This window comes from Psychrobacter vallis, assembly GCF_904846715.1.
In the GTDB taxonomy this organism is placed as follows: Bacteria; Pseudomonadota; Gammaproteobacteria; order Pseudomonadales; family Moraxellaceae; genus Psychrobacter; species Psychrobacter vallis.
In genome coordinates this window covers 1-56,527 of record NZ_CAJHBU010000008.1, presented here as the reverse complement: position 1 = coordinate 56,527, position 56,527 = coordinate 1, and the positions used below count along the sequence as shown (strand labels likewise).

Here is a 56,527-nt window from a genome sequence, read left to right as displayed (position 1 = left end):
CACCTAAAGCCTTTGACGGACGTGGTAACTACTCTTTGGGTATCAAAGAACAAATCGTATTCCCAGAAGTAGATTTTGACAAGATTGATCGTATCCGCGGTATGGATGTGACAATCACCACGTCAGCTGGTACTGATGAAGAAGGTCGTGCGTTGCTTAAAGCATTCGGCTTCCCATTTAAATAAGGTAAAGACGTTATGGCAAAGAAGAGCATGATTAACCGCGAATTAAAGCGCGAAAAAATGGTTGCTAAATACGCTGATAAGCGTATCAAGCTAAAAGAAACTATCAATGATATGACTGCAAGTGACGAAGCTCGTATGGAAGCAATGTTAGAGCTACAAGCTCTTCCACGCAACTCATCACCAGTACGTCTACGCAATCGTTGTGCTATCACCGGTCGTCCTCACGGTTACTTCCGCAAGTTTGGCTTATCACGCAATATGCTGCGTGAGCGTGTCATGCAAGGCGATGTGCCTGGTGTTCGTAAAGCAAGCTGGTAAGGGGTAACTATTATGAGTATGCAAGATACCGTTGGGGATATGCTAACCCGTATTCGTAACGCACAAATGGCTAACAAAGTATCGGTAGCAATGCCGAGCTCTAAATTACGTAAATCAATTGCTGATTTGCTAGTTAGCGAAGGTTATGTGGCGAGTGCTGTTGTTAAAGCAGAAGACAACAACAAAGCAACCCTATCTATCGAATTGAAATACTTCGAAGGCAAAGCTGTCATCGAAACGATTCAACGTTTTAGCCGTCCTGGTTTACGCCAGCATCGTGGTAAAGACGCTATCCCTACTGTTAAGCAAGGTATGGGTGTTGCCATCGTATCAACTAGCCAAGGTATCATGAGTGATCGTGCTGCACGTGCTGCTGGTATCGGTGGTGAAATCGTCGCATTTGTAGCGTAAGCTACACGATGATAAAGTCTATTTGATAGCTGTTAGACGTCTATTGATTGAGTGATGATGAATTATTTCAAATTGATAGGTGTCTAACGACGTCAACTATGCTAAACTAACACGCTTTTTAGCCTGTTAGTTTTTTCGCTAATATAAAGAAGTTAATTTTTTAAGGAATATTCCTATGTCTCGTGTGGCTAAAGCCCCAGTGACACTGCCAAACGGCGTAAGTGTTACTTTGAACGATCGGCAGGTCGAAGTGAAAGGCAAGAACGGTAATTTGTCTTTACGCCTGCATGAATTGGTCGAGCTGAAACAGGAAGATGATGCGATCATTTTCTCACCTACAGTCGATTCAAAAGAAGCTATGATGCACACTGGCACCATGCGCGCCCTGTTAAACAACTATGTTACAGGCGTAAATGAAGGCTTCGAAAGACGTCTTCAGTTAATTGGTGTTGGTTATCGCGCACAAGTTGCTGGTAACAAGGTAACTTTGAACGTTGGTTACTCTCATCCAGTAGAATATACGTTGCCTGAAGGTGTGTCAGCTGAAACCCCAACGCAAACTGAAATTGTTTTGAAATCAAACAATAAACAGCAGCTTGGTCAAGCAGCGGCTAATATCCGCGGTTTCCGCCCACCTGAGCCTTATAAAGGTAAAGGTATTCGTTATAGTGACGAGCATGTGATTCGCAAAGAAGCCAAGAAAAAATAAGGTGAGTTGAAATGTTTGATAAAAAAGCAGCTCGTCTGCGTCGAGCTAAGAAAACCCGCGCGCATATCCGTTTCTTAGGCGTTCATCGCTTAACGGTTACTCGCACGCCAAAACATATCTATGCCCAGATTATCTCTCCTACTGGTGGTGAAGTGATTGCTCAGGCATCTACCTTAGACGGCAGCTTGCGCTCAGGCGCGACTGGCAATGCTGATGCAGCAACGTCTGTGGGCCAAATGATCGCAGAACGCGCAAAAGCAGCTGGTATCACTAAAGTTGCCTTTGACCGTAGTGGTTTTAAATATCATGGTCGAGTTAAAGCTTTAGCAGAAGCAGCTCGCGAAAACGGATTGGAGTTTTAATCATGGCTAGAAATGATAAAAATGATAAAAATGAACAGACTGACGGTCTAGTAGAACGCTTAGTTACCGTTGATCGCGTTGCAAAAGTTGTTAAAGGTGGTCGTATTTTCTCTTTCACTGCTTTAACCGTAGTGGGCGATGGCAATGGTCGTGTTGGTTTTGGTCGCGGTAAAGCACGTGAAGTGCCAGCAGCTATCCAAAAGGCACTAGAAGCTGCCAAACGTAATATGATTACTGTTGAACTAAATGATGCAACTTTGTATCATCCAATCAAAGCACGTCATGGTGCTAGTAAAGTTTATATGCAGCCTGCATCTGAAGGTACTGGCGTAATCGCTGGTGGCGCAATGCGTGCTGTATTAGAAGTTGCTGGTGTCAAAGATGTTTTGACTAAATGTTATGGTTCTACCAATACTGCTAACGTTGTTCGCGCAACGTTTAACGGTTTACGTGATATGTCAACTCCAGAAAAGATGGCAGCTAAACGTGGTAAATCTGTAGACGAAATCTTGGGTTAACTTAGACTAGGTGAGTTACGATGAAAAAAATGAAAGTCACTCAATTTAAATCGGGTGCCCATCGCCTAAAGAGCCACAAAGCGAGCTTGAAAGGATTGGGTTTACGCCGTATTAATCATACTGTTGAAGTAGAAGATACTCCTTCAACCCGTGGTATGGTCAATCGCGTTAACTACATGGTAAAAGTGGAGGAAGCGTAATGGGTCTTAGATTAAATGAATTATCACCAGGTGTTGGCGCAAAGAAAACTGCCCAACGTCGTGGTCGTGGTATCGGTTCAGGTCTTGGTAAGACTGGTGGTCGTGGTGTGAAAGGTCAGAAATCTCGTTCAGGTTCTAGCATTCGCTCAGGATTTGAAGGTGGTCAAATGCCTTTATATCGCCGTCTACCAAAATTCGGTTTTACCAGTAAAATGGCTATGAAGACTGCTGAAGTGCGTCTTTCTGAACTGAATCAAATTGAAGGTGATGTGGTTAGCCTTGAAACACTTAAAGCTGCCAATCTTATCCGTCATGATATGAAGCGTGCCCGTGTTATGTTGTCAGGCGAAGTCACTAAAGCTTATACCTTTAAAGGTATTAAAGTGACTAAAGGTGCCAAGCAAGCAATCGAAGCTGCTGGTGGTAGCATCGAGGAGTAGTAACGTGTCAAAACAATCAATGTCATCGGCTGGTATACCGCTTAATCCATTTGCATTCATACGCAAGTATGACGAATTATGGACGCGTTTATTATTCTTAATCGGCGCATTGATTGTTTATCGTTTAGGGTCACATATTCCAGTACCGGGTATCAACCCAGTTAATTTGGCTGATCTGTTTTCGCGCAACGAAAATACCATCTTGAGCATGTTTAATATGTTCTCAGGTGGTGCACTAGAGCGTATGTCCATTATGGCACTTGGCATTATGCCATATATCTCAGCATCGATTATTGTACAAATGATGTCTGCAGTATTGCCGTCGCTTGAAGCCCTCAAAAAAGAAGGTGAAGCGGGACGACGTAAGCTAAACAAGTATACCCGTCAGGGAACACTTGCTTTAGCTCTAGTACAGTCATTAGGAATGTGTGCTGGCTTAATCAGCCAAAATCTTACCTTGTCGTCTGGTCTTACTTTTTATATTCCAGCCGTTACGTCGTTAGTAGCGGGCGCAATGTTCTTGATGTGGCTTGGAGAGCAAATTACAGAACGTGGCGTTGGTAATGGTATCTCAATGCTCATTTTTGCGAGTATTGTGGCTGGTACGCCAGGTATGATTTCGCAGTCTATCGAACAAGTCAATCAAGGTCAGATGAACTTGATTGTGTTATTTATTTTTGTGCTACTAGGTATCGCGGTTACTGCTGGTATTGTTTATATTGAACGTGCTCAGCGCCGTGTTCCCGTAAATTATGCGCAAAAACAACAACAAGGTCGCAAAATTTATGCTCAACAGCAATCTCATTTGCCGTTGAAGCTTAATATGGCAGGAGTTATCCCCGCCATTTTTGCCAGTTCTTTATTGTTGTTTCCTGCAAGTTTAGGGCAGTGGGTTGGTCAATCAACTGATCCTACCTTTACACAAAAGATACTACAGAATATGGCATTGGTACTGTCTCCAGGACAACCGCTATATTTAGTAATGTTCGGTGCAATGATTATTTTCTTCTGTTACTTCTATACGGCATTGGTATTTAGTCCGCGAGAAGTAGCTGAAAACCTTAAGCGTAGTGGTGCGTATATTCCAGGTATTCGCCCCGGACAACAAACTCAGCGTTACCTCGATCATGTATTAAACCGACTGACCTTTATTGGCGCGATGTATATGACGGTTATTTGTTTAATGCCAATGGTCGTTCAGTCATCGTTTGGTGTGCCGTTTCAACTCGGTGGTACGTCTTTACTGATTATGGTGGTTGTGGTAATGGATTTCATTTCGCAAATTCAAGCGCATTTGATGACCCATCAATATCATGATCAGACGTTAATTCAATCGCCTACTCAACCTTAAATGAGTGGTGCGATATTTCAAGGAGCATGCTATGAAAGTTCAAGCATCAGTTAAGAAGATTTGTGGTAGCTGTAAAGTTGTGCGCCGTAAAGGCCGTGTACATATTATTTGTACTGCAGAACCTCGCCACAAGCAACGTCAAGGTTAATATTTAGTATCATAATTTTCAACTTTTGTTACTATTTAAATTAATACTTGAAAAATAAAGGCGGATGGGATATCATCCGCCACTTGCCGTGTTTATGCAGAATTATTTATGATGTTATCAATGTATAGGTTTGTAACCAAGTCAAAACAGCGATAATAAATATAAAAGCTCTAGTATTAACAGCAACAAATCTGAAAAATAATGCCTTATTGATAAATAACGCTTATTTTTCTTTAATGGAGAGAAATCAATGGCTCGTATTGCCGGCGTAAACATTCCGGATAATAAGCATGCTGTTATTTCACTAACTTACATCTTTGGTGTAGGCCGTACCACTGCTCAGAAAATCTTAGAAGCAGTTGGCATTGCCCCTACTACTAAAGTTAGTCAGTTAGATGATACACAGTTAGATGCTATCCGTGCACAAGTTGCAAATTACATGACTGAAGGTGACCTTCGTCGTGAAGTTTCAATGAATATTAAGCGTTTAGTTGATCTTGGTTGTTACCGTGGCATTCGCCATCGTCGTAACCTACCGGTTAGAGGTCAGAACACCAAGAACAACGCTCGTACTCGTAAGGGTCCGACACGTCCTCTCAAAAGATAATTAACTTAGGAAGCTAAAAGATGGCAAAAGACACTCGCAGTCGCAAAAAGGTGGCTCGTCGTTCAGTATCGGAGGGCATAGCCCATATCCATGCGTCTTTTAATAACACCATTGTTACGATTACCGATCGTCAAGGTAATGCATTGGCTTGGGCCACTTCAGGTGGACAAGGCTTCCGTGGTTCACGTAAATCTACACCATTTGCAGCTCAGGTTGCAGCTGAAGTCGCTGGTAAAGCGGCTCAAGAATACGGTGTTAAGAATATCGACGTTTTGGTCAAAGGACCAGGACCGGGTCGTGAGTCTGCGGTAAGAGCACTAGGTGCATTGGGTTATAAAGTTAACAGCATCTCTGATGTAACCCCAATCCCACACAATGGTTGCCGTGCGCCGAAAAAGCGCCGCGTCTAATATTAAAGACGAAGCTTTTTATCCCAAAAGCTTATAGGAGACATAACAATGGCCCGCTATATTGGACCAAAACTAAAATTATCACGTCGTGAAGGAACAGACTTAGGTCTTAAGTCTGGCGTTAAACCATACGACGTAAAAACGAAGAAAGCTGGTCGTCCACCAGGTCAACACGGTGTAAGCCGTAACAAGACCTCAGAATATGCTCTACAGCTGCGTGAAAAGCAGAAAGTTAAGCGTATCTACGGTGTACTAGAGCGTCAGTTCGCTAATTACTATAAAGAAGCTGCTCGCAAGCGCGGTGCTACTGGTGAAAACTTGCTAGCAATGCTTGAGAGTCGTCTAGACAACGTGGTATATCGCATGGGCTTTGGCTCAACTCGCGCTGAAGCACGTCAGCTAGTCAGTCATCGTACTGTTATGGTAAAAAAAGCTGGTCGTGATGAGTTTGTTCGTGTGAACATTCCATCAATTCAGCTTCAAGATGGTGATGTCATCGCTATCCAAGAGAAGTCTCGCGAACAGCTACGTATCAAAAACGCTATTGAACTAGCGACACAACGTGGTATTCCAGAATGGCTTGATGTTGATCACAGCAAACTACAAGGCACGTTTAAAAAAGCGCCTGATCGTATTGATCTACCTGCTGAAATCAACGAAAGCTTGATCGTTGAGCTATACTCTAAGTAAATGACGTAATGCTCGATGCTATGAAAATAGCATTGAGCAATTAACGTTAATTAAACCAGTTTAATAAATCGAGGTGACATCATGATGCTAAATGCAACTGAGTTTCTAACGCCGAATGCCATTAATGTGGATACGGTTAATGAAACGATTGCGAAAGTCACGCTCGAACCGTTAGAACGCGGCTTTGGGCATACCCTAGGTAATGCTCTGCGTCGCATCTTGTTATCTTCATTACCTGGTGCTGCAGTCATTGAAGCTGAGATTGATGGTGTTGACCATGAATACTCAACGCTTGAAGGGCTACAAGAAGATGTACTTGACTTGCTTTTGAATCTAAAAGGCTTGGCAATTACGCTTCACGACCAAAATGAAGTATTTTTGACCTTGGATAAACAAGGTCCAGGCACTATTACTGCTGCAGACATCGCGTTACCGCACAATGTTGACATCATCAATCCAGAATTGGTCTTGGGTACATTGAGCGATCGTGGTCATCTTAAGATGCGTTTGCGTGTAGTGATGGGTCGTGGATATGAGCCAGCAAACCAGCGCCGTGAAGATGGTGACACTAAGGCAATTGGACGTTTAAAGCTTGATGCAAGTTTTAGTCCTGTACTTCGTGTTGCTTATCAGGTTGAGAACGCTCGTGTAGAGCAGCGTACTGATCTTGATCGTCTTATCATTGAGCTTGAAACTAATGGCACTATAGATCCAGAAGAAGCAATTCGTAAAGCAGCCACTATTTTACAACAACAGATTTCTATCTTTGTTGACCTAGAAGCTGAAGAAGCGCCTGAGCCTGTGAAAGAAAAAGAAGAGGTTGATCCGGTGCTATTACGCCCTGTGGACGATCTTGAACTAACGGTTCGCTCAGCCAACTGCTTGAAAGCTGAAAACATTTACTATATCGGTGATTTGGTACAGCGTTCAGAGACTGAACTACTAAAAACCCCAAATCTTGGTAAGAAATCATTAACAGAAATCAAAGACGTGTTAGCGTCTAAAGATTTGGAGCTTGGTATGCGCCTAGATAACTGGCCACCAGCTGATTTACGTGTTGATGATCGCTTTTCTTATCGTAGCCGTTAAACTTTAAGGATTTTTGACTATGCGCCATCGTAAGAGTGGAGTCAAGCTGGGTCGTACCGGCAGTCATCGTAAGGCAATGTTTCAGAACATGACCAACTCATTATTTGAGCATGAACTGATTAAAACAACTTTACCAAAAGCTAAAGAATTACGTCGCGTTGCCGAGCCATTGATCACTATGGCTAAAGAAGACAGCGTTGCTAACCGTCGTTTAGCATTCAGTCGTATGCGTAGCAAAGCTATGGTAGGCAAATTATTTGGCACGTTAGGTCCTCGTTACCAGACGCGTCCAGGTGGTTATTTGCGTATCGTAAAATGTGGTTACCGTGATGGTGACAATGCGCCGATGGCTTATGTAGAATTGGTTGATCGTGACTAGTTTTATACTGAAAATATAAACTTATAAAAAAGCTCCAATTGAATTGGAGCTTTTTTTTGTCTTAAATTTGACTGCTTATAATATTAATTGGCTAAAGTAATAATGAATCGACATCAGCCGCACCTTGTCTGATAACTTCAGGAACGCTGCTAGTCATGTCTACGATAGTAGTAAGCTTGGTTGTCTTTATACCTGCGTTAATCAATCCGTCGATTTGGTTACCTAGCAAGTCTTCAATTTCGAATGGATCGTCGAGTATGTCATCTCTATTAGGTAAAATTAAAGAGCTGGTTAAGATTGGTTCATCCATCGCCTCCAAAAGTGCCTGAGCAATAGGATTACTAGGTACACGAATACCGATGGTTTTTTTCTTGGCATGGGCGAGTTTTTTCGGTACGTCCTTTGTGGCATTTAGGATGAAAGTAATGGGTGCTGGGGTATGTGCTTTAAGCTGTTTAAATTGTACATTGTCAACACTAGCGTAATTGGCAATTTCGCTTAAGTCACGACACAACAAGGTAAACTGGTGCTTGTCATCAAGCTCTCGAATTTGCTTGAGCTTTTCTAGTGCATCTTTTGCACCCAAACGGCAACCAAAAGCATAACTGGTATCAGTGGGATAGATGATTAATAGATCTTTACGCAATAGATCAGCTGCTTGTTCGATCAGGCGCGGTTGAGGGTTGTCTGGATGTATATAAAGTACTTGCATAATGGTTCCTTATTTTATAGTTATTGGTTTTTAGCGATTAAGATATATGTGCTTTCATGAGATGTATATATCATCATTTAGGTGACTATCAATTGCATTGAGGATACGTACTAGTATAGCGTAAAGCAAATATAAGTTTAGTGACGTGGCGTTACTGTCCGTTGGGAATCGTTAACGACACAACAGTAAAGTTAAACAGTTAGCTTTACACTGATTTAGATTAACCAGAAGCACAAACCGTTAGGAAAGTGTGCAACAAGATTTTGGCATCACGTGGTAGGGTATGTGGCTTTGTAATGTACTCTTTGGCCTGTAGATAAACGTCACTAGCAAACGTACTGCTGCTGGTGACGAATTCTGCAAACAAATTGTCCTGTGAAACTTGGAACGCTCGTCCGCAAGCTAGAGTGAACAGACACTCCAATGCTTGTGGTTTAATTTCTACACGCTCAAAAGCTTGTTGTTGGTCTGCTGAGCGTCCATCTGGTGCATACCAGTAGCCAAAATCACTAAGTGCTCTACGCGATTTACCTGCGATGCACCAATGGCTCATTTCATGCAGTGCACTGGCAAAAAAGCCATGAGCAAATTCAATTCTTGCCGGTTCATTGTGTTGATGAGGGAAATATTCTGGTTCTCCCGCACTTCGAGCTAATAAGACTTTTTGATCATCAAATAAGATATTGAACAGTTTTATAAGCCAGTCTGTTGCCGCTCGTTCATTTTGATCTAATTCTTGTTGAGCGCTATCATTAATTTTTATACTAGAGAGTCTTTGCCATTCTTTTTTCCATTCACTTAAGTGTTCCTCTCGTTTAAAAATTAATGAGGCTGGTGTGTTTTCTTGGATATGGTTTGTCAGTTCGGTTAGATGTTGCAGCAGATTGTTGGCTTCGATATAAGATAGCAAGTGAGAAAAATCAGTTTGATTGTTAAATGAGCTCATAGATAAAGCACTGACCAAATAGAGAATAAGGAATAGGGAATTAAAACAGCCTAGAGATAAAAAAATATTAACATACTAGCGCTGGCGCAGCTCGGCGCTTTCCATTAGTATGGCAGGCAATATTATACATCGTTTTTATGAATGAGGTCGCGCATGTCAAGCACTCCAGAAACTAAACCGTCAGCACTTCAAGTCGATAATAAAAAAGCGCCTGTATCTAGCAGCATGCCTGAACATATTTCTTTAGATAAGTGGGCGGATGCGGGTTTTGAATGGTCAGGAGAGGTGGATCCAAACTCTTTTGATCGTCTTGCTGCTACCCTAAATACTGAGCATGAGCAGTCAAAAACACAGCTAGATGCTCATTTGTATCGCCGTAATAACGTTTTACATTTAGCATTTACACTGACAGGTGAAGTTTGGTTAACTTGCCAACGTTGTCTACAACCAGTCGCCATAGACTTGTCGGATGATTATAATGTTGCGCTACTTGAGAATGACAGCCAAGTGCGCTCAGTTAATGACGAGCAAGATTATTTATTGCTCGATGAAGTCGTTATTGAACAATCACCAGAGCGCTTATTGCCATTCAAGAAACTGGTAGAAGATGAGATATTGCTCAAAACGCCAATGGCACCAAAACATGATGATTGTGAAATGTCGGTTGAGCAGTTTGGTGAAATACCAGAAGAAGAAGAAAGTGAGAATCCATTTGCTGCTTTGGCTTCACTAAAAGGCAAGCTATAAAAGTGATCTCTTTAAGGTATTTGAGTGTCTTTTAACAGCTTTGTACAGAAGAGTGAAAGGCAGGGCTTTATTAATTGAATAAACATGCGTATAATATCCGGTTTATTGCATTCGAGCAACCTGTTGCTTGCTGATAGAAGCTGACTGATTAAATTTTTTATAAATTCTAGATGAAGTCAGCGCTTTATGTGAGCGACAATCTATTTAACTAATGATGCTTAAGACTTAGGTTGTTGTGATTATATAGCCTCTGTCAGTATCGACTAAAGCTGAATTTCAAGCTTATCCCTTTTAAGTATAGGAGCTATATCATGGCTGTTCAAAAAAGTCGTAAAAGCCGTTCTCGTCGTGACATGCGCCGTTCACACCATCGTATGGAAATTGCTGAGCTAAGCGTAGATGCAACGACTGGTGAAAAACATCGCCGTCACCACATGACTAAAGATGGTTTCTACCGTGGTCGTCAGTTATTCAAAGTCAGTCAAGACGCCTAAGACATTGGCTGCATGATAGCTTGGGCGAAGTAATGATAGTACTGGTGACTGTTGTTATCTTTGTCTGGCTGTTGTTAGGCAATCAGTTTTGAGCTAAAAAAAGCCAAGTTATTTCGCTATCATATATTATGTAGCTGGATAACTTGGCTTTTTGTTATTTGAGATTTAACTCGTTGTCTCACTAAGTTTTATGGTTAGTACTTGAAAAGTACGCTGATATAATGAATATTTTTAACTTGAATGGCGCTTTGCTACTGTTGTTCGGTTTGCATCCGCTATGATAATAGAGTGGGTCAGTGTATAGTTGACTGACAATTTGTACTTCGCAAAAGAACGCTATTTTAAAAATGTCTATTCTTTGAAATGACTATCGTTGAAGTAGCCGTTTGTATGACATCTTATAATATAATACCCTCAGTATTTTTAGGGATATTTGTAATCAACTAAGGAATATTGGTTATGGCTTCTGTACCCGATATGGTAAAAAAGCAACCCGTTCGTATCGCAGTCATTTTTCCTGGACAAGGCTCTCAAGCAGTCGCGATGACGAGTGAGCTTGCTGAAATTTATCCAGAGATACGTGATACTTTTACCGAAGCGAGTGATGCGCTTGGTGAGGATTTATGGGCAATCTGTCAAGATGAAGAAAAGCTCAACCAAACCCAATACACTCAGCCGGCACTATTAACAGCTAGCATTGCAATTTGGCGTGTCTTACAACAAAAAATAAAAGAAAAGCCATGTTATTTAGCGGGCCACTCGCTAGGCGAGTACAGTGCTCTGTGTGCTGCCAATGTTATATCGCTTGGTGATGCAGTAAATCTAGTGCATAAGCGTGGCCAGTTGATGCAAGAGGCGGTCGTCGGCGTCGATACCGCGATGGCTGCAGTGCTGGGTCTTGAAGATAATAGAGTGGAAAATCTGTGCGAGCAAGCGACTGAACATGTTGATGGTGCTATTGTTGGTGCTGCCAACTTTAATAGCCCAGGCCAAGTGGTCATATCGGGTAATGCGGCCGGCGTTAATGCGGTGATCGATAAAGTAAAAAATACTGGCAAAAAATCTGTGCCTCTAAAAGTGAGTGTGCCCTCTCATTGTGCACTGATGCAACCTGCAAGTAATGCTTTGGCTGAGATATTAGCAGGCATCAAGTTTGATCAAGCAACCATTCCTGTTATTCAAAATCGTTATGCACGCGTCGAGACCAGCGCGGTAGGCATTAAGCAAGCATTAACTGAGCAACTAAGTGAGCCTGTATTGTGGTCAAAAACCATGCAGGAGCTGGCTGACAAGCAAATTAACCTATTAATCGAATGTGGCAGTGGCAACGTACTAAGTAATTTAGCGAAGCGTCAAGCACAGCCAATTACCAGCTATCCTACTGACAAACCTGCCCGTCTAGAGAAATTATTGGAGGTATTATTATGAGCCGTACGATTACATTAGTTACTGGCGCTAGCCGCGGTATTGGCAAAGCAGTCGCCAAACGCTTTGCTAAAGAAGGGCATTTCGTCATCGGCACAGCGACCACTGAAAAAGGCGCTGAGCTTATTAATGATTATCTTCATGATACTGGTGGTATTGGTCGTGTTTTAGATGTGCGTGATACTGCCCAAATTGATAAACTGTTTGAAGAGATTGAAAGCGTTTATGGTGCGGTACAAGTATTGGTCAATAATGCTGGTATTACCCAAGATGGACTGCTGATGCGTATGAAAGATGAAGATTGGGAAAATGTCATGGACACCAATTTGACCTCAGTTTATCGCATGAGTAAACGTGCTGTACGCGGTATGATGAAAGCACGCCGCGGTCGCATTATTAATATAACCTCTGTTGTCGCTCAAATGGGCAATGCTGGTCAGTCTAACTATGCTGCGACCAAAGCTGGTGTAGAAGGCTTTAGCCGTACGCTCGCGCGTGAAATTGGCTCACGACAAGTGACGATCAATTGCGTCGCTCCAGGTTTAATCGAGACAGATATGACTGATGAGCTTGATGAGCGTCTATTAAATTCTATGTTAGATGCCGTACCAATCAGTCGTCTTGGTCAACCAGAAGATATCGCGGCAGCAGTGCATTTCTTGGCCAGTGATGAGGCCAGCTATATCACAGGAGCCGTTATTCCTGTCAATGGTGGCATGTACATGTAGATAACAAACGAGCGTTACACAGTTATAATAAAAAACTGTGTGAACGAGTGTAAACTATAATAAAGGATGCTATAATGGCGGTTACTTTTATGCCAAAGCCCTGTATTATAGCGAGGCTCTACCAGATATTGGTCAAAACGTATAACTTGTTATAAAGCACTTAGACAGCCATGCTAGTCTGAAAATCCCATTTTATATACAATGCTATAGCGCCTACTTATAGGGCTATGGTAATCTGTCAAAATAATAGATCAAAAAGGAGAAATCTACATGAGTAATGATACCGAGCTAAGAGTTAAAGCTGCAGTAGCTGAGCAATTGGGTATGAACGTTGAAGATATCAGTAATGATGCTTCATTTATGGAAGACTTAGGCGCTGATTCGTTAGACCTAGTTGAATTGGTTATGTCGTTTGAAAGTGATTTTGGCATTACCATTCCTGATGAAGATTCAGCAGAATTAACGACAGTTCAAAAAGCAATTGACTATGTACAAGCGCAGCTATAATTAGCTACTGGCTCAACGAGTTTTGCACGACCGCTTATCTGAATAGATAGGCGGTTTTTTTATGACCATACATTAACATAAGCTACGCCAAATCAACATTACTCAACATACTCTTACTATTCATGTCATTTTCCTTTGTCTATACTGGAAACGGTAAAAGTAGCGAAGTGACAATAGATAATTATCTATATAGTTAAGTATCTATATCATCACAAAAAAGCGATGAACAATAAATAATAATATTTTAAGGAATAATTATATGGGTATGTTCAGTTTTGCAAAGGATATTGGTGATAAGATTTTCAATCGTGATGACGCCAAACATGATGCCAAAGTGGAAACGAAAGCAGACGCCAATACGCCAGTACAAAGCAGTGAGCCTTCGGCTCAATCAGTTGCTAATATATTACTGCGCCGCATTCAGCAGCAAAATCTTAATATCGGCGATCTAAAAATCAAATATAATGGTTCAACTGATACCGCGGAAATTAGTGGTAAAGCCAAAACCCAAGCAGACCGCGAAAAAGCGATCATTGCTATTGGTAATGTACAAAATGTAGCCAAAGTAATCGACAATATCGATATCGAAGAAGATGCACCTGAGTCTACTATGTATACCGTGAAGTCGGGCGACAGTTTGTCTAAAATTGCGCAAGATGTTTATGGTTCATCAAATGACTATATGAAAATTTTTGAAGCCAATAAGCCAATGCTATCTGAGCCTGATAAAATATACCCAGGTCAAGTGCTACGCATTCCTAAGCCTTAATATTGATTTTAGATTCTTAAAAATATATGAATCTTTAGCAATATAGGCCAATAAAAAATGCCTCTTAATAAGAGGCATTTTTTTGGTTTAGATTTTAGTTCAGATCGGTAGAAATCTACGGTTTAACCGTCTTTAATTTATCGCGCTGTTCAGCTATCGCCCAAGTGATATGTTCATCGAGCATCTCATTATGTACACCCATTTTTGATTGTAGTTGTGCTATCGTTTCTTGGCTGCCATTCGTATTGCCAAGTCCTATGGCAATATTGCGCAAAAAATTGACATAACCTGTGCGTCGAAGTGGACTGCCTTCGGTTTTTTTCATAAATTCTGCTTCTGGCCATTGCCATAACTCAAGCAAACTGCTGTTATCAAGATTGTGCCGTGGTGCAAAATCTTCTACCGGCGTGAGATTGGCGTAACGGTTCCATGGACAGATAAGCTGACAATCATCACAACCAAAGACTCGGTTGCCAATCGCATGTCGGTATTTAGGATCAATGATACCATCATGTTCAATAGTCAGGTACGAGATACAAGCAGAAGCATTTAGCTCATAAGGCGCTACAATGGCTTGGGTAGGACAAATATCGATACAAGCGCTGCAACTGCCACAGTGTTCTTTTACTGGTGTATCGTCAGGCAACTCAAGGCTTATAAATAGCTCACCAAGTACAAAGAATGAGCCAGCTTGCTTATTGATTAATAACGTGTGCTTTCCTGTCCAGCCAAGGCCAGCTGCCTCTGCAATGGGACGTTCAAAAATAGGCGCAGAATCACTGAAGGGTCTAAAAATAAAATCCTTTTCTGAGCCAATGTTGAGGTGTCGCCATTCAGGCAGCATGGTTTCGATGGTTAGTGCCAACTGCTTTAGACGACTACGCATGGTCTTATGGTAATCGCGCCCTCTGGCATAACGGGCAATGATGCCTTGATTGGGGTGGTCATTATCACTGACAGTGCGCGGTGTCGGGGATTGCGTGAGATAATCCATACGCACGCTAATGATGGTCTTTGCACCCTCTACCAACTGTTCAGGATGAGCGCGCAGATGATGGTTATTGTGCATAAACTGCAACTGACCTTCATAGCCTTTATCTAGCCATTGCTGCAAATGTACAATCTGCTGAGTAAATAGAGGGTGGTGAACGGATAAGAAACCGCAGTCAGCAAATCCTAGCGCCTGTGCCTGAGTTTTAATCCATTGATTGACATCTGCCGCAGTTGCAAAGGCCTGCGTATGAGTATGAGTGACGGCAATTTTTTTTGTCGACGCATCGTTAGGGGTAGACGATAGCTGCTTGGCTGATGTTTGCTTGGTTGATAAAATTGGCAAGTCTGGTTGAGAGTCATTATTCATGTTTGGCAGTAGGTATTGAGGTGAATACCGTTATGATAAGCCTGTGAGCGAAGAGCGCAAGCATAAAAGCAAATAAACTCGTATTCATATTGATACATAAGTCAAAGTAAGCTTTTGCTAAGCTAATATAAGTAAAAAATTAACGCAATATAAAATACTATATAGTCGATTCTAAATAAAAAAAATACATTATATTCCAACGCTGAACTGGCATAAATTTCTCTGGCTTGCTGTGCCTGCGCAGACAGAGGCGGCGAAAAATTTATGCCAGTCCCGCTGACTCGTTTTTATACTGAACTGATGATAGTAAAAATAGCTAAGGAACGATTATGCAAGCCCAATCCAATTTACTGTACACAAAAACTACAGCACCCATAGCGCTATATAGCAGCAAGCAAGTATACGCTATGGAACAGGCATGGTTTGCAGAAGGTCATGACAGTTTTGGATTGATGCAACAAGCCGCTTGGCAAATGTCGCAACATATCGAACAGCTTTACGAGCAAAAATATCTAAATACGCAATTATCAATGAGCACTAGCATGTATCGTTCTGACACACGCCAGCGCGAAGCCAGTATTTGGGTAGGAAAGGGCAATAATGGCGGTGATGGTTGGCTTATTGCTTATTATCTGCGTCAAGCTGGCTGGCAAGTAACCGTCATAACCGTTGGTTTTGAAAAGCAAGATTTTGATATAAATCATACAGCGGAAATTTCTAATACGGCATGTTCAATAACGGATGCGACTAAAGCTCTACAAGTAGCCTTGTCTGCTCACTGTGATTATCAGCGCTTTGAAGACAGCAACAGCCGCCCAAATGACTCATTAGGCATAGCTTTATCTGCTGATGTCTATATCGATGCCCTATTTGGCATTGGATTTGATCGTGCACCTGAAGGGGTGTATAAGCAGGCAATCCACAGGTTCAATGATGCAGTACGACAAAATAACGCCTTGGCAATTGCCGTCGATATTCCGAGTGGGTTGGTGGCTACTACTGGTGAGGTGTTTGACCGTGTAGCGATACAGGCGGATATCACGCTATGTTTGATTGCGCGAAAATTCGGTCTACATACCAAAGATGGTGTGGATTACAGCGGAGAAATAATTGATATACCCTTGATACCTTTTCAAAAGGTTCTTGACCAAGCAGCGTCTGATAAAAACGATGGTCAAGACGTCAATCAAGCAAACGTACCAGTTGCCATGTTACTAAAGGCGGCACATCGATTAACTGCACGTCGTCAAAACAGCTATAAAGGCAGCTATGGTCATGTATTGGTCATTGGTGGTAATCGTGTTGATCAGTCACAAGGTATGGGCGGCGCTGCAATACTGTCTGCGGCTAGTACAATGGCAACAGGAGCGGGGAAAATCACAGTCGCCTGTCATGAGAGATTTCACGGGGCTTTATTGACCTCATTGCCAGACGCAATGACTCTCAATCTGCATGACACAGATGGAGTAGAGGTTTTAATCAAAGAAGCCAGTGTCATTGCTATTGGTATGGGATTGGGCCGTGATGAAAAGGCGAAGGCGTTATTTATCAGCTACATTAATGCCGCTATTGCAGAAAAAAAGCCATTAGTGATTGACGCTGACGGTCTATACCATTTGGCTTCATTGAGTAAGGCCAATCATGAACTTATCACTCAACTGCGAGACTACAGCATTGACTATCCAGTTCGTTTGACACCGCACAGTGGAGAAGCTGCCACATTGCTTGATAAAAATATAAGCGAGGTAGAAAGCGATAGGTTGGCAACAATCAAACAGTGCGCTGCGACTTATGGCGGTGATTGGGTGCTAAAGGGGGCTGGTTCTTTGGTGTTAGAGCAGCAGTCAAAGGGCGCGCAAATTTATGTTTGCGGCGTGGGTAATGCTGGTATGGCAACGGCTGGCATGGGTGATGTACTGTCTGGGGTCATTGCGGGCTTGTTAGCGCAGCAAGATCTAACGTCAGATATACGCAGCTTACATCAAGCCGTCATGATACATGGTTTAGCAGGAGATACGCTTGTTAACCAAATGAGGCGTGCTGACAGTGACAATAACGCGCTATTGATTGGACAGCGAGGGCTACAGGCTCAGGATATGCCAGCAGCCATTCGTCATGTTATGCAGTTGGGCGTTGATGCCTATAATTAACACTAATATTAGGGCATGTCTTCAATTCAATCGATGGTCATCTAAATGGGCTAAAAATGTCTAAATTTTGCCAAACTGCGTCAAATAGCTGGTTAATATCTCGATATTATTTACGCTATTTTCCTTGTTTGACTACAATTTATCTTATTTTTATCACCATTTTTAAAATGAAGACATGCCCTAATACTAGGTAGTAGGATTGGCACAATACTGGTTGATTGCTTGCTGCACACGCTCACGCTTAAGCTCAATTTCACGGCCATCTAGATATTGACGTTTGCCACTCGCATCCATCTCATAGATACGCCCACCGACATTTAAGTTGGTCAAATTATTGCGTAATGACTGACAACGTTGAGCATTGGCTTGCGCTTCTTGTTCTTTAATACGCGCCTCTAACTGTGCAACTCGCTGTTCTTCTGCACTTTGGGCGTTGACATCTTGATTGGCATCCGTTTTACCGGCCAACTGTCCTGCATTGTTCTGTCTGCCATCACTACGAAATTCAATCACCTCAATGTTCTTACCGTTTTGCGGTGCATGTTGGCTGTATTTGACTTCGCCGTGCGCACCAATAGATTTATAAACTTGAATAGCCTGGCTGGCATTCATCGACAGCATTAGCATACACGCAGTGCTGATAAGCAGTTTGACGGCGGTATTGATTTTAGATGCATATGCCATGGTGGCAATCCTCTTAATAGGTAAAAACAAATGTGTATACACGCGTAAATATAACATTTAAACATTTTATTAGTATTAAAAATGTACGAGCGTTTTATTTTAACAAATAATTATTATGAATGCATATTATTTAATAACCAATAGTTAGGTATGGGTTTTAGAATTTTTTCTTGACAATAGCACTCAAACCATCGAATATAATAGGAGTTGATTGGTCAGTGAACGGCTTTTATAACATTGCCGTGGCACTCGAAAATAAGAATCATGCGTTACTTATCGGTAACTTATGTGGTTCTATTTTCTTTGTGACAATGATACAAAAAAGGTCGTAGTTCTATTCACTACTATTGATCACTTTGTATATTGTCTCCGGACTTATCTGTCTACAATGACTAAGATAAACTTATTATTTGAAAGCGCTAAATGCGATTCTAGCGATTGTATTAAATATGGCAATATGTTTAGGTATTAGATTTTCTTAATGAGTCTATGGTGATATCTCCTGATATCATGAGTAGTATCGGCTATGAAAGTCGTTTTATCTATATCAATGCATCTGTATAAATCAATCTATACAAGTGCTTGCTGATATTCATTATTAATAATAAGCTTCTTTTGTAGATGCGCCTGCATCTATCTTGTCACTGTATACCGATAACCTTCTGTCACAACGCTGACCCAAAATATATTGCTGTGTTTGAGTGGCATGCTGTTTTATAAAGCGGCATGAACCAAATGTAGCGGGCACACATTCTTGGTATGGACAAGGATTCGCATTTATTTTTACAAGAGAAATAACAATGTGCAAACGTGGTTATTTTCTTTTATAAAAAAATGCAATTTTTGCCACAAAAAAAGGTGACGACAGTGACGCAAACCACGCAAAGTCCAAATATGACTGGACATACCCAAACGGGTAATGCCGCCAAAAATTTTGAAGAAAAGCAACAACGCCTTGCCGAAAATAGTCAGCAGCCTGTAATGATGTCTGGCGCTGAGATGTTGGTGCAATCCCTGACCGATGAAGGTGTTAAATACATTTTTGGCTATCCAGGCGGTGCCGTTCTTCATATCTATGATGCCTTGTTTCAACAAGACAATATTGAGCACATCTTAGTACGCCATGAGCAAGCTGCTGGTCATATGGCAGATGCCTATTCGCGAGTGACTGGCAACACTGGTGTCGTATTGGCAACGTCAGGTCCTGGTGCTACCAACACGGTGACAGCCATTGCCACAGCCTATATGGACTCAGTGCCGATGGTTGTTATTGCAGGTCAGGTACCAAGCAGCCTAATTGGTGAAGATGCTTTCCAAGAAACAGACATGGTCGGTGTGTCGCGTCCTATCGTTAAGCATAGCTTTCAAGTACGCCATGCCAGCGAAATCCCAATGATTGTTAAAAAAGCTTTTTATATCGCCCAATCTGGACGCCCAGGTCCTGTCGTAATAGATGTTCCAAAAGACATGACGGCACCCAGCGAAAAATTTGCTTACGAGTATCCAGAAGAAGTATTTATACGCTCTTATCAGCCGTCGGTAAAAGGTCATACTGGTCAAATTAAGAAAGCAGTTGAGACCTTATTAGCAGCCCAGCGCCCTATTATTTATGCTGGTGGCGGGGTTATTTGGAGTAAGGCTCATGAAGAGCTGACTGGTCTTGCCCATCGCCTAAATTTACCTGTGACCAATACGCTAATGGGTTTGGGCACATTCCCAGGTTCCGATCGTCAGTTCTTAGGTATGCTCGGCATGCACGGCACTTATGAGGCCAATATGACCATGCATCATGCCGATGTTATTTTGGCAGTCGGTGCGCGTTTTGATGACCGTGTGACCAATAACGTCAAAAAATTCTGTCCGAATGCGACGATTATTCATATTGATATTGATCCTGCTTCGATTTCTAAAACGATTATGGCGCATATCCCAATCGTCGGCGATGTAAAATCTGTCTTGACCGATATGTTAGACATTATTGGTGACGATAAAGAACTTGAGCAACATGCTTTATTAGACTGGTGGTCGCAAATCAATGAGTGGCGTAAGCGTCATGGTTTGCGTTATGACACCAACACAGATAATGGTATTAAGCCGCAAAGTGTCGTACAAGCCTTATGTAAAGTGACGGATGGCCAAGCCATTATCACAAGCGATGTCGGTCAACATCAAATGTTTGCGGCTCTTTACTATACGTACAATGAGCCTCGTCAATGGTTGAACTCAGGTGGTCTTGGCACGATGGGTGTTGGCCTGCCATATGCCATGGCGGCGAAACTTGCATGCCCTGAGCGCGATGTGGTCTGTATTACTGGTGAAGGCTCTATTCAAATGAATATCCAAGAGCTATCAACCTGTCTACAGTACAACTTACCAGTCAAAATCCTAAACATTAATAATGCACAGTTGGGTATGGTAAAACAGTGGCAAGACATGTTGTATGAAGGTCGCCATGCCCAATCTTATATGAACTCACTGCCAGACTTTGTGAAATTGGCTGAGAGCTATGGTCACGTTGGTATCAAGATTACTGATCCTGCAACCATGGAAGCACAGTTGGCTGAAGCCATGGCTATAAAAGACAGACTGGTATTTATTGACGTTTGTGTCGATCGTAATGAGCATGTATATCCGATGCAAATCGCTGGGCAAACCATGCGTGATATGTGGCTAACAAAAGGGGAGCGTACCTAATGCAACAACAACATCTGATTTCGGTATTAATGGAAAACGAAGCGGGTTCGTTGTCGCGGTTGGTCGGCTTGTTCTCACAACGCGGCTATAATATCGAAACGCTAAACGTCGCGCCTACTGATGATCCAAGTATTTCACGTCTGACGGTAACAACCATTACCTCGCCTGAAAGAATTGAACAAATCACCAAACAATTGCATAAATTGATTGAAGTGGTTAAAGTGCTCAATTTATCAGACACCGTACACGTTGAACGCGAGCTGATGCTCATTAAAGTACGGGCAACGGGAAATGTGCGAGAAGAGATTAAACGTAGTGCCGATATTTTTCGTGCACAAATTGTTGACGTCAATGCCAGTTTATATACCATTCAAATCGTTGGTGACAAAGAAAAGCTTGACGGCTTTATTGATGTGATTGGCCGTGAACGCATTATGGAAGTGGTGCGCTCGGGCGTCATTGGTATTGCTCGCGGCGAAAAAACGCTCAGTATTTAGTACTCATTACGACCCATCTTGATCAAGAGTTATTTTAATTAAGAATTATTTATCTAAATCAACAAAGCGCTTATCTTAGTTATTATATTGGCTACAGCATAAGCGTTTATTATCCATGGCAAGCCATGATTGAAGACAAGGACTCTATTTATGAACGTTTTTTATGACAAAGATTGTGATCTATCAATTATCCAAGGTAAAAAAGTTGCCATTATCGGTTACGGCTCACAAGGCCATGCGCACGCGCTTAACCTACAAGACTCAGACGTCGATGTGACTGTTGGTTTACGTGCTAATTCAGGATCATGGAAAAAAGCTGAAAACGCTGGCTTAAAAGTTGCTGAAGTAGAAGAAGCGGTAAAAGCCGCCGACGTGATTATGATTTTGACGCCTGATGAGTTCCAAAAAGAGCTTTACAATGATGTGATCGAGCCAAACATCAAAGAAGGCGCTACATTGGCTTTCGCTCATGGTTTTGCTATTCATTACAACCAAGTAGTACCACGTAGTGACCTTGATGTCATCATGATTGCACCAAAAGCGCCAGGTCACACTGTTCGCTCTGAGTTTACAAAAGGCGGCGGTATCCCAGATTTGATCGCTATTTACCAAGACGCTTCAGGTCAAGCTAAACAGTTGGCACTATCATATGCTGCTGGTGTTGGTGGTGGTCGCTCAGGTATTATCGAAACCACGTTCAAAGATGAGACTGAAACCGACTTATTCGGTGAGCAGGCCGTTCTTTGTGGTGGTGCAGTTGAGCTTGTAAAAATGGGTTTTGAAACCCTAACCGAAGCAGGCTATGCTCCAGAGATGGCTTACTTTGAATGCTTACATGAGCTTAAGCTCATCGTTGACTTGATGTATGAAGGCGGTATCGCTGACATGAACTATTCAATCAGTAACAACGCTGAGTACGGTGAATATGTGACAGGCCCTGAAGTTATCAATGAGCAATCACGTGAAGCCATGCGTAATGCGCTAAAACGCATTCAGTCTGGTGAGTACGCAAAAATGTTCATCTCTGAAGGTGCAACCAACTATCCATCAATGACGGCTCGTCGTCGTAACAATGCTGAGCATTCAATTGAAGTTACTGGTGCTAAGCTACGCGGTATGATGCCATGGATCGGTGGTAATAAAATTATCGATAAAGACAAAAACTAAGCTTACTATTAAATTATAAAAACTTAGTTAATGAGTCATGCAAAACCCATGTTATTGAATAATAGCATGGGTTTTTTGATGCGCATTATTTGATAGATGTTTTTACAAGGATTGGTTTTATGGGTTGAAAACCAATCATAGCCACCCATATATACAGGCATTATCGTATTAGTTGACTGTTTACTTCTACCAAACCCAAAAAATACGATTGTCGTTATCATCATTTGTTTTTGGACTAAGAAAACAAATGGTTTATCCATTCTTATTTTTCTATAGATTACAGGTTGTGTGTTGTGCAAATATCTTATCCTGACTGGCTAACGCCGCAATTCGTATATATTACTCTTAGCGCTGTGGTAGCAGTTTTGATTTGGATAGAAGGAGAGATGCTCAAAAAGACCAATGGCAAATTGCCTAAGTCTAAATTTTTTCAAATCAGCTCGCTCCTAGACACATTATGGTTCTTTATTTCTGTTGTCATGCTGTACGTGATTGACCTAACACCACTGGCCATTGCTGTACCTGCTGCCTATGGTATTTATACCACTTTTGGCTGGGTTTATGGAACACGATTGTTGAAACGTAAAGGCATTCCTGATTCCCCCAAAGATTTGGTAATACCGGCTAAATATATTGCTTATAGCCAGTCATTTTCGCTGATATTTTTTGCTTTATGTTTATTGGTATTAAGTTCACCGTGGTTGCCCATATCTCAATAAAATATTTTTGAACTACAGCTGATACTAAACAAAATGACTATGCTGTCTTATAATGCAAGATAAGTATAAAGCCAAAATTTAAAAATATCTTTAATATCAGTGTATTATCTAAGTATTTGCTAAATGGCTTCGCTGTCTGAAGTTGATATAAACGGTTTACAAAAATCATCAATTTAGACTGTTGCGCTTATGAAAAACTGTTATAATCGACCTGTACTCAAAGAATCTTGGTAAAAAACCAAAGTTATCTCTAAGGTGATTTACGATTATGAACCGTGATTTTGATCAGAAAATGATCTGGGTATATAACAATTAATCGGTGATGACACACGTCTCGCCAACAGTTAAAGAGTTAGGAAAATTTATGTCAGATAAAGTTGAAGGCACTGTAAAGTGGTTTAATGAAGCTAAAGGTTTTGGTTTTATCGCTCAAGACAATGGCGGACAAGATGTATTCGCTCATTACAGCGCTATCCAAGGTGGCGGTTTCAAAACCCTAGCTGAAGGCCAAAAAGTGTCTTTCATCTTAGGTGATGGTAAAAAAGGCCCACAAGCTGAGCAAATCGAAGCTATCTAATCTAATTGATAATTGAACAGACTGTTTACCAGTTAGTCTAATTACAGTAAGATTAGCAATACGCTAATTTGCTAAAATAATAAAAATACTGTTTCGACTTTAAAAAAAAGCAACCTCTCATCAGGTTGCTTTTTTTATATCATTTTTATCTATAAAAATGATATGTGCTAATTGATGACACGTTCTAACGAAGAGATGATAAAAAAGGTTATTGTATGAAGTGGGAAACTTGGTTTTCAATCGATTGGCAGCAAGTGCTAGGTATTTCTTTATCAGCATTAGGCTTCTATTTAGGCCTCATGCTATTTACGCGGTTGATGGGATTACGGAGTTTCTCTAAGCTTTCAAGCCATGACTTTGCGATGACGGTTGGTATTGGTAGTATACTTGCTTCAACAGTGCTGTCTGATAGACCCTCTTTACTGCAAGGTTTATTTGCCGTCGCGGTGTTATTTTTGATTCAAGGAATGGTTTCGGTCATTAGGCGCAGAGTCAAGCCGCTGAAATCTCTGATAGACAATCAGGCCATTATATTAATGGCGCATGGTGAATATCTTTCGGATAATTTAAAAGAAGCCAATCTAACCACCAGTGATGTCCAAGAAGTGCTGCGTAAAAATGGAATTAAATCTAAAACGGAAATATTTGCCGTGATTATGGAGACGACAGGTGATATGAGTGTTATTAAAAACAATGACGTCACGCCTGATTGGACTTTATTTAATGATATACGGGATAGTGAATTGCTGGTTAAAGCTGACGATAGAACGTCGTAGTTTATTCTTATGCTTGAGTACGCTCAAAAAGACAGAGGATCACAAAACAGTAAGCGAGTCAGACGTTGATGATACTATAAAGATATAAAAGTAGAATTCCAACAAAACAGTGAGATTGACCGCTTATAAACTATTTATTATAGAATAGTGACAAATTTATGACGCATTATTCACGGCGTTGTCTTGACCTTAGGCCTGCGCTCGCGCAAGATACATAGGTCTGATAATAACGGTTGGCTTAGCTTCAGTAGGCTGGATCAATAGAACATAGGCGGTTAATACGATTTTTGATATTGGCTTATGTTACCTGATTCGCGATTTGCTACTGAGCAGTAATAACCTTGAGTAATATGTTGAACGACAGTTTGAATAACAATGAACCTTTGGTTCTTAACTGACAATTTTTAATTCATAACATTAATAAACGAGGAACGTATGAAAGCATTAGTAGCGGTCAAGCGTGTCATTGATTATAACGTAAAAGTTCGTGTAAAAGCCGACAACTCTGGCGTTGATCTGTCAAACACCAAAATGTCGATCAACCCTTTCGACGAAATCGCAGTAGAAGAAGCCGTTCGTCTAAAAGAAGCGGGCGTCATTGATGAGATCATCGTCGCTTCAATCGGTCCAAAAGAGTCACAAGAGCAAATTCGCGCAGCGCTCGCACTGGGTGCTGACCGTGGTATCTTGGTATTGACTGACGCCAAACCTTATCCACTGCAAGTCGCTAAGATACTTAAAAATATCGCCGAAAGCGAAAGCACTGATATTATCTTGTTGGGTAAGCAAGCCATTGATGATGACAACAACCAGACTGGTCAGATGCTTGCAGCATTGATGGGAATCGGCCAAGGTACGTTTGCCTCAGAAGTGAAGGTTGAGGGCGACAAAGTAAACGTAACGCGTGAAATCGATGGTGGCCTACAAACTGTGTCACTTGCTTTACCAGCGGTTATTACGACGGATCTACGTTTGAATGAGCCACGTTATGCTAAATTGCCTAACATCATGAAAGCAAAGAAAAAGCAGCTTGATGAAAAAACGCCAGCTGATTTTGGGGTTGACATGGCCTCTAAGCAAGAGATTATTAAAGTCGTGCCACCTGCTGAACGCAAAGCTGGTATTACAGTAGGGTCAGTTGATGAGTTGGTCGATAAGCTAAGAAACGAAGCAAAAGTCATTTAATGTTTCAATGATTGGATACTTCGCTACGGCATATCCTGTACAAGGCTGTAGATTTGGCTGGTCTCTTTGCTATTAAAAGCAAGCCACCCAAATAGCTTTGTACACAAACAACCGCATGAATAGATGATACGAACAAATAAAGGATTAAAACCATGGCAATTTTGGTATACGCAGAACATGACAATGCCAGTCTAAAAAAGGCAACTTTGAACACGATCGCTGCTGCTAAGCAAATTGGCGATGATATCCATGTGTTGGTGGCAGGTAGTGGTGCTCAAGCGGTCGCTGATGAAGCGGCAAAAGCGCAAGGCGTGACTAAAGTACTGTTAGCGGACAACGCCGCTTATGAGCATCAATTGGCAGGTAACGTGGCGTTATTGGTTGCTGATATTGCTAGTGACTATAGCCATGTTTTAGCTGCGGCCACAACCACTGGTAAAAACTTCATGCCACGTGTTGCCGCTTTGCTAGACGTCAGCATGTTGTCTGAAATCTCTGGTGTGGTAGATGCGCAGACTTTTGAGCGTCCTATCTATGCAGGTAACGCGACGGCAACCGTAAAAACGTCAGAAGACAAAGTGGTACTAACCGTACGTACAACGGCGTTTGATCCAGTTGCAAGCGAAGGCGGCTCAGCCACTGTTGAGACAATCGACAATGTACAAGAAACTGGCAAAGCAAGCTTCGTCAACGAAGAGATGGCGAAATCTGATCGTCCGGAATTGACCTCAGCAAGCATCGTGGTATCTGGTGGTCGTGCATTGGCAAACGGTGAAAACTTTACCAAATACATTGAGCCATTGGCTGATAAGCTAGGCGCTGCTGTTGGTGCATCACGTGCTGCAGTTGATGCTGGCTATGTACCGAACGATATGCAGGTTGGTCAAACAGGTAAAATCGTTGCACCAGACTTATACATCGCTGCTGGTATTTCAGGCGCAATTCAGCATCTAGCGGGTATGAAAGATTCTAAAGTCATCGTTGCTATCAATAATGACCCAGAGTCACCTATTGCTAGCGTTGCTGATTACTTCTTAGAAGCGGATTTGTTTGAAGCATTGCCTGAGCTTACTAGCAAGGTTTAATGTATCAATTGTGGTATGAATGTAATAAAAAACCCACTATCAATCGATAGTGGGTTTTTTTATGTCATAGATATTAACTAGGAAGCTAAGCGTATTGTCTTTGTCGTAAAGTCTCATACAAGCAAAGTGACCCTGCAATGGCGACATTGAGGCTTTCTTGTCCATTGGGTTGCGGCAAGGCAATAGGTGTGGCGCACTGCATCAGCTCATCACAAACGCCTTGACCTTCATGCCCCATAATCCAAGCGATGGGTTGCTTTAAATCATGTTGATAAATGACGGTATCGGTATGTGAGCTGGTCGCAAATAGGGGTGTTTGTACGTTGTTCAAAATATCTTGAACACTCAAGCCCTCAAAAATAGTTAGTGCAAATTGCGCGCCCATGCCTGCGCGTAGTGTTTTTGGAGACCATGCTTGAGCAGTTGCACTGGTGCATAAAATATTATGGATACCGACCGCCGCTGCTGTGCGTAGTAAAGTGCCAACATTACCGCTGTCCTGAACGTCATTAAGAATCAAGCAATCATCCACCATCATCGATAAACTAGGCGTTGGTATCTTAATGACTGCCATGATATCGATACCTGTGCCCAAGCTGCGTACGCTTTCATAAAGCGTGTCTGACAATGCCAAAATGGGTGTATAAGTTGGCAGGCGCGTTAAAATCTGCTGAACCTCAGGATGGCTACGCGCTGACTCAGACAGAAGTATTTGAACAAATGGATAATCACTACGCAGAGCAGCATCGATGAGGTGCACGCCTTCAATGACCGTTTGGCCATGTTTGTTACGCTGGCGAGCTTGCCCCAAGAGTGCTTTTACTAACTTGACCGTCGTATTTTTATCTGAGGTAATCAGCTCGGTGGGATTTAATACCATGATGGATCGCTTAGAAAGAAAAGTAGTATATGGATAATTTTGATAACTGGCACAAAGCCTAATTAGCATAAAACCAAATAAATCATAGGCTTTATGCTAATTATTATCAATGTGAGTTATCCTCGATAGGAGAGCGGATGTATAGTAAGTTCAGTATAAAAACGAGTCAGCGGCACTGGAATGAATTTTTTGCAGCATCGAGCTGCGAAGGCACAGCAAGCCAGAAAAATTTATACCAGTTCAGCGTCGAAATATAATGTATCTGTTTTATTTAGAATCGACTATATTATTTGTCAGTATAATTCACATGTAAGTCTTTAATATAATTGACTTCATTTTTACTACCAAGTACCACAGGCACGCGTTGATGGATATCGGTTGGTTCGATATCTAAAATGCGATGAACGGCGTCAGTTGCTTCGCCGCCAGCGCGTTCAATCAATAGACTCATCGGATTGGCTTCATACATCAAACGTAATTTACCTGCTTTATGAGCGTATTTAGTATCAAATGGATAGGTAAATAGACCACCACGACATAAAATGCGGTGAACATCACCAACCATGGCAGCCACCCAGCGCATGTTAAAATCACGACCACGAACGCCAGTTTCACCAGCGATAAGCTCGTCGATATATTGTTGCATTGGGGCGCGCCAATAGCGATAGTTTGAAGCATTGATAGCGTACTCACTGGTATCAGCATCGATTTGAACATTGTCTTCGATGAGCACATAATCATTAGTGTCTGGGTCTAAGCTGAACATAACGACATTATCTGCTACTGTTAGCGCTAGAACGGTAGACGTTCCATATAATAAATAACCTGCTGCCAGTTGTTGATTTCCTGCTTGCAAAAAATCACTATTCTCACTGACTTGACCTTGGCGCTTATACGGTAGAATGGAAAAAATAGTACCAACTGCCATATTGATGTCGATATTTGATGAACCATCCAGTGGATCAAACAATACCAATAGACTGCCATCAGCATTAGCGGGGGTGGCATCATCCAGCTCTTCTGAAGCAACGCCAGCACAATGTGCATTTTTTGCCAACGCATCTAACAATAAATCATTGGCCAGTACATCCAGCTTTTTCTGATCTTCCCCTTGGACGTTTTGATTGCCAGCTTCGCCTAAGATATCTGCTAAAGCCCCTTTTCTTAGCAATTGTGAGATGACTTTGCCAACGTCAGTAACCGTTGTAATCACGTCATTAAGGGCAGGATTGGTTGCGTGAGCGTTTAGATAGTTTGCTAGGGTCGTCATAAGGCTTCCTAATGAGTGGTATTGAGAATAAAAAATGGCTGAGCGTTAGATAAAAAATAGATAGTATGAGTAGCTATAAGCCTGCAACTTGCGCAGTCTGATGATTAGATAGCCTAGAAGGCATCTTTGTCCTGACCGTAAAATCAGCTACACTATAATCATTATTCATTTATAATTTTGATAGGCTTATTTGTATAATGTTCGATAAAGGCTTACTGATGGTCGATCCATTATAAAATAAATACAGTGCTGCTAAGCGCTTTTCATAAGTCTGCTTTTATTACGGTAAATTGTAGCAAATAAGCGTCAAAATGTCCCTGTGTCTGTAGGTATCAATTATAAATGCTCGAACAAAGATGAATAAACGATTAATATAGACCCATTCAAACTCATAATAAAGACTCATCATTATGTCAAATTCTATCGATAGCCATTCTACCCATACGGTTTCGCCGACCGATTATGCAAAATTCGATCCCGATACCATTCATCAAAGGCTCAACACCTCACTAAGTCGCCCACAGCTCAATACCGATGGTCGCATTCGCCACTTTTTGGGTGTAGAGGGTCTTAACAAAGCTCAGTTGCAAGCGATTATCGCTAAAGCCGAGACGTTCTTTGATGATAACGGACAACTGATTAATCGTCCTGAGTTGGAGGGCTATACGGTGATGAATTTATTTTTTGAGCCATCGACTCGTACGCGCACTACTTTTGAAGTGGCCGAAAAGCGCTTGGGTGCCAATGTGCTGAATATCGATATCGAACGTTCTAGCGCCAAAAAAGGCGAAAGCTTACGCGATACATTGTGGAACTTGCAAGCCATGACGGCGGATATCTTTGTGGTACGGCATTCAGCCTCGGGTGCCGCCCATTTTATGGCGACAGAAGTGACACCAGACATCGCTATTATTAATGGCGGTGATGGCTGGCATGCGCATCCAACGCAAGGCATGCTCGATATGTTAACCATTCACCGTGAGGCACCGCGCCCATTTGAAGAGCTATCAGTGGCTATCGTTGGTGATATTAAGCATTCACGGGTCGCCCGCTCTGATATCAGTGCGCTACAAACCTTAGGTGTTAAAGATATTCGCGTCTGTGCCCCACGTACTTTATTGCCTAAGGGGATAGAGCGTTATGGAGTGCAAGTTTATGAAAACATGAATGAGTGCGTCACGGACTGCGATGTCATTATGGGATTGAGAATTCAAAATGAGCGTATCGGTTCGCCACTCTTGGCGTCCTCAAGTGAGTATTACAAACACTATGGTATTACGCCAGAGCGAGTGGCACTTGCTAAGCCTGATGCGTTGGTGATGCATCCAGGGCCGATGAACCGCGGGGTTGAGATCGCGTCGAGCGTCGCTGATGGCGCACAATCGGTGATCTTAAAGCAGGTAAATAACGGTATTGCCATTCGTATGGCCGTATTGTCTCTGGCAATGGAAGGTCAACGAGCGCATCAAGCGGCTGGTAGCTAATACTCTAGTCGCCATTTCATTCTCATTTATTTCATTTTATTGATACGGTAATAACGCTTATGTCTACTACGCTCAATACGGAAGCACCGATACGTGACCATCTTCCTCAAACCATTAAAAATGCCTTGCCAAGTGCTGTAACCGATAAGCTGGCGTCACTTGAAGCAGGGCGTGAGATGTGGTTGTTGCCACCGTTGGTTGATTTGTGCGCGCGCTTACGTGAACCAGGACAACAACAACATGGTACGTTAGAATCTGAAGGTCGTGCTGCCCGTGGTAATGGTTTTTTGCATGTGGTGATTCCACCAGATACCAATCCTATTTTAGAAAACGGCTCGTTACTCAAGGGTTTGCGTGAGCGTGCGCTGGATGATGGCGGGATTCATTTACATATTTTGGGTGCATTGACCGCGGGCTTAGAAGGCGAGCGCCCCTCTAATATCGCAGGCTTAAAAAAAGGCGGTTGTATTGCTGTCTCTAACGCTCGTAGGCCTTTTCGTAATGACTTAGTACTGCTACGTACACTGGAGTACGCGGCAACGTTTGGAATGAAAGTATTCTTTTATCCTGATGAGGCAAGTCTGTCTGGAGATGGGGTGGCACATGAAGGGTATATTGCGTCTTATCATGGACTACAAGGTATTCCGTGGATTGCGGAAACAGTTGCTTTATCTACCCAGTTATTGATGGTCGAAGAGACAGGCATTGCCGCTCACTTTAGTCAATTGTCTTGCAAATCTTCAATAGAGCTGATGCGCTGGGCAAAAGATAAAGGTCTGCCAGTGACTTGTGACGTGGCGATGCATCAGCTGTATTTAACAGATGATAATTTAGAAGGCTTTAATGCTCAGGCTTATGTGTTGCCGCCACTACGTAGTAATACTGACCAGCAAGCCATTCGCCGTGGACTGAAAGACGGTACCATTGATGCGATTTGTAGCCATCATGAACCACTGAACAGTACTGCGAAAAAGGCACCGTTTGCTGAGAGTACACCAGGTATCTCAAATTTTGATACCTTCATGGCGCTGGCATGTCAGCTGGTGCATGATGGAGTATTAACGATAGAGCAGCTGGTGGACAAAATCTGTCTTAACCCTGCAAAAATCGCTGGCATTACTGAGCAATATGAAAGCATTGGCGGTGCGGTGTTGGTTGATCCCAATCTTGAGTGGCAAGTAACCGCGCAATCAATGCTATCAAATGGCAAAAACACACCGTTTTTTAATCAGCAATTACAAGGTCGTGTCGTGGAGACATTCTTTGGTTAATCTGCCCCGACAGGATGACGATCTGCTGCCATCCTCGGAGGGGAGTGACTCTAATTTCCGTAATCAGCAGGTAAGCTCTCGCAGCACTGCCAGTGAGTCCATCAAGGCCGTGGCAGTTTATGAAGTGGTCAAAGGTGTTGGTGCTCTATTAGGGGCAGGGGCGCTATGGTCGTGGCATACCGATCTTGAACATTGGCTGAGAACAGCGACTGCCTCTTGGCAGCAAAGCTTTGGTCAACTGCTGGCACCGCAAGTTGATAGCGCCGTCCAAATTGCCCAACAGGCCAGCAAAAACTGGCCAATGTTTCTATTATTGATCGTTGCTTATGCCAGTTTGCGCTTTCTGGAAGCTTATGGCCTATGGCAAGATAAAACATGGGCGTATTGGTTTGGCGTGCTCGGCTATGGTGTGTTTATTCCTATCGAGATTTACTATCTGATCGTCAGCCCATTTGATTGGTTTAAGCTTGGCATATTGATCTCAAACATTTTAATCGTCATTGTGGTTTATCGTAATATGAAGCGGAAGGGTTTGCTGTAGAAACTTATTAAAGCATTATGGCGGTTGAGGTTGTTTTTACGCTATCCCTCCGTTACTACTTTATCATCCGTACGAATACTTTTGGCGACTCTGCCAACGCTTAATCCTTGTACCAAAATAGAAAATATCACCACGGCATAAGTGAGCGCCAATAAGATATCACGTTCTGCACCAATAGGAAGCTGCAATACCAAGGCCACTGAAATCCCACCACGCAATCCGCCCCATGTCAGTACTTTCCAAGCGCCTTTCGGCAAGTCAAGCTGGCGATGAAAGGTTTTGGTGGTCATGCCTACGACAATAAAGCGAGCAAGCAGGGCAATAATAATCGTCAAACCAGCGGCGATAAATAAGTTACCTGAGTAAGCAATCATTACCACTTCTAGCCCGATCAGTACGAATAAAATGGCATTTAAAATCTCATCAATCAATTCCCAAAACAAATCAATATAATGACGTGTCTTGTCACTCATCGCCAGCGCTCGCCCGCGATTACCAACCATTAATCCCACTATTACCATGGCCAATGGCCCTGATAAATGCCAATGACTGGCAAGCGCATAGCCGCCAATGACACCTGCCAGCGTTAGGAGTACTTCCTCTTGATAACTGTCGATGCTTTTGATTAAGTAATATAAAATGGCGCCGAGTACCAAACCAAAGACGATGCCACCACCAGCTTCAACTGCTAACGTATGTGCCACATAGTTAGCCGTTGGGATATCGCCGCTTGATAAAATACCGAGCAGCAAAACAAAGATAACCACGCCGATACCATCATTAAATAATGACTCACCAGCGATCACGGTTTCGATACTTTTGGGCGCACCTGCCGAGGACAGAATACCCATCACCGCAATGGGATCAGTAGGAGATATGAGAGCCCCAAACAATAAGCACCACAGAAATGGTAAGCCAAAACCAAGTAGGGGTAGCATAAAATAAATTGCTGTAGCAATAAGCATTGCTGACACGATAGTGCCAAGACCAGCGAGGATACCAATGGGCAGTTTATAACGCTTTAAATCACTAATATTGACGTGTAAAGCGCCAGCAAATAAGAGCATAGAGAGCATGCCATCCAACAACACTTCGGTAAAATCAAGCCGCTTTAATAAGCTAACTTCATAATCAATGAGTTGATCAAACCCTAAAAACCCTAAAAATATTGCACCGATAGACAAGACAATAGAGATGACCATCACGCCAATCGTGGTTGGTAAACCAATAAAACGATGATTGACATAAGTCAATAAGGCCGTAATTGTTAAGAATATGGCGCTGACTTCGAGGATGGTTAAACTGGTTGCAGATGCCATAAAGCAAGATCTCTTATCAATATAAAAGTTACCTTATAAGCTCAAAGCTTATGAGAGTCACGTCGGTGTAATATTTCTTTGTTTTATGCATACGTATGGGACATTAGCAATGTTTCCAATGCTTAGCTTGATTGTGTTTCTAGTGCTTTACGGATGTGGGCGGCAAATTCACTTTCATAACTAAAATACTGATGTTGCGCATCATCATCAAGAATAAATCGCTCTGCTTGTTGGCACATAGCAATCAAATCATGTATCAGCTCTTGATAGCTTAAATTCTCTTCTCCAGCACGCTTGATCAAATTTAGCTCATGTAATAGCGTTTGCTGCTGTGCATGATTCACGCGTGCGTAACTCAGATCTATCATTGACTGACACAGCGCTTTGAGTACCATCAAGTCCGCTGCTGCATAACGACGTATCTCGCCAAGCGACCTATTAATAAAGTCTGATATTGTGGGAGTGTGAGTGACCAAAGCCAATATGGCCGATCGCTGCTCATGACCCACTGTATCAGACGCATCGTTATCGGGTGCTGGCGTATAAAAGTGATAAGGACTGGGCGGCTGACGACGCATCATGATACTCAAGCAGCTCGTCAATGATTGCACACAGTTGACGGCTGTTTTTGGGTCGTTGATACCCGGCGATAATGCCCGAACCGCAATCTCAGTCATTTGCCCCAAACTATAGGCAATGTCATTAGAATGCGCCAAGCGTTGTTCGAGGCGTATGCAATCGGCAAAACGCTGCCAAAACATACCATCAGGTGAGCGCGGCACAACTGCCAAGTGTGGTGTCGCTGTTTTTTGTTGATTAAGAGGATGGTTTTTTGGGCGTTGATAAAAATAACCAATCACGTTTTTGTCAGTGACATAGTCACCAAGGTTGACATGCATTTGTACCACACCACCATAGTCTTGAGTCAATGTTATCAATGACTCAAGATAAATTTGCTGGATATAACCTGAGCGTGGGGGATAGACAGGTGTTGCAGGCCACGTCTGAAATTGCTCGACATCATGATGTTCAACATTACGTTGATGCTCAATATCACAGCAATCACTGTACCAGTAGTGAATGTTATCGATAGCATCATTGCTGGCATTTTGAATGACATGTGAGGCTTGGATGGCGTGTACCATATGCTGTACAAAATACACCAGTAAAAGCGCGCAAATAATTGCCATGATAATAGCAAAAGTGACGGACAGCTGCGGTACGCCATATGACACATCATACTTATGAATAGACTTTAAGACCAACAAACTATAGCTAAACGTACCAATGAACGCACCCAATACAAACTGATTTGGCTTATCTGTCAAAAAGTTACGCAACAATCTTGGGCCAAACTGTGAAGATGCCATAGACAGCACGGCGATCGTAATCGAAAAGGTGGTTCCCGCCACGCCGAGCACAGCACCTGCAATCGCTGTCATGATAGCGCGAGCGGCATCATCGTCACCCGTAAAGGCAAAAGTAATCTCTCTGACGGTTTCACGGTCGAAATGCTGATCGACAGTCACCAATAACGGTGCAAGTAGAATACCCGCGATCACACACGCAGTGGGGATAAACCAGTAAGAGCCAATAAGCTGCTCCCACAGGTTTTTAAGTCGATCGGGCAGATCAGAAAGCGTCTGTAGCGACCATAGCTGAGTGAATTGCCTCAGTCTTTTCTGAGCTGCATCATAAGTACCCTGCCATAAGTTTTTTTGGTCGTTTTTATTTGTTGTCATAAGCTTTAAGGCATCCAAAAATAATGGCATCGTGGCTTTTTTATAACTTTATGGCTCTAAACATTGCCCTATAATTTTTACTTTATTTTGGGGTTATCCGCTTCTGTAATAATAGCGTTCTTTTGATCTCTTTTGTTGGTAGCCGTTTGCGCATTGCGTTCGCCACTGCCTATAGGGATAATGGCCTCGTTATTGTGATCGTCATATTCAATGTCACTTTCTCTATCATAGGCGATAGGCTCAAAGTGCCGTGACCCTTCGATATTTGAATCATTACCTGATAGCTGACTGGCTGTTTCAGGTTCGATTTTTCTAAATAAATTATTTTTATGACCTTTACGTGTGCCTTTTTCTTCCGGAGAGGCTTTCTTACGTGGCTCACTATGGGCAAAAATAGCACTTAACGGCAGATTCAACTGCTGTTTGGCATAAGCTTCGGTGTGCTCAAAGCGATCAACCAACAAGCTTAGCCAAGGTTTCTGATCCTCTACATTCATCTCGTCGAGCTCATCCTTAATGGGCAAGGGGTAGGGTAGAGTCCGATAAAAATCCCACAAGGTCATTTTGCTCAAGTCTTTTTTGAGCACATAATCATCATCTTCGGTCATCGTGATGAGGTTGCTGTCTTGTAGATAATTGATGTAAATATACCACTTTGGTAATTCCTTGCGCCCTAGCACATTACGCAGCGCTTGTTCGCTGACGGCTTCGCCTTTTAGGTGATGGGTATATACCAAATTTAGCATATCTAGCAAGCTGAGTAACGGATGACGAGGATAAACCTCTTGGGTTTCAAAAATAGTCAGGGTATAGCTAATCTCAACGCCCAATAAAATGAGATTCCATGATAAATAAATCCATAGTAAGAAAATAGGCAGTGCGGCAAAAGCGCCATAGATCGCTTCATAACTGGTAAAGTTGGCCATCACTGTACCAAAGAGATGCTTCATCAGCTCAAATACGATGGCGACAAATACACCAGCGATGGCGGCGTTTTTTACTGGTACGCGTGCTTTGGGAATAAACCAATACATCCCGATGAAACCTGCGACAGTGATACCAATGGACACCGCCTGTACCCAAAATGACCAATCGATACCATAACCTGCGATTTGTCGATTTAAGAAACTTAGACTTTGTACCGCACTTGAGGCGATAAAAGCAGTACCCAATACCAATGGCCCTAACGTAACGATAGTCCAGTAGCGCAACATGCTTTTTAGGCCGCCCGAACGGTTTTCTACGCGCCAGATTTGGTTAAAAGCGCGTTCAATGGTCGTCAACGTCATGATGGTCGTAAAGAGTAAAACCATGGCACCAATAATGGTTAGATTAGATGACTTTTCGGCGAAGCTATTGATATACTGACTGACCTGCATGCTTGATTGTGGCAATAAATTGCTATATATCACCTCATAAATTTGTGCTCTGACCGATGCAAGCGCTGGTACTGAGGATAAAATCATCAATAATACCGTCAGTATTGGCACAATCGATAACATCGTCGTATAAGTCAAAGAGGCTGCTTTTTGTTGGCAATTGTCTTCTAAAAAATGCCGAGTCAAAAATTGCAAAAATTGAAACCAGCGTTGATGTAAAAATGGGATTTTTTCTGATAATTTTTCCATGTCGATCATCTAGCAAGGGTAAAGTGACAGTAGTGTAACAAAAATGAGCCGTTATCATCTGCCATTTAATTGTGTCAAAATGCACAATAGTAACCGTTGCAGGGTTTTACCCGCTACAATAGGATATAGGTCAGTTTGCATGTCAGGGAGTGGCTCGGGCATAATGTGTACAGACATAGATAGCATCAGCTAGCTGCTGTATTTGAATGACAGCTGTGTTTGAATGGCGAAAATGCTGGCAGGTGACTGCTATAGTCAGTTCAGTTTAAAAACGATATAGCAGTTCTGCGTTGCAATATAATGGTTCTGTTTTATTTAGAATCGACTATATAAATAATGACGTTAATGATTTTATGAGGAAGTGTTGCTAATGAGTCAGACTGATCCTTACGTTTTGGTGCTGTATTATTCTAATTATGGTACGACTAAGACATTGGCATATGCTATCGCTCAAGGTATTGAAGATGCTGGCATGACGGCGCGTATCCGTACCGTGCCAACCGTTGCCCCCGAGACCACATCGAGTAAGCCTGCAATACCGGATGAAGGTGACCTTTATTGCACCATGGATGATCTCAAAGATTGCAGCGGCCTTGCGCTTGGTAGCCCGACGCACTTTGGCAACATGGCTGCGCCCATGAAGTATTTTTGGGACAATACCGTCACTGTTTGGCTGGCAGGTAATTTGCAAAATAAACCCGCATCAGTATTTACTGCCACAGGTTCGATGCACGGTGGTCAAGAGACGACGTTGCTGACCATGATGTTGCCGTTGATGCATCATGGCATGATTATCGTTGGAGTGCCTTATGCAGAGCCTGCATTAAATCGCACCAGTCGTGGTGGTACGCCTTATGGCAGCAGTCATGTCAGTGGTGCATTACATGATCAACCCGTGTCGGCTGATGAGCGAGAGCTGGGAATTGCTCAAGGTCGTCGTTTGGCTATCAGTGCAACCGCTCTGGCGCAAGCCAACTGGCATCGCTAAGCGGCTCTGTACTCATGTTATAGTGGATTAACTGTAGTGAAGCACTATGTTATTGATTGGGAAATAAATATATCTAATGGCCACAAACCGCTCCGATAGTGAGATAAATGCTACCACGCCAGCAAAAAAATCTGGTAAAGCTGTCAAGGTTAAAAAACCTATTGCTCCCATTCGTCAGCGTCTGCTGATTACTTGGCTTATATGGTTAGTCTATAGGTTGCTTGCATTGCCTATTTCTATTAACGTCTTTAACCCAAGTCATCCTGATATTATCGGTGGTATCGCTTGGCAAGCGTTATGGTTGGTGCCAGCATTTATCTTGACGCCATGGATACTGCGTGGCCGCTCACCTTATGCATTGCTGATAAGCAGTATGTTTATCTTGGTGTACTTGGGTGCAAGTGGTGTGGTGCTATTTGCTCGTGCTTACGGCAGTAGTTGGGCTGAGATACTTATCTATTTGATTGATTTTATCTTGTTGCTAACTATCAATTTTTGGCTATTTATTTTGCTTAAACGCCTGCCTTCAATGAATAATGTCGTCAAGCAACCTCGCTCTCGCTAACATTTTTATATTATCCAAGAGACGATATCCATCGTTAATCGGTTTTAATCTTAAGATATAAGCTTAAGACACAAAAAAGCGGCGCTCTATTCGGAGCGCCGCTTTTTTAATATGATGTTACTTCTTTAAGGTGATTTCTTTGAATGCTTAGATTAGTTGACTTTGGTCAATTCTAAATCCATTTTTTTACCATCATTAATCTGGCTTACTTTTATGGGTAAGTAATCCAAGCTTGGTGCCAACCAAAAGCTGGTAGAGCGGCTGTTGTCATCATGGATACGGTCAACACGTACCGTATCAAACGTACCAGCTGGGACAGTGATCTTAGTATTGCCGGATTTTTTAAATGGCGTCTTTTCTACTTTGTTCTTTTTGGCCATGTAGTAATTACCAGAGAATTTACCATTTAATAAATCTTGGCGAATTTGTACCTCAAGGCTCAAATCATCAAAGGCTTGCTGTGCCATGTCCATGGTCGTCGTCTTACCTTTATAGTTACTGGTGACCTTTTTGGCACTTGGGTTAAAGTCCAACTTATGCGTCCGTCCCATACCGAGTAACTTATAAGTGGTGCTGGCTTGGCTTGGACTGACATTGTTGCCAGTAATAGTAAAGGTGCTGCTTTGTGCGGCACTAGCAACGCCAGCCACGCGAGCATTCACGTCGTATTTCCAAGTGTTGCCTGATTTCTTTAAAGTACGAGTAGCGGATCCTTTGTACTTGTCTTCTACCGTAAAGCTATAATTAGCGCTTGAGGGTTGAATGGTTTTTGCGTTGGCGAGTGTGGGTGCGGTCATACTTAAAGCTCCAATGGCAGCAATACTGGCCCCTGTGGTTAAGGCGGTAAATAACTTAGAATTAATACGCTGTGTGTTATTAGCAGTAGGTGTTTTTTTATTCATTGAGAAAAAACTCATGGATATTCCTTAATTAGTCTTTGTGCAGTCATATTAGTTTTTGTTTATGACTGTCATGATATTAGCAAAAACTATAATGGTCATATTATGTTACATTTTCAAGCATAGCCTTAGCTCTTGATGTGTTGCTCTTGTAGTCAATGTTACGGGCAAAGCGATTGCCATCATAATGAGTAACCGACTGTAAGCCTAGTAAGAAGAGGGACGTTAAGCAGCTGGCTATATAAAGATAAAGAAAAGCGGTAATCAAACTATCACTACTCACATTGGTTCTTTTAGAATCGTGCTAACGCTATTTATAATAGAGTACGCCAAACGAAACGTTTTAAATAACGGTATTCCTAATTCAATAGCTCGTGACATGCAAAATTCTTGTAAATTTTTGGGCTTTACACTTGAAGCCATCTTCCACTGCCCCCACTTTTTGATACAAGCTCAAAGCTTATCTTTAGAATGCTGCTTTTATGCAGCAATGCTTATAGATATTGGTATTGAGAGCATTAATTCAAATAAACCCTTTATTCAAATAACCAATTTTTGGAGTCATATCGATGAACATTCGTCCTTTACATGACCGTATTGTCGTCCGCCGTATAGAAGAAGAAACAAAAACTGCTGGTGGTATCTTACTTCCTGGTTCAGCACAAGAAAAACCATCACAAGGTGAAGTGTTAGCCACTGGTAATGGTCAGATTCGTGACAACGGTGACACTCGCGCGTTAGACGTAAAAACTGGCGACAAAGTTTTGTTCGGTCAATATGCTGGTCAAACCGTGAAAGTTGACGGCGAAGAACTACTTATTATGAAAGAATCTGATGTATTGGGTGTGCTAGAAGGCTAATTGCTCTAATGGCAATTTTGGCTAATTATTTTTTAGCTGACAGCATTGATAACCGTACTAAAGAATCATTCAATTGTATTCTCATACTTATAATAATGGAGTAATTTAACATGGCAAAAGACGTAAAATTCGGCATAGATGCCCGTAAACAAATGATGGATGGCGTAAACATCCTAGCAAATGCAGTACGAGTCACACTAGGGCCTAAAGGTCGTAACGTTGTTATCGACAAGTCATTTGGCGCACCTACCATCACTAAAGATGGTGTATCGGTTGCCAAAGAAATCGAGCTTGAAAACAAATTCGAAAACATGGGTGCACAGTTGGTACGTGAAGTGGCTAGCCGCACAAACGATGTCGCTGGTGATGGTACGACCACTGCGACCGTATTGGCTCAGTCAATCTTGCAAGAAGGCATGAAGTCAGTAGCCGCTGGCATGAACCCGATGGATCTTAAGCGCGGTATCGATAAAGCGGTTCGCGCGGCTGTTGAGCAAATCCATCTGCTATCTACGCCAGCTGACGATTCAAAAGCAATCGCCCAAGTGGGTTCTATCTCTGCCAACTCAGACACCAAAATTGGTGATTTGATTGCTCAAGCGATGGAAAAAGTCGGTAAGCAAGGCGTTATCACGGTAGAAGAAGGTTCAAGCTTTGAAGATACTCTAGAAGTAGTAGAGGGTATGCAGTTTGATCGTGGTTATATCAGCCCATACTTTGCCAATAAGCAAGACAGCTTAACGGCTGAATTTGAAAACCCATATATCTTGTTAGTTGACAAAAAAATCAGCAACATTCGTGAAATCGTGCCATTACTTGAGCAAGTCATGCAGCAGAGCAAGCCATTGCTCATCATCGCTGAAGACGTAGAAAACGAAGCGCTAGCGACTCTTGTTGTAAACAACATGCGCGGTGGCTTAAAAACTTGTGCGGTTAAAGCACCAGGTTTCGGCGATCGTCGTAAAGCAATGCTAGAAGATATCGCGACGCTAACTGGCGGTACTGTGATCTCTGAAGAGATTGGTCTGAGCCTAGAGACAGCGACACTTGAGCAATTGGGTACAGCTAAGAAAGTGACTGTTGGCAAAGAAAACACTGTGATCGTTGATGGTGCTGGTAACAAAGCGGATATCGATAACCGCGTTGCGTCTATCAACCGTCAAATCGAAGAGTCTACTTCTGACTACGATAAAGAAAAGCTACAAGAGCGTGTTGCGAAATTGGCTGGCGGCGTAGCCGTTATCAAAGTTGGCGCAGCGACCGAAACTGAAATGAAAGAGAAGAAAGATCGCGTTGATGATGCGTTACATGCGACTCGTGCAGCGGTTGAAGAAGGCGTTGTGCCTGGTGGTGGTGTTGCCTTAGTACGTGCGATGAATGCATTATCTGAGCTAAAAGGTGATAACGATGACCAAGACGCCGGTATCAATATCCTACGCCGCGCGATGGAAGCACCATTACGCCAAATCGTAACCAACGCAGGCGAAGAAGCGTCAGTCGTGGTTAACGAAGTGAAAAACGGCACTGGTAACTACGGTTACAATGCGGCCTCTGGTGAATACGGCGATATGCTAGAAATGGGTATCCTTGATCCAGCAAAAGTTGCACGTTCAGCATTAGAAAACGCAGCGTCTGTTGCTGGCCTCATGCTAACGACTGAAGCCATGATTACTGACCTACCAGAAAAAGATGATGGTATGGCTGGCATGGGCGGTGCTGGTGGAATGGGCGGTATGGGTGGAATGGGCGGCATGATGTAATTTTACTTCTGCTACAAAGTGGTTTTTCTTTGTCAGACGTGCTCAATGTACGATAGGTACTATTTTCGCGCGTCTTCCTCGATAAATCACTTTTCGCAAAAAGTAAAATCAACCTCATAAAGTCTATTTGACTGCTAAAGGCTCTGCTATCGAAAGATAGCAGGGCTTTTTTATGCTCGATAATAAAGTTCTATAAGTATTCAACTTCACTAGCTATTTATACTAACCTTAATGGACTTAACATATGTAAAGACCGTGCTCGACATTGCTCATTAGTATTAAAAATCTCACACAAAAATAGGTAAAGTCGTCTTATTAATTACCTTTCTCACCGATAAATGAGTGTGTATATCTTTTACGCTAGCAAGCTTGTGTAGCTTACGTGTGAACCGCTCATAACCATCAAGATTGGGGCTCACTACTTCTAATAAATAATCGTAAGAACCCGACACCACATGTCCATTAATCACTTCGTCCATATCGGATAGGGCTTTTTCAAAGTTTGCGATAGATTCTTCTTGGTGGCTGTTGAGACTGACCTCCACAAAGAAACTCATCGTAATACCCGCTTTGGCTTTGTTTACGTTCGCTTGATAGTTCTCTATATAACCTTCATCCTCCAAGCGTTTTAGGCGTCGCGCGCAAGGAGACGGTGACAGCCCTATACGTTCGGACAGTTCAGCCGTAGATAAGCGCGCTTCTTTCTGAAGCACTTCCAAAATGTGACGATCGATTTTGTCCATAATTTACCTTTTGGCTTTTTAAGCCAAGAATTTTGATTTAATTAGCATTATCCACCAAATATTTGCAAAATTGCAATGAATAAATAGAGGTAAAAGCGTGTATTTTAATCGATAATTGGTCTTTGCATACCAGTATAAGACACGACTATGAATACGATATCTCAGCCTTCATCACGCAAAAATCCTTTGTTTATTATGTCGCCACTAACCAAAGGCTATGTGGCTATGAGCGTTGTATTATTGATTTGGTCAGGATTTGCGTTGACTGTGCGAGCGGTTGGGGCGTCGTCGCTAAGTATTGCCGATGTCATGCTCATTCGCTTTAGTGTACCGCTAGTCTTGTTGACTCCTTGGGTGCTCTCTAGTTGGCATGAAATCAAAAATATAAGACTGCCAGATATCATGTTTATCTTATTTGGCGGCGTGCCTTTTCTTTTGTTAGCGGCCTTTGGTGCAAGTACGGTGCCAGCAGCTTACGTTGGTACTGTTTTGACAGGCACACCAGTCTTCTTTGCCGCATTATTGTCTTTTATTTTTTATCGTCAACGAATATCATTAAGAAAATTTGCCGCATTAATGCTTATTCTTTTCGGTATCGCTACTATGATTGGTGGGCATGCACAGACAATACCCAATAGCCTGCTATACGGCGTGGGGTTACTGTTGATGGCAAGCCTGATTTGGGCGGGTTATACCTTAGGGTTAAAAAGCACCAAGTTAAGTCCAATAGCTATCGCTATCGTGCTCTCTTATACCTCTTTTTTTCTGACATTAGTGATGGTTTTGTCTGGTATGGTGGAGACCAATATAGGTTCTGTATCTTTTGATGAAGCGCTTCCATTTATCCTAGTACAAGGATTTGGTGTAGGGGTGGTATCAACCATTGCATTTTCTTATGCGGTCAAACAATTGGGCTCCATTCGTACCTTATTACTTGGCTCTTTGTCCCCAGGATTAACCGCCATGCTCGCGGCGCTAATACTCAATGAGTCTCTATCAGTCATCATGATATGCGGCATCGTACTAAGTACCATTGGTGTCATCTTGTCCAATCGATCGCAATAAATTAATTAAGGAAGTATCATGATGTTAAACAATATGCCTATCATTAATGGTGATCCACTGTGGGCATTGTTAGGTAGGTTTCGCGCTGACCGGCGCAAACATAAAATAGATCTATTGGTTGGTGTCTATCGAGACGAGTATGGCAATACGCCTGTAATGAAAACCGTGCAAGACGCAGAAATACATCTTGCTCATCAAGCTCATTCAAAGGCTTATGGCATGCTATCGGGTGACGCTAATTTTAACCAACAAATGGCAAAACTTGTACTGGGTGAGAGTCCAAGTCTAAAAAACCAATGCACGATTCAAACGATTGGGGCATCAGGTGCATTACGACTCATTGCTGATTTGATCGCCACGCTCTCTCCAGATTCAACCGTTTGGATTAGTGACCCTGGCTATATCAATCATCGTCCGCTGATGGAAGGTGCTGGGTTAACAGTCAATACGTATCCATGGCAAAATAAAAATAGTCAATTAGATATTGATGCGTGTTTTGCCGCGCTAGAAAAAGCAAAAGAAGGAGACGTGCTGTTATTACATGCGTGCTGTCACAATCCTACCGGTATAGATCCTTCTTTAGAGCAGTGGCAACGGTTTTCTGATAAATGTAAACAGAAAAATATTGTCCCGTTTATTGATATGGCGTATCAAGGTTTTGGAGGTGATCCCGATACTGATGCTACAGGGCTTCGTCTAATCATTGAAGACTCTGATTTTGCATTTATCGCTGCCAGCTGTTCAAAAAATATGGGACTGTACAACGAGCGTACGGGTATTGCCACGGTGGTAACGACGAACCATGAGCGCTATGCAGATATACAAACACTTTTAGAAACCATCACACGTGCCAATTACTCCATGCCACCCAATCACGGTGCCGCAGTGGCAGCTTATTTGCTAGACAACCCAGACGCTTGGCTAGTCGAGCTGGCAAGCTACCGTGATAGGGTAGATACTATTCGCCAAGCATTAGGCGCAGCTTTAAAGGATAGGGGTGCACCTGCAGAGTTTTTGAACATTTCACATCAAAAAGGCATGTTTTCTCTATTACCGCTAACAGAAAATCAAATGTTAGTATTACAAGATGAGTTCGCGATTTACGGCATGCCAAATGGCAGAATTAATATTGCAGGTTTGAAAATGAAGGAAATCCCTCAACTGGCTGACGCTATCATGTCGATTATTTCACGTTAGAGAATAATATTTATAGCTCAGTGCAATGGTTTTAGCCATTAATTGCAACCGTAAAAAGGATTGTTGTAATCCGTTCAACTAAAGAATATTGGATGAGTGGGCTAGAAGCACTGAGTGCAATGCTTCTAGCGACTGTAGTAAATATAGTTTTTATATCAAACTACTGATCTGCCGCATTCCGTCTAAACGTCCAAGTCTTATCGTCAGATGCCTCTTCACAGTAATAATACCCTGCCAAATCAAAATCCTTTAATTGCTCTGCATTGGTCAGCTTATTGTCAGCGGCATATTTCACCATTAGGCCGCGCGCTTTTTTGGCATAAAAACTAATCACTTTATACGTGCCACTTTTTTCATCTTCAAACCTTGGTGTGATGATGTCGGCATCGAGTGCTTTCTTTTTGACCGATTTGAAATATTCATTCGACGCCAAATTGATTAAAATTTTATCTTCATTATCTGTCATGTTCGCATTAATAGCATGAGTAATTTCTTCGCTCCAAAATTCATACAGGTTATCACCGCGCTCGTTTTTCAGCTTGGTGCCCATCTCTAACCGATACGGTTGGATAAGATCGAGCGGTTTCAATACGCCATACAGTCCAGATAAGATACCTAAATGCTCATTGACATAAATAGCCGTGTCTTTATCCATGCCATACATATCAAGACCCGTATAAACATCCCCATCGAATAAATAACCAGCAGGTTTGGCTTTATTACCAGATACATGATCGGTAAATGGCTGGTCTTTACTCCAACGCCATTGTTGATTGCGTTGGGCATTGAGCTGAGCCAAATCATCAGAGATGCTCATGAGCGCTTGCAAATCCATTGGCTCTTTCGATTTTAATATTTTCATCAACGCCTGTGAGTGTTCAATTAACTCAGGCTGACTGTAATGGTTGCCTAGATTTACGGGTATCGCGTCTGTTTCATTCAAAGATTTGGCAGGAGACAGTAAAAAATACATTGTTATTCCTTATTATGGTGAGTGAATAGCCACTCTATTTGTGCGTCAAGGCTTTTTATTATACGACAGCCATCGATTGAACGCTTCTTACTCGTTAGAGTTTCTCGTTTTTTAAGACTGTATCGGCTGTTTGCCAACGTTGTAAAGACTATAACTAGCAACGTCAACCCATAGGCAGTTAATCATTCAGGCTAGCAGAAAAATGAAAATTTTTAATATAACAATAAAAGTTATGTATGTGGTGTAAGTGCCTAACTTTTTATTTTACTTATGCGTCATCATTAGACAATGAAAGTTGCCAGATGATGTCTCTATAATAAAAAGGCTTGATGGCAAAGTAGCTATCATTTATTAAATTGATAATCTTTGGTCATTATTTTAAGCCATTTATGACCAAAGATTTTTTGTCCCCTGTGCTTTTTAAATGTGCGTTGAGGGTGTTAAAGGTAGTCATGGGACGTAAATATAGTCGTGAGACGTAAATATAGTCATTAGACGTGAGTAAGGAGACGGTATGAAAATCGGTGTAGTCAGTGCAGATGTCGCGAGCGAGAGCCGTGTTGCATTAACCCCAGACGCGGTCAAAAAATTGCGGAAACTCGGGTTTGAAGTCGTTATACAGTCGGGTGCTGGTCAAGCAGCGTATTATGCTGATGAGTTGTATCAGGCTGCAGGTGCCGACATTGCAAATGGCAGCGCAGAGGTGATTACGCAGTCTCAAATTATTACCACCGTCAATGATTTACCAGCTGAAGCTACTGAAAGATTATCATCTGGTCAGATTGTCATTGGCATGCTCGACCCATATCGCAACACTCAGCTTGATATTTATGCTGAAAAAGGTGTCACGGCTTTTGCGATGGAGTTATTACCCCGCACATTGTCGCGTGCCCAAAACATGGATGTACTGTCATCGCAAGCCAACCTTGCTGGCTATAAGGCAGTGCTGCTGGCGGCCAATGAATATTCGCGTCCTTTCCCCATGTTTATGACCTCAGCAGGGACGGTCAAGCCCGCCAAAGTCGTCATTTTAGGCGTTGGTGTTGCTGGTTTGCAAGCCATTGCGACGGCGAAGCGTTTGGGTGCGGTGGTTGAAGCCAGTGACCTGCGTCCTGCCGCAAAAGAGCAAGTCGAATCTCTTGGTGGTAAATGGCTTGATGTGCCGATGAGTGAAGAAGAAGCGCAAAAGGCAAAAGCAACGGGCGGTTATGCATGGACACCATCAGAGCAATACATCAAAGACCAAGCTGCCGTGGTTGATAAAGCGCTAAGTAATGCTGATATCGTTATCACGACGGCGCAGATTCCTGGTCGTCAAGCACCGCGTTTGGTTCATCAGGCAACCCTTGCCAAAATGAAAGCAGGTTCTGTACTGATTGATATGGCCGCCGGAACGGGTGGAAATGTAGAAGGCAGCGTGCCTAACGAAACCATCACTACAGACAATGGCGTACGTATTGTTGGTGCTGCCAATATCCCATCGATGCTGGCAGCGCAGTCTTCAGATTTATACGCCAATAACCTTGTCAATTTTATCACGACCTTAATTGCGCCTGCTAATGACGATGCTTCAGCAAGTGACGCATCACCTAACTTACCACTTACATTGGCACTTAATGTAGACATGGAAGACGAGATTCAAGGTGCATTGGCAGTGACACATGACAGTCAAGTACGCCTCGGCAAACGCTAGGGTTTGACTACCTATCACTATGCATGTTGTCACCGTGTATTTTAGTGCTACACATTTGCCAGACACGAATAAATTTTTAGGAGGATTAGATGATTGCCACTATTTTAGCGGCCGCGCCAGCTGGTGCAGCCATGAGTAGCACACCATTCGTAGCGATTTTTACGGTATTTGTACTCGCTATTTTTGTTGGATATTACGTTGTTTGGGGTGTTACGCCTGCTCTGCATACGCCATTGATGGCGGTAACCAATGCCTTATCCAGTATTGTCATCGTCGGTGCGATGCTACAGACAGTCACCATTGATGGATCGATGTTTACACCGACCAGTTTGCTTGGTGCTTTTGCGGTATTTTTGGCCAGTATCAATATCTTTGGGGGTTTTGCCGTGACTGAGCGGATGCTTTCGATGTTCAAACCTAAAGTGAAAAAATCACCTGCTCTTGAAGCCAATGCAACAGAAACTGGAGGCGACGCATGAATGATTTTTCAGCGATGATTGCGGCAAATGCTGATTGGTTTTATCTGGTTGGCGCTATTCTTTTCGTCTTAACTTTACGTGGTTTGTCTAGTCCGAAGACCGCTATTCGCGGTAACCGTTTTGGTATGGCGGCGATGGCGATTGCCGTCGTGACGACATTCTTCTTAGCAGAAGGCCCTGTTCTTTGGTTAATTATCGGTGCGATGGTGTTAGGTGCTGTTGTTGGTATGTGGAAAGCGAAAACAGTCGCGATGACTCAGATGCCAGAAACCGTTGCTTTGATGCATTCATTTGTCGGTTTGGCAGCGGTCGCGATTGCCCTTGCGACGGTATTGCATACTGAACAGCAGCATGGTGCCGTTGCCCGTGTCGAGCTATTTATCGGCTGCTTTATCGGTGCGATTACTTTCTCAGCCTCGGTCTTTGCCTTTGGTAAATTGGCGGCAAAAAGCTGGGCGAAAACACTGGTCGGTGGCTGGGTAAAACCGGTTCAAGCGTTATTGTTCGTTGCTATGATTGGTTTCGGTGGCGTGTATTTCGTCACGGATTCGCTACCAGCTTTTTATGCCATGGCAGTAATTGCGGTTATCTTTGGCTGGATGTGGATTGCGCCAATCGGTGGCGGTGATATGCCAGTAGTTGTATCGCTATTGAACTCTTTCTCTGGTTGGGCGGCGGCAGGAATTGGTTTTACTCTTGGCAACTCGATGCTAATTATCGCAGGCTCGCTCGTTGGCTCGTCAGGTGCGATTTTATCTTATATCATGTGTAAAGCCATGAACCGTTCATTGCTCAACGTACTGTTCGGCGGTATGGGCACGTCCGCAGTGGCAGCAGGCGAGGATACTGGCGCGCCCAAAAACTACAAAGCAGGCTCAGCAGAAGACGCTGGATTCTTAATGGCCAATGCGAGTAGTGTGGTCATCGTACCAGGTTATGGTATGGCACAGGGCCGTGCACAGAATGCGGTAAAAGAGCTGTATGAGTTGCTAAAAGAAGAAGGCGTTAATGTTCGTTTTGCGATTCATCCGGTCGCTGGTCGTATGCCGGGTCACATGAACGTACTATTGGCTGAAGCTGACGTACCTTATGATGATATTTTAGAGATGGATGAGATCAATTCAGACTTTGCCAGTACCGATGTGGTCTTAGTTATCGGTGCAAACGACGTGGTGAATCCTTCTGCAAAAGACGATCCAACCTCGCCAATTTTTGGTATGCCGATTCTAGAAGTCACCAAAGCCCAAACGGTCATGGTCATCAAACGTTCAATGAGCACTGGTTATGCAGGCTTAGACAACAGCTTGTTCTACATGGACAAAACCATGATGATCTTCGGCGATGCCAAAAAAATGGTAGAGGAAATGGTACGCAGTATCAATGGCGCAGGTCATTAATCTCTCAAATACGTTTTCCAATAAAAAGTCACCGAGGTGGCTTTTTTGCGTTAAAGTGGGTGGCATTTATGAACGGGTGACAAGCCGATATCATTGCCCACTATAATCATTAATTATAAATACGAAGAAATAAGAGAATGGTTTATGAATATGCTACTGCGTTTTTTTATTATGGTCAGCTTGCTCAAGCAACAATTAAAACAGCAATCGGTCAGTGAATACCTGAGTGTCGAGATGTTGACCGCTCCTGTTGTTCGTCAGTATCGTGTCTTACCACATGACATGGGTTTTCGCGATCATTTGCCCAACTATCGTTACTTGTCTTTTATTGAACTCAACGTGACGCGCTGGCTAATGAGCTGTTGTCATCAAAAAGGTATTAAGCCCTTAAACTGGGTTATTGCCATGCAAGAAATGATCTATCTGAAAGAAATCAAATTTTTGGATAAAATGACGGTAAATAGCAAGCTTGTCGGATGGGATAAAAAATACGTGTATTTTGAAACTCATTTTTTTGTAAAAAACCAGCTGATGGGCGTTGGCATGACCAAGTTTGTTTTGATGAACAAAAAAGGACAGTGTGCGCCTGCGGTGCTGGATATGACAGGCGATCAGCTAACGGATGTCATCACCACATGGAATAATCATCAAGTCGCGGTGAAGTCGGCAAAACCAACGGTGAAAGGATAAAGCGCTTGGCTATATAATTATCAGCGCTATAATCATTTGGCGAATTTTGGTAGGATAGTGCCTATCAAAACGATTAAAAATTAAGGAGCCATGATGACCCCGCAAAAACTCAAATGGACAGACAGCTTAGACATCGCTATTGAGCTTTATGAGAAGTTTCCAGAGACTGATCCACAGTACATACGTTTTACTGATTTACATCGCTGGGTAACTGAGCTTGAAGGCTTTGATGATGATCCACAAAAATCAAACGAAGGCATCTTAGAAGCCATTCAAATGAATTGGATTGATGAAGCCGATTAAATGGGCTTTGTCATATTACACATCGTCATAAACAAACAATCAAATCAACAAACAGAAAAGGCCGCATCATGACATCAGAAGTAAAAGAGCTACCTGAAGCGATAGCTTGTAGCGGTATCAGCGTTCGTACCACCAATAACGCTGAGATAAACCAAGAAACGGCCAAACTAGGTCGTTTATGGCAAAAATTTTATCAAAATCACGCGGATAAACTTCCCGAGGGTGAAGACATCTATGGTGTTTACCATAATTATGAGAGTGAAGATTTAGTAGGCGCATTTGATGTGGTAGCAGGTTGGAAAACGGACAGCGAGCAAGAGTCGTCAGACAATGACAATAAGGCTAATGCTGCAAATGTAGTGACAGTAAATATTCCTGCAGGCAAGTACTTGGTTTTCTCTGAAGAGGGTAGAATGCCATACACTATAATGAATGCTTGGGAAAAGGCGTGGACATATTTTAATGATCGCAGCTGTGAACACGTAAGAACTTTTAATGTTGATTTTGAGCATTATATCGGTGGCAATCTTGAGTATGGTCAAGTTGATGTCTATATTGGTATCGAGTAAACAGATCAAGTCATAAAAAGCATCCTCTACAAAAAACCCCTCTTCTAAAAATATTGTCTGCGCCAATATCGTAAGGGCGTTATTTAATCAGTGGCTTTATGATGCCTAAATTATGTATTAGGGCGTGTTTTTATTTTAAAAATGTGGTTCGATCTAGTGTAGATTGATGGACTTATACTGTCATTTTTTGCGTCACGAGATTACGAAAATTTACTTATCCTGTTCTGTTTTACCGTATATTTAGTATTATGTCGATACGAGAAGAACCTCAAAGACTCTAGGGACGGAAGGTAAATATGAACGATGACAATGATAAGAAAATTTCTGTCTATGAGTTAGGACTAATCAAAAATGCATTGCGAGTGCGGGTATTGGATGTAGAGGAATTCAGAACAGAAATTGTGCTTAAGGAAGAAGAGGAAGACATGAATGATAAGGTTGATGCTTTCCAAGCAGAGTTAGTAAAAATACATGACAAACTCGAAAATATGTCGCCAGAAAAAGGCCTTAACCTTTAAATAGTCATTGCTCACTTGCCCTAAAGAAAAAAGCGTCATTTTATCCAAATGGCGCTTTTTTATTGGCAGAGATAAAGGTTAATCGAGCAATAAATTCTCCAAAATTCCCTCATAAATTTGTGCCAATTTACCCAAATCATCGATTTCTACCTTTTCGTCAACTTGGTGAATCGTGGCGTTGCGTACACCTAGCTCAACGACTTGTGCACCCGTTGGCGCGATAAAACGCCCATCCGAGGTGCCGCCAGAGGTTGATAAAACAGTATCGACATCCGTCACTTTTTTGATGGCTTTCTGACATGCCGAGACCAATTTCCCTTCAGGGGTTAAAAACGGCTGACCGGATAACTTCCAATTGATAGCATAACTGGCTTTGCTATCGGCAAAATGGCTGTCTTTAAAATGTTTATCGAAGATAGCGTGAGTTTTGGCTTTTAGCTCATCTTCAGTGGTTTCGGTCGAAAAGCGAAAGTTAAACACAACTTCTAAGGTTTCAGGAATGACGTTGGTCGCGCCTGTACCACCATTGATATTAGAGATTTGTAGAGACGTTGCTGGAAAGTAGTCATTGCCTTCGTCCCATGTTGCATTAGTCAATTCTGCTAACGCTGACATGGCGGCATGAATAGGATTAGACGCCAAATGCGGATAGGCGACATGGCCTTGTTTGCCAGTCACTGTTAATACTGCACCTAGTGAGCCGCGACGACCGTTTTTGATAATATCACCTAGCGTATCGGTGCTTGATGGTTCACCGACGAGGCAATAAGTAATTTTTTCATTGCGTGCTTCTAGAGTTTCGATAACTTTAACGGTGCCATTGATAGAAGGGCCTTCTTCATCTGAGGTAATCAAAAAGGCAATAGAGCCGTTGTGTTCAGGATGATTTTTCACAAAGCGTTCGGCGGCGATAGTAAAAGCGGCAATACCTGTTTTCATATCAGCCGCCCCGCGTGCCCATAAATAACCATCAGAAATGGTCGGAGTAAATGGCGGATACGTCCAATTGTTTTCGTCACCAGTCGGTACAACATCGGTATGACCAGCAAAACAAATAACTGGATCAGTCGTACCACGGCGTGCCCATAGGTTTTTGACTTCCGCGTGCTCGCCGTTTTGTTTTCTGTCACCAAAATACATAAACTCGCAATCAAACCCTGCTTGTTGCAAGCGCTCTGACAATATATCTTGGCAACCATCATCATCTGGCGTGACGGAAGGGCGCTCAAGTAAGGCGATACTTAGATCTAGCGTTTGTTGCTGATGGGTCGCTTGCTTATTAAAGTTAGACATGAATAAACCTTTTATATATAAAGTCGATTTTTAGAGTTTTGGTAAATGATGCTTTAACTGTTTTCGTCAACAAATGGCACCAAACCATCACGGCGCATCCAAGTAGCGATAGAGTAGCGCTGGCGATGAGCGATTTGTACTTGATGTTGCAAATCACTATCAAATATTATCAATCTATTGGCAACTGGCATAACGTGATGATGAAGGCCCTGTTTATCTACGATTTCTAATGCGCCGCCATCACTCGTCGCCCACTCATCGTTGAGATAAAACACGGCTGAGATAACACGTTCATCACGCCCAGCTGGATTGTCACTGTGCCATTGATAGCCAAATCCTACTGGATAGCAAGCATAATGCGCTTCACTATGACGAATACCTGCGAACAAGCTACGGTTGAATAAAGCGGCAAGCGCATTGATACTTTGCAAATAATAAAACCCAGCAAAGAATTTTTCAGTAATCCAGCGAATTTTATCACCGCGAATATCACTAATACGGATACCAGCAGTGAGCGCTGCATCACGATAATCAATAAAACCACTTTCTGCTTGCAGGGCGAGTAATGCTTTGTTTGCAAACACATCATCAATGATAATCCAGCCATCATTAACGAACTTGTCCAGCTGAGTATCATCTAATCTGTCTTGCCAATTTATATCAAAGTCAGACAATTGCAAACCATGTTGTGTGGGGATTTCTTGGTTGTTGTTAGGACTGCTTGGGAACAGTAATGGTGGATTATCCTCACCTATCGGATCATCGACGATTAACTCTGTCACATTCAGGTTGCTAATAATCTGTGTCATTTCATCTCATTATTCTCAATCAGCTGTCAATCGATGCGTTTTTATTGAAAGCATTTACCAAAACCACATTATCTTTTACGCAGCCTATGCTACCATAGATGTAATTTTTCTTATTTAAACTTTTGAGATTATGAACTATAAACACGCCTACCACGCTGGTAACTTTGCTGATGTGGTTAAACACATTTTATTGGTACAACTCCTTAATCAATTGGGGCAAAAAAACAAACCTTTTTATGTGCTTGACGCTTATGGCGGTCGTGGACTGTATTCACTAAGCAGTGAAGAAGCGCGCAAGACAGGAGAGGCCAAAGGTGGTATCCAAGCTTTACTACAGGTAGATACCGATAAGGCGCCAGCCGCTGTCAAAGATTATATGGAAGGCATTAAACAAGCCCGTTTCACTTACGACAATAAAGTCTACCCTGGTTCTCCTTGGTGGGTTGCCCATCATATCGAGAAAAAACCTGATGCTGGCGTACGCGGTGAAGCTTTTGAAGCCAAAGCCAGCGAATATGATGCGCTAAATTATCAGTTGCACAAGTTACCCATTGGTATACAGCATCGTGATGCCTTTGAAGGTATTACTGCCGTTATTCCACCAAAAGAAAAGCGTGGTCTGATTTTTCTTGATCCGCCTTATGAGCAAGAGCACAAAGACTTTACCCGTCTGATAAACCTGCTCGTGGCGGCCTATAATAAATGGCCACAAGGCACTTATGCGCTTTGGTTCCCTATTAAGAACGTCGAAGCGGTCGAGCTGTTTTACAAAAAGCTTAAGCGTACTGAAATGAGACGTCAGCTGGTGTGCGAGCTGAATATTTATCCAAATGATGTCGCCGTCGGTCTTAACGGTACAGGTTTGCTCGTTATCAATCCACCTTGGCAATTTGATAATCATGCACGCGAAATATTACGCTTTTTACAGCCTGCTTTGAAAGTGGCGGATGCTCCAGACTTAACGCCTGACAGTGCCACCAATGTGCGCTGGCTTGTTGGCGAATAGTTAGCTCAATAAACAATAGGGTCAATGAATAAGATACCGGTAAAGTAAGGATATTAAGATGACCAACGAGCAACCACCCAAAAGCCAAGCAAATGACGCCCCTTTAAACGATCGATTGTTGCAAGACACTGCCGCAACCCAGCCGCCTTTTGTTGATGAGCATGAGTTCAATATTCGCTTGGCGGATAATGACAGTTATGATGGCTTGACCTTTGAGGTGATTGAAGCAGAGGTTGCTGAAGGCAAGCGGGTGGTCAGTCGCGGTGTGTATTTAGCCCCTAACCTGATTACGACTTTATCCTTATTGTCTGGTTTTTATTCGATCTTAGCGAGTACGCAAGGCGAGTTTTATAAAGCCTCTTTGGCTATCTTTTTATCCGCTATCCTCGATGGTGCTGATGGTCGCGTTGCGCGTATGCTCAATGCGCAAAGCCCCTTTGGTGAGCAATATGACTCGTTAGCGGACATGTTAGCGTTTGGTGTTGCGCCAGCGATTTTGATTTATAGTTTTGCCTTACAGCCATTAGGCCGTATCGGTCTTGGTTGTGCTTTTGTTTTCACAGCTTGCGGGGCATTTCGCTTGGCACGTTTCAATGTGCAAGTGGCTACAGTCGATAAAAAGTACTTTGTTGGTTTGGCCAGTCCATTGGCGGCAATCTTAGTGACAGCTGCTGTTATGGTCGCTATCGATCACAACGAGTGGATAGGGCAATACGATACAGCTGTGATGTTTTTATTTGCCGCTTGGGTCGTAACTTGTGGTTTGCTGATGGTCAGTAACGTCAAGTACTATAGCTTTAAAGAGTTTGATAAAAAGAAAGTACCTTTTGTCGTTCTTATCATTGGCGTATTGATTATGAGTATCGTGCTCTATGACATACCAGTAGGTATTTTAGCCATTGGCATTATTTATGCGCTGTCAGGTATCGTGACCACGGTTAAAGCAAAAATGGGTTAAAACAAAAGTGTAAAACGAACTATTAGCTATATTTAAGGAATTTGCCGAGCGGTGAATTCCTTTTTTTATAGATGTTTAAAGATAAACACCACTATAGCTCACTATAATATGATTAATGCCAATACACTTAAATATTCAGAAAAATTAATTGTTAAGTAAAACAAACGGTTATCTGGACAAATGATAAATAGAAGAAAATTAGTCATATTATTTATAGATTCATGCTTGACCTACTCTTAGATATGCGTATAATGCGTCCCAGTCGGAAGGGAAGGCGGGTTGGATAAGTAGTTTACTACTTTATTCAAACTGACCAACTAGCGAGAAGTTTAAATCCAACAGATAAAAACTTTAAACCAATTAAAAATACTTCTTGACTAAATAAATAAAGCGTCTATAATACGCACCTCATTAAGGCAAAGCAGTTAGTAAAGAGTGATTGATCACTTATAATTAGCCAGCTAACTTATTGAAACGAATTAAAAAACAAGCTTGACAAACTCATCATTCGTGATAAGATAGTCGGCTCGCTAGATAGCTTAAGCCACAACGGTTTAAGAGTAGATAGCGAAAAGCAACACCCTATAT

General features: G+C 42.4%; 62 protein-coding genes (1 of these 62 cut by a window edge). 48 read left to right on the top strand and 14 right to left on the bottom strand.

Annotation, left to right across the window (positions count from 1 at the left end; genetic code table 11):
* The 15 genes from rplE to rplQ form a co-directional block, all read left to right on the top strand.
* Positions 1-185, top strand: the final stretch of a protein-coding gene (gene rplE / locus JMY02_RS06930) for a 50S ribosomal protein L5 (RefSeq protein ID WP_021813377.1). It extends 352 nt beyond the left edge of the window; the window shows 185 of its 537 coding nt (coding positions 353-537); its start codon lies off the left edge, out of view; it ends in the stop codon at positions 183-185.
* Positions 186-197: 12 nt separating this feature from the next.
* The gene (rpsN, locus tag JMY02_RS06925) at positions 198-503 is read left to right on the top strand and encodes a 30S ribosomal protein S14 (protein ID WP_201596567.1); all 306 of its coding nucleotides are present in this window, start codon (positions 198-200) and stop codon (positions 501-503) included.
* A gap of 12 nt (positions 504-515) precedes the next feature.
* Complete coding sequence (gene rpsH / locus JMY02_RS06920) at positions 516-914, top strand: 30S ribosomal protein S8 (protein ID WP_201596565.1); 399 nt, start codon at positions 516-518, stop codon at positions 912-914.
* A gap of 175 nt (positions 915-1,089) precedes the next feature.
* Positions 1,090-1,623 carry a 50S ribosomal protein L6 gene (gene rplF, locus JMY02_RS06915; RefSeq protein ID WP_021813380.1) on the top strand — a complete coding sequence of 178 codons (534 nt, stop codon included), beginning with the start codon at positions 1,090-1,092 and terminating at the stop codon, positions 1,621-1,623.
* Between the two features lie 11 nt (positions 1,624-1,634).
* A complete protein-coding gene (rplR, locus tag JMY02_RS06910; RefSeq protein WP_021813381.1) occupies positions 1,635-1,985 on the top strand; it encodes a 50S ribosomal protein L18 in 351 nt (116 codons plus the stop codon).
* A gap of 2 nt (positions 1,986-1,987) precedes the next feature.
* A complete protein-coding gene (gene rpsE, locus JMY02_RS06905; RefSeq protein WP_010196711.1) occupies positions 1,988-2,503 on the top strand; it encodes a 30S ribosomal protein S5 in 516 nt (171 codons plus the stop codon).
* Between the two features lie 20 nt (positions 2,504-2,523).
* The gene (gene rpmD, locus JMY02_RS06900) at positions 2,524-2,703 is read left to right on the top strand and encodes a 50S ribosomal protein L30 (protein ID WP_010196714.1); all 180 of its coding nucleotides are present in this window, start codon (positions 2,524-2,526) and stop codon (positions 2,701-2,703) included.
* A complete protein-coding gene (rplO, locus tag JMY02_RS06895; RefSeq protein WP_021813382.1) occupies positions 2,703-3,143 on the top strand; it encodes a 50S ribosomal protein L15 in 441 nt (146 codons plus the stop codon). The genes rpmD and rplO overlap by 1 nt, the downstream gene beginning before the upstream one ends.
* A gap of 19 nt (positions 3,144-3,162) precedes the next feature.
* A complete protein-coding gene (gene secY, locus JMY02_RS06890) occupies positions 3,163-4,494 on the top strand; it encodes a preprotein translocase subunit SecY (protein WP_201596713.1) in 1,332 nt (443 codons plus the stop codon).
* 31 nt (positions 4,495-4,525) lie between these two features.
* The gene (gene rpmJ / locus JMY02_RS06885) at positions 4,526-4,642 is read left to right on the top strand and encodes a 50S ribosomal protein L36 (protein ID WP_010196721.1); all 117 of its coding nucleotides are present in this window, start codon (positions 4,526-4,528) and stop codon (positions 4,640-4,642) included.
* A 250-nt stretch (positions 4,643-4,892) separates the two neighbouring features.
* Positions 4,893-5,249 carry a 30S ribosomal protein S13 gene (gene rpsM, locus JMY02_RS06880; protein ID WP_021813384.1) on the top strand — a complete coding sequence of 119 codons (357 nt, stop codon included), beginning with the start codon at positions 4,893-4,895 and terminating at the stop codon, positions 5,247-5,249.
* A 20-nt stretch (positions 5,250-5,269) separates the two neighbouring features.
* Positions 5,270-5,659, top strand: a complete 390-nt coding sequence (gene rpsK / locus JMY02_RS06875; RefSeq protein WP_010196728.1) for a 30S ribosomal protein S11 — start codon at positions 5,270-5,272, stop codon at positions 5,657-5,659.
* 48 nt (positions 5,660-5,707) lie between these two features.
* Positions 5,708-6,349: a 30S ribosomal protein S4 gene (rpsD, locus tag JMY02_RS06870; RefSeq protein WP_058025563.1), complete on the top strand. Its 642-nt coding sequence runs from the start codon at positions 5,708-5,710 to the stop codon at positions 6,347-6,349.
* Between the two features lie 81 nt (positions 6,350-6,430).
* The gene (locus tag JMY02_RS06865) at positions 6,431-7,438 is read left to right on the top strand and encodes a DNA-directed RNA polymerase subunit alpha (protein ID WP_021813386.1); all 1,008 of its coding nucleotides are present in this window, start codon (positions 6,431-6,433) and stop codon (positions 7,436-7,438) included.
* Positions 7,439-7,457: 19 nt separating this feature from the next.
* A complete protein-coding gene (rplQ, locus tag JMY02_RS06860; RefSeq protein ID WP_021813387.1) occupies positions 7,458-7,817 on the top strand; it encodes a 50S ribosomal protein L17 in 360 nt (119 codons plus the stop codon).
* A 91-nt stretch (positions 7,818-7,908) separates the two neighbouring features.
* On the opposite strand, the gene JMY02_RS06855 is transcribed toward rplQ, so the two are convergent.
* Entirely contained in the window at positions 7,909-8,529 is a 621-nt protein-coding gene (locus JMY02_RS06855) for an L-threonylcarbamoyladenylate synthase (protein ID WP_201596563.1), read from the bottom strand.
* Between the two features lie 220 nt (positions 8,530-8,749).
* Positions 8,750-9,475 carry an elongation factor P hydroxylase gene (locus tag JMY02_RS06850; RefSeq protein ID WP_201596561.1) on the bottom strand — a complete coding sequence of 242 codons (726 nt, stop codon included), beginning with the start codon at positions 9,473-9,475 and terminating at the stop codon, positions 8,750-8,752.
* A gap of 153 nt (positions 9,476-9,628) precedes the next feature.
* Between JMY02_RS06850 and JMY02_RS06845 the strand changes: the two genes are divergently transcribed.
* From JMY02_RS06845 to lysM, 6 genes are all read left to right on the top strand, one after another.
* Positions 9,629-10,222 carry a YceD family protein gene (locus JMY02_RS06845; protein ID WP_201596559.1) on the top strand — a complete coding sequence of 198 codons (594 nt, stop codon included), beginning with the start codon at positions 9,629-9,631 and terminating at the stop codon, positions 10,220-10,222.
* Positions 10,223-10,533: 311 nt separating this feature from the next.
* Entirely contained in the window at positions 10,534-10,716 is a 183-nt protein-coding gene (gene rpmF, locus JMY02_RS06840) for a 50S ribosomal protein L32 (RefSeq protein WP_057758809.1), read from the top strand.
* Positions 10,717-11,175: 459 nt separating this feature from the next.
* Positions 11,176-12,144 carry an ACP S-malonyltransferase gene (gene fabD, locus JMY02_RS06835; protein WP_201596557.1) on the top strand — a complete coding sequence of 323 codons (969 nt, stop codon included), beginning with the start codon at positions 11,176-11,178 and terminating at the stop codon, positions 12,142-12,144.
* The gene (gene fabG, locus JMY02_RS06830) at positions 12,135-12,869 is read left to right on the top strand and encodes a 3-oxoacyl-ACP reductase FabG (protein ID WP_265087960.1); all 735 of its coding nucleotides are present in this window, start codon (positions 12,135-12,137) and stop codon (positions 12,867-12,869) included. Before fabD ends, fabG begins: the two co-directional genes overlap by 10 nt.
* Before the next feature lie 270 nt (positions 12,870-13,139).
* On the top strand, positions 13,140-13,376 hold the full coding sequence (gene acpP / locus JMY02_RS06825) for an acyl carrier protein (protein WP_021813394.1): 237 nt from the start codon (positions 13,140-13,142) through the stop codon (positions 13,374-13,376).
* Between the two features lie 259 nt (positions 13,377-13,635).
* Positions 13,636-14,145 (top strand): peptidoglycan-binding protein LysM, encoded by a 510-nt coding sequence (gene lysM, locus JMY02_RS06820; protein ID WP_201596553.1) that lies wholly within the window; start codon positions 13,636-13,638, stop codon positions 14,143-14,145.
* 115 nt (positions 14,146-14,260) lie between these two features.
* On the opposite strand, the gene queG is transcribed toward lysM, so the two are convergent.
* Complete coding sequence (gene queG, locus JMY02_RS06815; RefSeq protein ID WP_201596551.1) at positions 14,261-15,505, bottom strand: tRNA epoxyqueuosine(34) reductase QueG; 1,245 nt, start codon at positions 15,503-15,505, stop codon at positions 14,261-14,263.
* 329 nt (positions 15,506-15,834) lie between these two features.
* On the opposite strand from queG, the gene JMY02_RS06810 reads away from it, so the two are divergent.
* Positions 15,835-17,655: an NAD(P)H-hydrate dehydratase gene (locus JMY02_RS06810; RefSeq protein WP_201596549.1), complete on the top strand. Its 1,821-nt coding sequence runs from the start codon at positions 15,835-15,837 to the stop codon at positions 17,653-17,655.
* Between the two features lie 186 nt (positions 17,656-17,841).
* Here the strand turns inward: JMY02_RS06810 and JMY02_RS06805 are convergent, their stop codons facing one another.
* On the bottom strand, positions 17,842-18,339 hold the full coding sequence (locus JMY02_RS06805; protein WP_201596547.1) for a DUF4124 domain-containing protein: 498 nt from the start codon (positions 18,337-18,339) through the stop codon (positions 17,842-17,844).
* Positions 18,340-19,320: 981 nt separating this feature from the next.
* Here JMY02_RS06805 and JMY02_RS06800 point away from each other — a divergent pair.
* From JMY02_RS06800 to JMY02_RS06765, 8 genes are all read left to right on the top strand, one after another.
* Positions 19,321-21,033: an acetolactate synthase 3 large subunit gene (locus JMY02_RS06800; protein WP_201596711.1), complete on the top strand. Its 1,713-nt coding sequence runs from the start codon at positions 19,321-19,323 to the stop codon at positions 21,031-21,033.
* A complete protein-coding gene (ilvN, locus tag JMY02_RS06795) occupies positions 21,033-21,530 on the top strand; it encodes an acetolactate synthase small subunit (RefSeq protein ID WP_201596545.1) in 498 nt (165 codons plus the stop codon). The genes JMY02_RS06800 and ilvN overlap by 1 nt, the downstream gene beginning before the upstream one ends.
* 150 nt (positions 21,531-21,680) lie before the next feature.
* Entirely contained in the window at positions 21,681-22,697 is a 1,017-nt protein-coding gene (gene ilvC / locus JMY02_RS06790; RefSeq protein WP_201596543.1) for a ketol-acid reductoisomerase, read from the top strand.
* A gap of 293 nt (positions 22,698-22,990) precedes the next feature.
* Complete coding sequence (locus JMY02_RS06785) at positions 22,991-23,416, top strand: hypothetical protein (protein ID WP_201596541.1); 426 nt, start codon at positions 22,991-22,993, stop codon at positions 23,414-23,416.
* Between the two features lie 364 nt (positions 23,417-23,780).
* Positions 23,781-23,993 (top strand): cold-shock protein, encoded by a 213-nt coding sequence (locus tag JMY02_RS06780; protein WP_010196799.1) that lies wholly within the window; start codon positions 23,781-23,783, stop codon positions 23,991-23,993.
* Between the two features lie 215 nt (positions 23,994-24,208).
* Positions 24,209-24,769 carry a DUF421 domain-containing protein gene (locus JMY02_RS06775; protein WP_201596539.1) on the top strand — a complete coding sequence of 187 codons (561 nt, stop codon included), beginning with the start codon at positions 24,209-24,211 and terminating at the stop codon, positions 24,767-24,769.
* 435 nt (positions 24,770-25,204) lie between these two features.
* Positions 25,205-25,954, top strand: a complete 750-nt coding sequence (locus JMY02_RS06770; protein ID WP_201596537.1) for an electron transfer flavoprotein subunit beta/FixA family protein — start codon at positions 25,205-25,207, stop codon at positions 25,952-25,954.
* Positions 25,955-26,106: 152 nt separating this feature from the next.
* The gene (locus JMY02_RS06765) at positions 26,107-27,039 is read left to right on the top strand and encodes an electron transfer flavoprotein subunit alpha/FixB family protein (RefSeq protein ID WP_201596535.1); all 933 of its coding nucleotides are present in this window, start codon (positions 26,107-26,109) and stop codon (positions 27,037-27,039) included.
* 85 nt (positions 27,040-27,124) lie between these two features.
* Here JMY02_RS06765 and JMY02_RS06760 read toward each other — a convergent pair whose 3' ends face one another.
* A complete protein-coding gene (locus JMY02_RS06760) occupies positions 27,125-27,919 on the bottom strand; it encodes a TrmH family RNA methyltransferase (RefSeq protein WP_201596533.1) in 795 nt (264 codons plus the stop codon).
* A gap of 286 nt (positions 27,920-28,205) precedes the next feature.
* Positions 28,206-29,189, bottom strand: coding sequence for a class 1 fructose-bisphosphatase (locus JMY02_RS06755; RefSeq protein ID WP_201596531.1), 984 nt, complete (start codon positions 29,187-29,189; stop codon positions 28,206-28,208).
* Between the two features lie 410 nt (positions 29,190-29,599).
* Here JMY02_RS06755 and JMY02_RS06750 point away from each other — a divergent pair, with 410 nt between their 5' ends.
* The 3 genes from JMY02_RS06750 (at position 29,600) to JMY02_RS06740 (ending at position 32,485) form a co-directional block, all read left to right on the top strand.
* Positions 29,600-30,673 (top strand): aspartate carbamoyltransferase catalytic subunit, encoded by a 1,074-nt coding sequence (locus JMY02_RS06750; RefSeq protein ID WP_201596529.1) that lies wholly within the window; start codon positions 29,600-29,602, stop codon positions 30,671-30,673.
* A 113-nt stretch (positions 30,674-30,786) separates the two neighbouring features.
* Positions 30,787-31,944, top strand: a complete 1,158-nt coding sequence (locus JMY02_RS06745; RefSeq protein ID WP_406947729.1) for a dihydroorotase — start codon at positions 30,787-30,789, stop codon at positions 31,942-31,944.
* Positions 31,937-32,485, top strand: coding sequence for a DUF2127 domain-containing protein (locus tag JMY02_RS06740; protein ID WP_227678436.1), 549 nt, complete (start codon positions 31,937-31,939; stop codon positions 32,483-32,485). The genes JMY02_RS06745 and JMY02_RS06740 overlap by 8 nt, the downstream gene beginning before the upstream one ends.
* A gap of 41 nt (positions 32,486-32,526) precedes the next feature.
* Here JMY02_RS06740 and JMY02_RS06735 read toward each other — a convergent pair whose 3' ends face one another.
* The 3 genes from JMY02_RS06735 to JMY02_RS06725 form a co-directional block, all read right to left on the bottom strand.
* Positions 32,527-33,804: a cation:proton antiporter gene (locus tag JMY02_RS06735; RefSeq protein ID WP_201596523.1), complete on the bottom strand. Its 1,278-nt coding sequence runs from the start codon at positions 33,802-33,804 to the stop codon at positions 32,527-32,529.
* A 122-nt stretch (positions 33,805-33,926) separates the two neighbouring features.
* Positions 33,927-35,546 (bottom strand): DUF2254 domain-containing protein, encoded by a 1,620-nt coding sequence (locus JMY02_RS06730; RefSeq protein ID WP_201596521.1) that lies wholly within the window; start codon positions 35,544-35,546, stop codon positions 33,927-33,929.
* A gap of 77 nt (positions 35,547-35,623) precedes the next feature.
* Positions 35,624-37,174 (bottom strand): YihY/virulence factor BrkB family protein, encoded by a 1,551-nt coding sequence (locus JMY02_RS06725; protein WP_201596519.1) that lies wholly within the window; start codon positions 37,172-37,174, stop codon positions 35,624-35,626.
* 370 nt (positions 37,175-37,544) lie between these two features.
* Here JMY02_RS06725 and wrbA point away from each other — a divergent pair, with 370 nt between their 5' ends.
* Positions 37,545-38,162 carry an NAD(P)H:quinone oxidoreductase gene (gene wrbA, locus JMY02_RS06720; RefSeq protein WP_201596517.1) on the top strand — a complete coding sequence of 206 codons (618 nt, stop codon included), beginning with the start codon at positions 37,545-37,547 and terminating at the stop codon, positions 38,160-38,162.
* Between the two features lie 76 nt (positions 38,163-38,238).
* Positions 38,239-38,727, top strand: coding sequence for a hypothetical protein (locus JMY02_RS06715; RefSeq protein ID WP_201596515.1), 489 nt, complete (start codon positions 38,239-38,241; stop codon positions 38,725-38,727).
* A gap of 152 nt (positions 38,728-38,879) precedes the next feature.
* Here JMY02_RS06715 and JMY02_RS06710 read toward each other — a convergent pair whose 3' ends face one another.
* Positions 38,880-39,644, bottom strand: a complete 765-nt coding sequence (locus JMY02_RS06710; protein ID WP_201596513.1) for a DUF3108 domain-containing protein — start codon at positions 39,642-39,644, stop codon at positions 38,880-38,882.
* A gap of 551 nt (positions 39,645-40,195) precedes the next feature.
* On the opposite strand from JMY02_RS06710, the gene JMY02_RS06705 reads away from it, so the two are divergent.
* Together JMY02_RS06705 and groL are read left to right on the top strand one after the other, a co-directional pair.
* Entirely contained in the window at positions 40,196-40,486 is a 291-nt protein-coding gene (locus tag JMY02_RS06705; RefSeq protein ID WP_021812726.1) for a co-chaperone GroES, read from the top strand.
* A gap of 110 nt (positions 40,487-40,596) precedes the next feature.
* Positions 40,597-42,246, top strand: coding sequence for a chaperonin GroEL (gene groL, locus JMY02_RS06700; RefSeq protein ID WP_201596511.1), 1,650 nt, complete (start codon positions 40,597-40,599; stop codon positions 42,244-42,246).
* A 287-nt stretch (positions 42,247-42,533) separates the two neighbouring features.
* On the opposite strand, the gene JMY02_RS06695 is transcribed toward groL, so the two are convergent.
* On the bottom strand, positions 42,534-42,989 hold the full coding sequence (locus JMY02_RS06695; protein ID WP_201596509.1) for an Lrp/AsnC family transcriptional regulator: 456 nt from the start codon (positions 42,987-42,989) through the stop codon (positions 42,534-42,536).
* Positions 42,990-43,136: 147 nt separating this feature from the next.
* Here JMY02_RS06695 and JMY02_RS06690 point away from each other — a divergent pair, with 147 nt between their 5' ends.
* Positions 43,137-44,054, top strand: a complete 918-nt coding sequence (locus JMY02_RS06690) for a DMT family transporter (RefSeq protein WP_227678435.1) — start codon at positions 43,137-43,139, stop codon at positions 44,052-44,054.
* 18 nt (positions 44,055-44,072) lie between these two features.
* Complete coding sequence (locus JMY02_RS06685) at positions 44,073-45,251, top strand: amino acid aminotransferase (RefSeq protein ID WP_201596507.1); 1,179 nt, start codon at positions 44,073-44,075, stop codon at positions 45,249-45,251.
* A gap of 160 nt (positions 45,252-45,411) precedes the next feature.
* Here the strand turns inward: JMY02_RS06685 and yaaA are convergent, their stop codons facing one another.
* Positions 45,412-46,224, bottom strand: a complete 813-nt coding sequence (yaaA, locus tag JMY02_RS06680; protein ID WP_201596505.1) for a peroxide stress protein YaaA — start codon at positions 46,222-46,224, stop codon at positions 45,412-45,414.
* Positions 46,225-46,738: 514 nt separating this feature from the next.
* Between yaaA and JMY02_RS06675 the strand changes: the two genes are divergently transcribed.
* From JMY02_RS06675 to JMY02_RS06645, 7 genes are all read left to right on the top strand, one after another.
* Complete coding sequence (locus JMY02_RS06675; RefSeq protein ID WP_201596503.1) at positions 46,739-47,917, top strand: NAD(P) transhydrogenase subunit alpha; 1,179 nt, start codon at positions 46,739-46,741, stop codon at positions 47,915-47,917.
* Positions 47,918-48,048: 131 nt separating this feature from the next.
* The gene (locus tag JMY02_RS06670) at positions 48,049-48,396 is read left to right on the top strand and encodes a proton-translocating transhydrogenase family protein (RefSeq protein WP_200861727.1); all 348 of its coding nucleotides are present in this window, start codon (positions 48,049-48,051) and stop codon (positions 48,394-48,396) included.
* Positions 48,393-49,793: an NAD(P)(+) transhydrogenase (Re/Si-specific) subunit beta gene (locus JMY02_RS06665; protein WP_406947728.1), complete on the top strand. Its 1,401-nt coding sequence runs from the start codon at positions 48,393-48,395 to the stop codon at positions 49,791-49,793. Before JMY02_RS06670 ends, JMY02_RS06665 begins: the two co-directional genes overlap by 4 nt.
* A gap of 144 nt (positions 49,794-49,937) precedes the next feature.
* The gene (locus tag JMY02_RS06660) at positions 49,938-50,483 is read left to right on the top strand and encodes an acyl-CoA thioesterase (RefSeq protein WP_201596501.1); all 546 of its coding nucleotides are present in this window, start codon (positions 49,938-49,940) and stop codon (positions 50,481-50,483) included.
* A 93-nt stretch (positions 50,484-50,576) separates the two neighbouring features.
* Positions 50,577-50,786 (top strand): Fe-S cluster assembly protein IscX, encoded by a 210-nt coding sequence (gene iscX, locus JMY02_RS06655; protein ID WP_021812734.1) that lies wholly within the window; start codon positions 50,577-50,579, stop codon positions 50,784-50,786.
* Positions 50,787-50,854: 68 nt separating this feature from the next.
* Positions 50,855-51,355: a GyrI-like domain-containing protein gene (locus tag JMY02_RS06650; protein WP_201596499.1), complete on the top strand. Its 501-nt coding sequence runs from the start codon at positions 50,855-50,857 to the stop codon at positions 51,353-51,355.
* 296 nt (positions 51,356-51,651) lie between these two features.
* Positions 51,652-51,873: a hypothetical protein gene (locus JMY02_RS06645; RefSeq protein WP_201596497.1), complete on the top strand. Its 222-nt coding sequence runs from the start codon at positions 51,652-51,654 to the stop codon at positions 51,871-51,873.
* A 78-nt stretch (positions 51,874-51,951) separates the two neighbouring features.
* Here JMY02_RS06645 and dapE read toward each other — a convergent pair whose 3' ends face one another.
* Together dapE and JMY02_RS06635 are read right to left on the bottom strand one after the other, a co-directional pair.
* Positions 51,952-53,166, bottom strand: coding sequence for a succinyl-diaminopimelate desuccinylase (gene dapE / locus JMY02_RS06640; RefSeq protein WP_201596495.1), 1,215 nt, complete (start codon positions 53,164-53,166; stop codon positions 51,952-51,954).
* A 53-nt stretch (positions 53,167-53,219) separates the two neighbouring features.
* Entirely contained in the window at positions 53,220-53,975 is a 756-nt protein-coding gene (locus tag JMY02_RS06635; RefSeq protein WP_201596493.1) for a 2OG-Fe(II) oxygenase, read from the bottom strand.
* 130 nt (positions 53,976-54,105) lie between these two features.
* Between JMY02_RS06635 and JMY02_RS06630 the strand changes: the two genes are divergently transcribed.
* Together JMY02_RS06630 and pssA are read left to right on the top strand one after the other, a co-directional pair.
* A complete protein-coding gene (locus JMY02_RS06630; RefSeq protein ID WP_201596491.1) occupies positions 54,106-54,981 on the top strand; it encodes a 23S rRNA (adenine(2030)-N(6))-methyltransferase RlmJ in 876 nt (291 codons plus the stop codon).
* A 58-nt stretch (positions 54,982-55,039) separates the two neighbouring features.
* Positions 55,040-55,939, top strand: coding sequence for a CDP-diacylglycerol--serine O-phosphatidyltransferase (gene pssA / locus JMY02_RS06625; protein WP_227678434.1), 900 nt, complete (start codon positions 55,040-55,042; stop codon positions 55,937-55,939).
* Positions 55,940-56,527 lie beyond the last annotated feature (588 nt).

What these genes read in the sequence shown, in the direction of transcription:
- rpsN (WP_201596567.1), top strand. Translation starts at nt 198, where the DNA reads ATGGCAAAGAAGAGCATGATTAACCGCGAATTAAAGCGCGAAAAAATG.
- rpsH (WP_201596565.1), top strand. Translation starts at nt 516, where the DNA reads ATGAGTATGCAAGATACCGTTGGGGATATGCTAACCCGTATTCGTAAC.
- rplF (WP_021813380.1), top strand. Translation starts at nt 1,090, where the DNA reads ATGTCTCGTGTGGCTAAAGCCCCAGTGACACTGCCAAACGGCGTAAGT.
- rplR (WP_021813381.1), top strand. Translation starts at nt 1,635, where the DNA reads ATGTTTGATAAAAAAGCAGCTCGTCTGCGTCGAGCTAAGAAAACCCGC.
- rpsE (WP_010196711.1), top strand. Translation starts at nt 1,988, where the DNA reads ATGGCTAGAAATGATAAAAATGATAAAAATGAACAGACTGACGGTCTA.
- rpmD (WP_010196714.1), top strand. Translation starts at nt 2,524, where the DNA reads ATGAAAAAAATGAAAGTCACTCAATTTAAATCGGGTGCCCATCGCCTA.
- rplO (WP_021813382.1), top strand. Translation starts at nt 2,703, where the DNA reads ATGGGTCTTAGATTAAATGAATTATCACCAGGTGTTGGCGCAAAGAAA.
- secY (WP_201596713.1), top strand. Translation starts at nt 3,163, where the DNA reads ATGTCATCGGCTGGTATACCGCTTAATCCATTTGCATTCATACGCAAG.
- rpmJ (WP_010196721.1), top strand. Translation starts at nt 4,526, where the DNA reads ATGAAAGTTCAAGCATCAGTTAAGAAGATTTGTGGTAGCTGTAAAGTT.
- rpsM (WP_021813384.1), top strand. Translation starts at nt 4,893, where the DNA reads ATGGCTCGTATTGCCGGCGTAAACATTCCGGATAATAAGCATGCTGTT.
- rpsK (WP_010196728.1), top strand. Translation starts at nt 5,270, where the DNA reads ATGGCAAAAGACACTCGCAGTCGCAAAAAGGTGGCTCGTCGTTCAGTA.
- rpsD (WP_058025563.1), top strand. Translation starts at nt 5,708, where the DNA reads ATGGCCCGCTATATTGGACCAAAACTAAAATTATCACGTCGTGAAGGA.
- JMY02_RS06865 (WP_021813386.1), top strand. Translation starts at nt 6,431, where the DNA reads ATGATGCTAAATGCAACTGAGTTTCTAACGCCGAATGCCATTAATGTG.
- rplQ (WP_021813387.1), top strand. Translation starts at nt 7,458, where the DNA reads ATGCGCCATCGTAAGAGTGGAGTCAAGCTGGGTCGTACCGGCAGTCAT.
- JMY02_RS06855 (WP_201596563.1), bottom strand. Translation starts at nt 8,529, where the DNA reads ATGCAAGTACTTTATATACATCCAGACAACCCTCAACCGCGCCTGATC.
- JMY02_RS06850 (WP_201596561.1), bottom strand. Translation starts at nt 9,475, where the DNA reads ATGAGCTCATTTAACAATCAAACTGATTTTTCTCACTTGCTATCTTAT.
- JMY02_RS06845 (WP_201596559.1), top strand. Translation starts at nt 9,629, where the DNA reads ATGTCAAGCACTCCAGAAACTAAACCGTCAGCACTTCAAGTCGATAAT.
- rpmF (WP_057758809.1), top strand. Translation starts at nt 10,534, where the DNA reads ATGGCTGTTCAAAAAAGTCGTAAAAGCCGTTCTCGTCGTGACATGCGC.
- fabD (WP_201596557.1), top strand. Translation starts at nt 11,176, where the DNA reads ATGGCTTCTGTACCCGATATGGTAAAAAAGCAACCCGTTCGTATCGCA.
- acpP (WP_021813394.1), top strand. Translation starts at nt 13,140, where the DNA reads ATGAGTAATGATACCGAGCTAAGAGTTAAAGCTGCAGTAGCTGAGCAA.
- lysM (WP_201596553.1), top strand. Translation starts at nt 13,636, where the DNA reads ATGGGTATGTTCAGTTTTGCAAAGGATATTGGTGATAAGATTTTCAAT.
- queG (WP_201596551.1), bottom strand. Translation starts at nt 15,505, where the DNA reads ATGAATAATGACTCTCAACCAGACTTGCCAATTTTATCAACCAAGCAA.
- JMY02_RS06810 (WP_201596549.1), top strand. Translation starts at nt 15,835, where the DNA reads ATGCAAGCCCAATCCAATTTACTGTACACAAAAACTACAGCACCCATA.
- JMY02_RS06805 (WP_201596547.1), bottom strand. Translation starts at nt 18,339, where the DNA reads ATGGCATATGCATCTAAAATCAATACCGCCGTCAAACTGCTTATCAGC.
- JMY02_RS06800 (WP_201596711.1), top strand. Translation starts at nt 19,321, where the DNA reads ATGATGTCTGGCGCTGAGATGTTGGTGCAATCCCTGACCGATGAAGGT.
- ilvN (WP_201596545.1), top strand. Translation starts at nt 21,033, where the DNA reads ATGCAACAACAACATCTGATTTCGGTATTAATGGAAAACGAAGCGGGT.
- ilvC (WP_201596543.1), top strand. Translation starts at nt 21,681, where the DNA reads ATGAACGTTTTTTATGACAAAGATTGTGATCTATCAATTATCCAAGGT.
- JMY02_RS06780 (WP_010196799.1), top strand. Translation starts at nt 23,781, where the DNA reads ATGTCAGATAAAGTTGAAGGCACTGTAAAGTGGTTTAATGAAGCTAAA.
- JMY02_RS06775 (WP_201596539.1), top strand. Translation starts at nt 24,209, where the DNA reads ATGAAGTGGGAAACTTGGTTTTCAATCGATTGGCAGCAAGTGCTAGGT.
- JMY02_RS06770 (WP_201596537.1), top strand. Translation starts at nt 25,205, where the DNA reads ATGAAAGCATTAGTAGCGGTCAAGCGTGTCATTGATTATAACGTAAAA.
- JMY02_RS06765 (WP_201596535.1), top strand. Translation starts at nt 26,107, where the DNA reads ATGGCAATTTTGGTATACGCAGAACATGACAATGCCAGTCTAAAAAAG.
- JMY02_RS06760 (WP_201596533.1), bottom strand. Translation starts at nt 27,919, where the DNA reads ATGGTATTAAATCCCACCGAGCTGATTACCTCAGATAAAAATACGACG.
- JMY02_RS06755 (WP_201596531.1), bottom strand. Translation starts at nt 29,189, where the DNA reads ATGACGACCCTAGCAAACTATCTAAACGCTCACGCAACCAATCCTGCC.
- JMY02_RS06750 (WP_201596529.1), top strand. Translation starts at nt 29,600, where the DNA reads ATGTCAAATTCTATCGATAGCCATTCTACCCATACGGTTTCGCCGACC.
- JMY02_RS06735 (WP_201596523.1), bottom strand. Translation starts at nt 33,804, where the DNA reads ATGGCATCTGCAACCAGTTTAACCATCCTCGAAGTCAGCGCCATATTC.
- JMY02_RS06730 (WP_201596521.1), bottom strand. Translation starts at nt 35,546, where the DNA reads ATGACAACAAATAAAAACGACCAAAAAAACTTATGGCAGGGTACTTAT.
- JMY02_RS06725 (WP_201596519.1), bottom strand. Translation starts at nt 37,174, where the DNA reads ATGGAAAAATTATCAGAAAAAATCCCATTTTTACATCAACGCTGGTTT.
- wrbA (WP_201596517.1), top strand. Translation starts at nt 37,545, where the DNA reads ATGAGTCAGACTGATCCTTACGTTTTGGTGCTGTATTATTCTAATTAT.
- JMY02_RS06715 (WP_201596515.1), top strand. Translation starts at nt 38,239, where the DNA reads ATGGCCACAAACCGCTCCGATAGTGAGATAAATGCTACCACGCCAGCA.
- JMY02_RS06710 (WP_201596513.1), bottom strand. Translation starts at nt 39,644, where the DNA reads ATGAGTTTTTTCTCAATGAATAAAAAAACACCTACTGCTAATAACACA.
- JMY02_RS06705 (WP_021812726.1), top strand. Translation starts at nt 40,196, where the DNA reads ATGAACATTCGTCCTTTACATGACCGTATTGTCGTCCGCCGTATAGAA.
- groL (WP_201596511.1), top strand. Translation starts at nt 40,597, where the DNA reads ATGGCAAAAGACGTAAAATTCGGCATAGATGCCCGTAAACAAATGATG.
- JMY02_RS06695 (WP_201596509.1), bottom strand. Translation starts at nt 42,989, where the DNA reads ATGGACAAAATCGATCGTCACATTTTGGAAGTGCTTCAGAAAGAAGCG.
- JMY02_RS06690 (WP_227678435.1), top strand. Translation starts at nt 43,137, where the DNA reads ATGAATACGATATCTCAGCCTTCATCACGCAAAAATCCTTTGTTTATT.
- JMY02_RS06685 (WP_201596507.1), top strand. Translation starts at nt 44,073, where the DNA reads ATGATGTTAAACAATATGCCTATCATTAATGGTGATCCACTGTGGGCA.
- yaaA (WP_201596505.1), bottom strand. Translation starts at nt 46,224, where the DNA reads ATGTATTTTTTACTGTCTCCTGCCAAATCTTTGAATGAAACAGACGCG.
- JMY02_RS06675 (WP_201596503.1), top strand. Translation starts at nt 46,739, where the DNA reads ATGAAAATCGGTGTAGTCAGTGCAGATGTCGCGAGCGAGAGCCGTGTT.
- JMY02_RS06670 (WP_200861727.1), top strand. Translation starts at nt 48,049, where the DNA reads ATGAGTAGCACACCATTCGTAGCGATTTTTACGGTATTTGTACTCGCT.
- JMY02_RS06665 (WP_406947728.1), top strand. Translation starts at nt 48,393, where the DNA reads ATGAATGATTTTTCAGCGATGATTGCGGCAAATGCTGATTGGTTTTAT.
- JMY02_RS06660 (WP_201596501.1), top strand. Translation starts at nt 49,938, where the DNA reads ATGAATATGCTACTGCGTTTTTTTATTATGGTCAGCTTGCTCAAGCAA.
- iscX (WP_021812734.1), top strand. Translation starts at nt 50,577, where the DNA reads ATGACCCCGCAAAAACTCAAATGGACAGACAGCTTAGACATCGCTATT.
- JMY02_RS06650 (WP_201596499.1), top strand. Translation starts at nt 50,855, where the DNA reads ATGACATCAGAAGTAAAAGAGCTACCTGAAGCGATAGCTTGTAGCGGT.
- JMY02_RS06645 (WP_201596497.1), top strand. Translation starts at nt 51,652, where the DNA reads ATGAACGATGACAATGATAAGAAAATTTCTGTCTATGAGTTAGGACTA.
- dapE (WP_201596495.1), bottom strand. Translation starts at nt 53,166, where the DNA reads ATGTCTAACTTTAATAAGCAAGCGACCCATCAGCAACAAACGCTAGAT.
- JMY02_RS06635 (WP_201596493.1), bottom strand. Translation starts at nt 53,975, where the DNA reads ATGACACAGATTATTAGCAACCTGAATGTGACAGAGTTAATCGTCGAT.
- JMY02_RS06630 (WP_201596491.1), top strand. Translation starts at nt 54,106, where the DNA reads ATGAACTATAAACACGCCTACCACGCTGGTAACTTTGCTGATGTGGTT.
- pssA (WP_227678434.1), top strand. Translation starts at nt 55,040, where the DNA reads ATGACCAACGAGCAACCACCCAAAAGCCAAGCAAATGACGCCCCTTTA.